Raw genomic sequence first — 57,671 nt, 5'->3', positions numbered from 1 at the left:
ACGATTAATGATAACAGCACGTGATGGCGTAAAAGTACCCATATCTCTAGTGTATCGTAAAGACACATTTAATAAAGATGGAACCAATCCACTTTTTCAATATGGTTATGGTGCGTATGGTTACACCATAGATCCTAGCTTTTCGAGCACTTCACTTAGTTTGCTAGATCGTGGATTTGTATATGCAATAGCCCATGTGCGTGGCAGCGAAATGCTGGGGCGAGATTGGTATGAACAAGGTAAAAAAGAGCATAAGCAAAATAGTTTTAATGACTTTGTTGATGCAACTAACGCATTGGTAGCTCAAGGTTATGGAGCACAAGATAAGGTTTTTGCCTCAGGTGGTAGTGCAGGTGGTTTATTAATGGGAGCCGTCGTTAATCAAGCACCAGAGCTTTACTTAGGGGTTGGTTGCCACGTGCCATTTTTAGATGTGCTGACAACGATGCTTGACGAATCAATCCCTTTGACCACCAACGAATACGATGAATGGGGAAATCCAAATGACCTTGACTATTATAATGTGATTGATAAATACTCACCGTATGACAATATAAAGGCACAAGCATACCCAAACATATTGGTCACGACAGGATTGCATGATTCTCAGGTTCAATACTGGGAGCCAATGAAGTGGGTGGCTAAAATGCGAGAATACAAAACAGATGATAATATTTTAGTATTTAAAACGGATATGGATGCAGGCCATGGTGGTGCATCTGGACGCTTTAAAAGCTTAGAAGAAAAAGCGCTGGAAATGGCATTTTTTATTAGCTTAGCTAAAATTTAACTACCATATGAGGTACTAAAATGTTTGGCGCGCATGGTAATTGGCAATACTCCATTGAACCTCCAATGATTTATATTAAAATCAGTGGATGCTTTAATCGTGAAGGTGTTATTGCGTTCACTAAAGAAGTGTTTGATGACCTAGCCAAGTTACCACTTAATTCAATAGAGCATGCCGTCATTAATTTAGCAGACTTTGAATTAGTAACGGCCGATAGCTTGGAGGTCGCCCAGGCGTATTTTCATGGTGTAAAAGCGCGAGGCTATAAGCAAGTTGATTATATTCAACCAAACTTAATAGCTCAAAGCCTGCTTGAGAACATTTGGCGTGAAAGTGGTATGGATGTACGGTATCACGCTAGCTTGCAACAATATACGCAGCAATATCCAGAGCATATTTATGTAAAAAACTGGCTTTAATTAAGCGGTTTGTAATATCGTCGCTAAGCTATTTTTATAACGCCTTGAGAGATTGAGTTGCACGCCATTTTTTAGTTTTAGCTTATAGTCACCACTATCGGTGGCTGTCAGCTCAGAAATAACAGCTTGCTTTACCAGTGTTGAACGATGAACTCTGATAAACCCCGCAGGGGCGAGCTGTTGCTCAATATTTTTCATCGTTTCACGGTGTAATACAGCGGCATCTTGTTGCCAAAAATGCAGCTCGACATAATTTCCTGCGCCATTAATCCAAATAATGTCGTCTATTTCAATGAGTCTCACTTTCCCAACATCTTTAACTATTAGGTGTGAATTTAGCAATGGTTTTGTAAGCTGATGTGCTTGCTCCATCGCACTTGCTAAAGGGCATAGATGGATAAGTTTTTCAAAACACTTATTTAGCCGTGAAATAGGGCTATGTGTAGTAATAAAATCGACGGCACCTATCTCAAAAGCTAAAGTCGCGAGCTTTGGATCGTCAGCAATAATAACTAATTTAGCGTTTTTACTCAGGTCAACAAGTTGGATCAGTAGGGTCGGTTGTGGTGCCTCGGATAGTTGCAGCAATATGACATTAAATTGGCTTGTATCAAGTTTATCTAATTGCTCTAAGGTTGTTGATGTGTGGGAATAAAAATGCCTATTGCCATCAAGCTGTATATCAAGCAGAGCATTGAATTCTTCATCGTTAACGAGTGTTAAGGCATTAAAGTAAGCAGTAAACATTTGATATTCTCATTATATATTTAACAAAGAAGACCTGAATTATCCCAATTTCATTCATATTAAATTTAAAATGTTAATTTTGTTGTATGTGTTTTATTGCTCGATCACATCAAACCCGCCTGTTGCACCACCAACTATGCGATTGACGTAATAACGATAGAGTGAATTTTTTTATTTCCTTAGTGTTATCGCTTAGTAACATTTTCGTTACTTAGAAAAACGATAATTCAGGGGAATTAATATGAAAATAACAAACAAAGCTCATGCGGTTGCATTTAAAAAATCGTCATTAACAATCGGGCTAAGTGCAGCCTTATTTAGCGGTTTATCATTTCAAGGTGTGGCGGCCGAGGCAAGGACCGCTGAAAAAGTCGAGCGTATCGAGGTTACAGGCTCCCGTATTAAAAGAGCGGACATTGAAGGATCATCACCAGTTACGTCGATTGGTCGTTTAGCTATTGAGTCTTCAGGGGTTCAGAACATTGGTGAATTATTACAAACAGTTGCTCAGGCCGATCTATCAGGACTAACACAATTAACGAATAACACTAATGGTAATGATGGCTCGCAAACTATTTCATTACGAAACCTAGGGGATAACCGAACACTCGTTTTAGTCGATGGTCGTCGATTTTTAGCTTTAGGTGGTGGGCAAGTCGATATTTCACAAATCCCAATAGCGATTGTAGAGCGTGTTGATATTTTGGCTGATGGTGCGTCTGCAGTATATGGCACTGATGCAATCGCAGGTGTAGTAAATATAATTACTAAAGATGGATTTGAAGGTGTTAGCTTAGATGCAAGCATAGGTGCAAACTTTGAAGGTGATGGGGAATACAAGCAAGCGGGTATTTCGATTGGTACAATAAAAGGTAATACCTCGTTATTTTTGAATATCTCAAAATCAGAAGAAAAAGAAATAGGCGCTGGCGATAGAGAAATATCACAATATCCTGTTGCTTATATACCAGAGCGCTTTGGTAGTGCTTTTGGTCTTTATGGTATTTTTGGTACTTCAGACGGAAACTTATCTTTAGATCCAGCAAAAGAAGGTGATGGTATTCGCACCGCCGATGATTTCGAACCATTTGGGACAAAGCACCGTTATAATTTTGCACCAACTAACTATTTAAAAACCCCTTCTGATAGGTTTAACGTTTTCGCAAAGGTTAACCACGAGTTTTCAGACTCGCTGAGAGCTTTTGTTGATTTTACATATAACCAACGAAAATCTGTAACGCAAATTGCAGCAGTGCCGCTTACCGCAGGTTTTTCAGGGCCACAGTGGGAAATACCTTTCAGCAAAGATAGTATCTATAACCCATTCGGTGAAGATTTAGCGTCCTTTGGTTTTAGAACGCTCCCAATTGGCCCGCGTACAAATATTCAAGACTACGATACATACTTTATTACGGGCGGTTTTGAAGGTGAGTTTGAAGTTGCAGATCGAGTATTGCTTTGGGATGTGTCAATGTCCAGAGGTGACTCAAGCCGCAGTGTAAAAGGTCAAAACTACGTAAATTTACAAAATTTAAGAAATGCAGTGGGACCCTCGTTTATTGCAGATGGTGTTGCACAGTGCGGTACCGCTGATAATACAATTGCGGGTTGTGTACCATTGAATATTTTTAATGGGGAAACTGGTTTTACAAGCGAAATGGCTAATTACATTGGTTATGAATTGAATGATCAAGTGAATACTGGTACGACTAACTTTGCTGCAAATATTAGTGGTGAGTTATTTGAGTTACCAGCAGGTTGGTTAGGGTTTGCAGCGGGAGTAGAAAAACGTACAAATACTTTCGTTGATAGTCCTGATGCATTAATCGCTGCGGGTTTAAGTTCAAGTAATTTCAGAGAACCAACCAACGGTAGTCAAACAGCTGAAGAAGCCTATTTTGAATTTGCAGTACCATTATTAGCTGATTTACCTGGCGTACAACAGCTGGATATTAGCCTTGCAGGGCGTTTTGCTGATTTTGAAAATAGCGGGTTTGTAGGTGTTGACCCAGTAACTTCAAATTTTGATAACGAAAGTTTTAAAGTTGGTTTTACATGGCGGATCTATGATGATCTGATGTTACGGGGTAACTATTCAGATACATTTAGAGCTCCTTCAGTAGATAACTTATTTGCAGGTGGCGGCGAAGGTTTTCCATCAGTTCAAGATCCATGTAATACAACGCTATTTGGGCTGCAGTTACCAGATGTTCAAGCACGTTGCTTAGCGGATAATGTACCAAGTGGAGGTTCAACTCAACCTACAGGCCAGTTACGTGCTTTAAATGGTGGTAACCCTGAACTTAAACCAGAAGAGGGTAATACTAAAACATTCGGTATTGTTTATAACCCAAGTTGGCTTGATGGTTTTGATATGACTATCGACTATTACAAAATAGAGTTAGAGGACGCACTCTCATCTATATCAGCAGGGGGAATGCTTGATCGCTGTTATGTTCAAGGTGAAGAAGAGTTTTGTGGCTTCATTGAGCGCCGTGAAGATGGCCGAATAGCGACTGTACGCACATCACAATTTAACTTAGATCAATTAGAAGTTGAAGGGTATGACTTTAATGCTAACTACCGCTTTGATACGCAAGATTTAGGTAATTTTGTGTTTCGCTTAAATGGCTCATATACAGATCAATACCGCTCAGCAGGCGTAGGTGAAAACATCAATAGTGCTAATAACCTAGTTGCATCAATTAATAGTGATATTTTACGCTGGCGTGGTACCTTTAATACCACATGGAGTTACGATGATTTAACAGTTACTTGGGGTATGCGATATACCAGTAACTTGATAGAATCTTGCACTATACCTGATAATTTTGTTGATGATGGCTTGGCAACGCGGGAGCTTTGTAATCAACGTGGCAATCCTGGTGATGAAAATGAAGCTGGGTTCAATCGTATCGGAAGTGTTGTTTACCATGATTTATCAGCGAGCTATACACTACCTTGGCAAGCAAGTGTGCGTGTAGGTATGCGTAATGTCTTTAGAAAAGAGCCTCCAATTGCCTTAAATCCATTTGCTAACTCATTCTATTCTGCTCATGATATTCCTGGTGGAACATGGTTTTTGAACTATAAACAGGACTTTTAATTTAACTTTTAAGATTTAGCTAAAGCCTCACTATTGTGAGGCTTTTTGTTATTTATGAATAAGTGGTTACGTACACGCTTGCCGTTTAAACCTAAAAAAACGCCACTGGTAACAGTGGCGTTGTTGTTATTTAGTTAAAGGGTAGTATACAAATTGAATCGCTTATTATTTAACGATTTATCCCTACTTGAGCCCTCTAACGAGGGCTTTTATCTATCCGCAAAAGGCTTAATTTAAGTAAGCTTTTAACATCCAAACAAGTTTCTCTTGCTCGGTAATGTAATCGCCCATTAGTGACGCTGTCCCTTCATCGCCAGCATCACCAGCTTGGACTAATATATCGCGCTGCATTTTAATCAGTGTGCTGTAACTTGCTAGCAGGTTTTCTACCGCGGCTACTCCATCACTGATGTTTTTAGCTTCTTTAATTTCACTAATTTTAAGGTAGTCAGAAAACGCATGAAGTGGTGCGCCATCAAGCGTTAAAATACGCTCTGCAATTTCGTCTACTTTTAAAAGTAATAGATTATAAATTTCTTCAAATTTCACATGTAGTTCAAAGAAATTACGACCTTTAATATTCCAGTGAAAACCACGCGCATTCATATACTGAATTTGGTAACTACTTAGCAGTGTATTAAGTGACGTTACGATATCTTCACTTTTTGCACTGTTAAGGCCAATAGCATTTACCTGTGACATATTTTTCTCCTGAACAAATTAATAAGATACTTTCGAGCTGTTGATAAAGAGTATCAGCCATTTTTTGCAATCTGTAAAATGGTTGAAATCGATAATGTTGATAGTTTTTACCTATTAATGTGGCGCTGATTGAAAATTCAATAAAAGCGACCCTAATTAATGAACTGGGGGCTTATTTAAGAAAAACTACCCCAGGAGTTAAATAGTCGTTTATTGGTTAAAATAAACTCAAAAAGATGATCTAGAACAAGCTTTATATTGCTGAGTAATAAGGCAGGTAAATAGTTTGATTTAGGTCAAAATCGGCATTTACAGTCGGCGCATAATCAAACTAGATTAATTACTAGGAGATTTCACATGCAGGCTAAAACACAAAAAGAAAGCAAAATGGAACTGGTTGTTGTGGGTATCGCTTTACTGGCATTTGTTGTCGGGGTGGTAGGCCACTTAGCGGGTGCTAGCTTTGCTAATTTTGATACATTTGGTTATATCGCAGCACCAACACCGTTGATTTTAGGGATTATCGCATTTGTTGCTTACAAAGTAGCAGCGAGTGCAGAAGATTAAATGAGCAACCCAACAATGTATTTCATTACTTGGCGTGAGTAGATCATACCGGTGTGACTTAAGTGAAACACCTTATGTTCTGCCATGCCATTGAGCTTAGTTTCATCAAGCAATACAGTACCATCTGATTGGCTGCCCTTAGCAATAAGCGGCATTAACCCAATAGGCAGATCGCCAGCAATACTATAAAGTTTAGCATTAAACGGCCAATCACCATTTTTAGAGAGTAAAAACTCAACGCTGTTTTTTAAAAATGCTTCAAACCCTTTTTGCTGCATTTGCTCTGCAATATGGCTGCCTTTATGCGGGGTTCCCAGCGTAATTACCTTCTTCACATTTTGGCTTTGGTGCGAATTTGCTTCAAGATAAGCGCGCGCCACTAACCCACCCATTGAATGGCACACCAGTGCCGTATTTTTATTATCTATAAAAGCATCAATTTGAGCAAAAATAGCATCGCGATCAGGGCTGAGCGTATTATAAGACAGGTTAAGAATATCTAGGCCTGATTTTTTTAAACGAGAGCACAGCGGGCGCATTACAAAGCCTGACATGTACAAACCATGTAATACTACAACTTGTTGAATTGCCATATACGCCCTTATTTAATAATGCTTACATTAATTGCTGTGGTTTTATCTCGATATTTGTATTATCGGTACTTACCCATACTTCGCCATCTTGAACAGTCATTGTCAGCGAAATATTACGATCAACTAATGCTGCAAGCGCCTGTGTGGCAGTAAAATCTAAACTAAAAATACTTAAATTTTTAAAATCATACAACTTAGGTTGGTGTTTTTGCCACCAAATAGCTTGGTTATTTTCACCATATGTATACAGCACCACTTTTTTAGCTTTATTGCAGGCTTTTTTAAGGCGTTTTTCATCAGGTAAACCCAGCTCAATCCACAGCTCAATCTCGTCACTGTAGTTTTTATGCCACACTTCTGGCTCATCGTCAGCCGATAGCCCCTTGGTAAATTCAAGGCCATCACACGCATTAAGTGCGTACGCAAGTAAGCGAACCATCAAGCGTTGATCGTTTTCAGAAGGGTGCTGCGCCAAGGTTAAATTAAAATCTTGGTAAAGGTGGCGGTCCATATCGCTAAGCGATAATTGCGCTTTAATAATCGTAGATTTAAGAGCCATAACAGTTTATTTGAAAAAATTTGCGCCAGTATAGCGCAATTACTCGCCGAGCCAGTTAAAATAGCACTAAATTATCTGTAGGAGTTTAAAATGGCTATCCAGTGGTTCCCTGGGCATATGAATAAAGCCCGTAATGAAATTAAAGAAATAATGCCACAAATGGATGTGATCATTGAAGTGCTTGATGCGCGCATTCCTTACAGCAGTGAAAACCCGATGGTGGCGACGTTGCGTGAAGGCAAGCCGGTTATCAAAATATTGAACAAAGCCGATTTAGCAGATCCTAAAATGACGCAAATTTGGAAGGATTATTTTGAGCAGGAAAATGGCGTAAAGGCTATTGCGTTTGGTAACGATAAAGCGGCTGAGGTTCATCGTATTAACGAGCTGTGTAAAAAGTTAGTACCGCATAAAGTGGGTGCTGATAAGCAAATTAAAGCCATGATTATGGGTATACCTAACGTTGGTAAGTCTACCTTGATCAATGTGTTAGCAGGTCGAATTGTAGCAAAAACAGGTAACGAGCCTGCGGTTACTAAAGCCCAGCAACGTATTAAGCTTGAAGATGGCATTATGCTTTACGACACACCCGGTATGCTGTGGCCAAAAGTAGAAAACGAAAACTCGGGCTACCGTTTGGGCGCAACTGGCGCTATTCGTGATACCGCGATTGAGTATGAAGAAGTGGCAAGTTATACGGCTGAGTACTTGTTACGTGCTTACCCGGCACTTTTAAAAGCACGCTATAAAATTGATGAATTACCAGAGAGTGATTGGGAATTTGTTGAAATGGCTGGCAAAAAGCGTGGTTGTATTCGTGGTGGTAATCAAATAGATACTTATAAGATGTCTGAAATTCTAATTAATGAATTACGTGATGGCATTATTGGTCGTATCACTATGGAAACGCCAGCCATGCGTGAAGAAGAAGAAATAATGGTTGCAGGCTTGCGTGCAGCAGCTGAAGCTAAAAAAGCGGCTAAAGAAGAAGAGAAAAAACAACGTCGAGCGCGTGCGCGTAAAAATCGCCGTTAACTAGTTGTTAAGCGTTAGCTTGCTAACGTAATACGGTTTCGCCCTAGTCTTTTAGCTTGGAGTAGGGCGTTATCAGCACGAGAAATAAAAGACTCGTCAGATTCCTTTATTTGATATTGCGCTACACCAAAGCTGACTGTCACTGCAATTTCTTGTACTTGAACCATGTTTTTTAGCTGGTGTTTTATTTGCTCAGCTGTTTGCTGTGCTTTAGCGAGATCACTGTGCGGTAGGAGTACAATAAACTCTTCACCACCCCATCGACAAACCACATCATTATCTTGCGCTACTTGTTGACAAGTAAGGGCAACTTGCTGAATTATTTTATCTCCTGCTAAATGTCCGTAACTATCATTAATATGTTTAAAGTGGTCAATGTCTAGCAGTATTAAACTTAGGCGTTGTTGTTTTTGTTGGGCTTGTATGACGTGTTGAGTCAATAATGGATCAAAAGCTTGGCGATTTAGTGCGTTAGAAAGCTTGTCAAAGGATGCTATCGCTTCTATTTGTCGCTGATACTTATCAAATGTGCGATGGGCGTAACATAGCACGAGTAAAATGAGGGACCCACTTAGTAATAAGCTGGAGAGTATCTCTTGGCTTACCAATGACGACGTACCTTTGTTATGGTGCTCTATAATTAAATACCATCCTAATTGCTCCACCCAGCGGCTATGTAAAATGGCTGGCTGTGAATTGTATTCAAATTCAAATGCAGTTTGTTGCTTTAAAAATATATTATCTAGATAAGGTAATAACTCATCATTTTGATGTATGTTGTTGAGTTTTGTCGGCTCAGAGCTCGCTTGGAGTGTTATAGAGCCTTGCTCATCAATAAAATAGATTTTACGATGATAGTGACGCTGATACTGGGTAATGATTTTTTTTAGTTTTGAAAGTGTGATCCCAACGCCTGCAATACCAATTATATTTTCGTGTGCATCAACCACTTTGTAATTTATAAACAAAGTATATTTTGAGGGCGTTAAATGATGTTGATCAATGTTAATAACGTAATCATGGGGGGAGTTAATGGCGGCAATAAACCATTGTTGCTGAGTGAAATTTTCAGAGCCACTGATAACACCCTCACCATCATGATAAAAAACCCCAGATTGGCTTGATGCAAAAAAGCTGATGTCGATATTTATATCTTGTTTTATGTACTTAAGGTATTCAATTAAGAGTTCAGGTTTAGATTCCCCTTGGACTGCCCAGCGCCTTAAAAAAGTATTGTTAGCCATATTTTTAGCAGCGTAAATGGGCTGCATTAAATCTTCTTGTATTTCAGAGTAGACAGTATCTTGAGTCAGGGAGAGTGGGTTGACTGTCTCTTTACTAATTGAGTTATGGGCGAGGTTAAAACTTAACCAACTGGTAAGTATAAAGCCGCAAAGTAGGAAGCCGAGCAAGATGGTATTGTATTTTTTGCGCATCAGTAACATAAAAAGCATCCATACCTTAGAGTCGATAATCATACTAATTCTATTTAGAATATGACTATTTTAGCGAATTAAATAATTCATTTATTCAATGTAATAAGCGCCATGAATAACAATAGCGGCAGAGTTTACTCCATTTTAGTATTGGAGTGAAGAACGAGAAATAATTCTGCTTATTTTATTATTCAAAGCTGAATAAGCTATTAGGGCGTGTCGACCTTTTGTGATAATAAGCTATTAATTAACAGGCATAAAAAAAGCCCGTTAGGGCTTTTTTAGTATCATATCTACCGTCACCGATATGAGCAATGTAGCAAGTAAAATAGTAGGGCGGTTATCTGTCACCAACATCAAGGGGCGTTGCGGTTAGTGACAGATAACCTTAGCTGTTTACGTGCGCCACACGTGTTTCAGGGTCGAGAAACAAATCAGTTTATTCTGTACAAGTCGTTGTGCGCTGCCGTCTTGTTGATATTGATTATCAGTTAGATTTAAGTGAGTGTCAACACCTAATTGAAAATTATTCTCATTATCATGTTGGTATTTTAATTAACATTAAAAAAGAAGGTTTTCGGGGAGTTTATGGTGCTGTGCTGCTGTTGAATTTCAGGCATAAAAAAAGCCCGTAAGGGCTTTTTAGTATCATATCTACCGTCACCGATATGAGCAATGTAGCAAGTAAAATAGTAGGGCGGTTATCTGTCGTCAACATCAAGGGGCGTTGCGGTTAGCAACAGGTAACCTTGGCTGTTTACGTGCGCCACACGTGTTTCAGGGTCGAGAAACAAATCAGTTTATTCCGTACAAGTCGTAGTACTTTGCCGTCTTGTTGATATTGATTATCAGTTAGATCTATAAATCTGTCAACACCCATTTGCAAATAATTCTCATTTATTTTGTTTTTTGTAAAAAGTACAAATAAAGCAAAGAGTTACTGTTAGCCCTAATGGAGCTAAAGTGATTTGTAATGGTCAAGGCGACGATTTATTTGTTCTGCAAGCTCTTTATCTGTTTGCCCTTCGCTATCGATGATAAGTAAAAAGTATTGTTGCTCGGTATCGATAACCTTAATCACGGTGTTATCAAATTTCGTTTTTCCATAGGTTACTTCTATACTCGTAATATCTTTAAAGTGCTTTAATCGTGATTCAAGCTGCCCTTGTTCATTTTGCCAATAGCTAAATATATAGTTGTCAGTAATGCCATTACCGTCACTACGAAAATCAAAAAAAGCATCACTGTAAAAATATAAAATATCTTCATCAATGGGCATTAGTTGTTGGCGTTGTAAAAATTGCACCTGAAATGGCCATAGCTTTTCACCTTTGACAATTGATGCGCCGGGTAATAAATAAGCCTCTTGCAGCAGTCCTAAAAATAAAATTGGTGCCCAAATTATGCTGATAACGATGTTTCTTATACGCCATTTAGAGTTATATATCAGTGCTTCAGATGATTGATTTATATGCTGAATATAGTTCACCAGCGGTAGCCAAATGAGTGGGATAATGCATAATCCAATAGTTGCATAGTCACTAAAACGTGTAGTGGCTGTAATTACTATAAGTAGTAACCAGCCAATTAAGGCTAGTGCATTTGGCATGATTTTATTTTTTTTATGGTGCTCTTGGCTGTGTGCAAGTAGCTCTAAAAATAAAGAGTAGAAGAAAAACAGTGCAAAAATCCCACGAGCAATCGGCATTATATGGCTATCTTGCTGTGCTTTTATCGCCAGCCAGTTACGGTAGCTCCAGTAGTTAATAAATAGCCCTAAGGTAAATATGCTATAAATAATAAATTTAGCGTTCGATACAGGGTAAAAATGAGTGTTATTGAAGGTTGGGCGTTTTGCTGATTCTATGCGCCATGCCACTATAAAGAACACCATGCCTATAAGGTACACACATAGCAAAACAATGATCCAATTGTCTTCGAGATCCAACCCGCCAGAATCACTTGTAGTCGCTTCGCCATCAATATATTTAATAATGCCAAAGTGAGTGTGATCGATCAGTTTTTCTCGTTCATCAAGGTATAGCTTGATTTGATCCGCTGGAATATGGTCTTGTTTGGCGCTAAATGAAAAATTAAGCGTGAGGGTGTTTTCAGCAAAGTGAATATTCTTTTTAAAGTAAAAGAAAGGGTTATCAACTTCGACTTGTTCGTTATCAAATTGCCAATTTTGTTCTTCAAATTTAACTTTAATGGTTGTTTCAATGTTATTTGGGTACTGGAAATAGAGCGGAGCGGTACGCGTAATTTGATCTGGTTCGTAAACACTGTTTTGAATCTCTGAGGCATAAAAATCTGCTCTTAGATCTGGGTCAGCGGGTTGCCAAAAATCATCAATCAAATAAAACTCATTGCTTAAAAGTTCACCATTATTGGCATTTTCAGTCACTGTCATCGGCTGATCAATAGTTAGACCTTTAAAGTAGCCTTGGTAATACTCAAGGTAGTCTTTGGCTATTTGATCAAGGCCGTTGCGTGCTAGTGAGCTGCGTCTATTTATGGCTTCAAATCCGCTATACAAATAGCTAGTTTGGAAGGTTGCTGGTTGTTCACGGTTTTGCGCTATGGTGTAGTTATCAGTGGTTTTAATTCTCAGACCGTCAACAGGTGGCGCCATTTTTGTGAGCTGCTGCTCAAAAGGTTTAATGATTAATGCATAGCCATAGTTTGGTTGAGCTAGGTGCTCTAAGCTTCCCGTTTGATAGCTTATCGTTGGGTCTAACCAATAACGTTGTCCCGCATATTCAAGTGTAACAATAACGTGGTCAAACTGGTTCGCAGAAGGAGGAAGCCGATTTAAGCGCTTGCCCTCTTCGGTGTTTACCAGGGCTGGGTAAGCTGGGATCCCCATCGCTTTGAGTAATGATATAAGGAGCACTGTTTTGTCTTTACAGTCGCCATAGCGCAGTTCAAGAGTTTCTGATGCGGGTGTTGGTTGGTGTGAGTTTGTGCCCATTTCCAAGCCCAAATAACGCACTTCATCTTGGCTAAACTTCAAGGCTGCGGCAATGCGATCAGTGACTTGGAGGTTTTGCATAGTAATATCATCGGCAACTTGCGCAACGCTAGCAGTGACCTCAATGGCAGATTGATATAAAGGAATAGCCCACTCGGTGACCTCTTGCCATGTGTTTAATTCAGAGAAAAAAACCTGTTTATAAGGGCTATACCAACGTGGTGTTTGATTTGAAGATGCAACAGTTGCTTGATTACGTAAGCTGATTTGATAGTCATGCCCAACAGCAAGCGGAGTGTCTTTTATATCAGTCTCACCATTGACGGTATTAATATAAAGTGGCGTTGATTTTTGCCACAGCACACGCATAAATTGTTGTGCAACGGGCACTGACCAGTTTAACGTACGAGACACGCTAAAGTGTTGATAAACAGGATTACGCCCTGTAATCGTAAAGCTGTAGTCGAGTTTGTCGTTTACGCGCATGTCATCAACAATAATATTTAAAGTAAGGCTGCCGTTGTAGATGCCATTGGCTAATTCAGTTTCTCGTTGTAAAACCTTAAATTGCGCGCTGGTGAGTTTATCTATGTATTGGCCATCACGAATAAGGCCCAGCCCATTCAGGGTGAGGGTTTGATAACTGGGATCAAAATCTAAATTTAGTTGGCTTATATAATCAATACCACTTTGATTCACGGCCTGCATAACTGTGCGCGTATAGCGTTGCGTGGGTTGCTGCTGTGAAACGTTGATTTGGGTATCGAGGAGTAAATAGTAAGTACCATCGATAATTTGGTTAACGGGAATGTCAGTTTCAATGAGGGGGTGTTTTTTTACCCAACTATCGGCAGTTTGTATTTGGTATTCTTGGCTGGTGCTATAAAAACTTATAACTAAAAAGCACACGCTAAGAGCGAGGCTGGTTAACTGAGTCCATTTCATTATTGTTCTTCTTTTGGTTGGTTTTTGGTATTCCCTATAGGCGTTAGATTACCAAGCTATTGCTTTTAAGCCAATAAAATGAAGAGGATTCTTTATTTCGGTAAGGTAATTAATACGCGTGTACCTTGGCAATGAGGATTGGCTAATAACTGTAGTTGACCACTTTGGTTACGAATAAGTTCGCGGCTTATAACTAAGCCTATGCCAGCTCCTTGTTCTTTAGTTGAATAAAAGGGCACAAATAGGTTGTCGGGATTTGTAATACCAGTACCGCTATCGAGTAGCTCAATAATGACCTTATCACTTTGCTGCTGCCAATTAAGTGTTGGTGCGTGTTTGCTTCCTGCTTCAAAAGCGTTTTTAATTAGGTTTATTAGTGCTTGTTCTAACTGCCCAAGATCAACATTAAAGTGCTGAATCTCAGCGGCTTTAATGACGAGCTGTGGAAATAAAGCATGTAATCTAAGGTTAATTGTCTCGTTCGTCACCGCTTGTTTTTTTGCTGCAGGTAACTGCGAAAATGCGCTGTAGCTGGCCACAAAGTCGAGTAAATGCTGAGCACGTTTTTCAATTACTAGCAGCATGTCGCTGGCTAAGTCAGGCTCTTTATTGATCTGCCCTTGCTGTTTCATCAGTTGCAATGATTGGCTCATTGAATAAATTGGGGTTAGAGAGTTTCTTACCTCATGATTAAGAACCCTAATTAAGCGTTGCCATACCTGCTTTTCATTGGCACGTAATTGCTGCTCGATAGAAAATAAAGTGAGTAGTTCATAGCTTCGCCCGGCGCGCCAAAAAGTTTGTGATGAAATATGAAAACGCTGCTCAAAGCGTGATTCATCGTTTTGTTGCCAATTGCCTTGGCTGTAAGTGAGGCCGAGATTGTTAGCTGTTAAACCATCAATGGTTGGGTTGGTTAAGCTATTTAAAAATGCTTGATTGGTAAAATATATAAGCCCGTGAGGGTCTAAAATAACAATGGGTAAATCAAGCATGCCAACAAACTCAAACACAAACTCTTCGGTTTGCATATAATGGCGTTTATTTTTAGCAATTTTGTTTCTGAGCTTATTAAAATCAGTTTTTAGACCGCTAATACGCCCGCCTTGATATTGCGCTAAATGCCAGCTGTTACTTTCATCGTTCGCTAACGCATCTAATTGCAGGCCAAAGCGATCTATCACATCAGTAATGAGTCGGTAGCATTTAACTAAACCGCCTATCGCAAGAGCTGCTATTGGTAATAAAATGCTGGCGCTGGTAAACCAATCAACATCCCATGCAATGGCGAGCAAGCCGCACAGTAAGAGTAAGACTGCGGCAACTAAATAAATATACCGCTTAATACGTTGTTCAAATGAGAGCGCGTTTGGCATTAACTGTCTGCTTCTTTTAAATCGAGCTGATGCTTATCAATACGACGATATATGGCCGACTTACTGAGCCCTAAAAACTCGCCTGCGGCAATGACATTGCCATTAAATTCGGCCAGTGCTTTTTGAATCATTTGTTTTTCAAGCTCTTCCAGTGGCAATAAAGGTAATGATTTATCACCTGCTGTACTATGACTGACCTCACTGCTGGGTTGTTCTAAAATTAAATCATTGGCTGTAATGTTGTCGTTATCGCTCATGATCACGGCGCGTTCAATACAATGGCTAAGTTCGCGTACATTGCCCGGCCAACTGTATTGCGTGAGGGCAGTCATTGCGTGTGTCGTGAGTGTCATATTTGTGCGTTTATATTTTCTACCATGAGTTGTGAGTAGGTGGTTTGCCAGCTCAATAATATCTTCTACTCGTTCGCGCAGTGGTGGAATATGTAGCTCAATAGTGTTGAGCCTGAATAGTAAGTCGCGGCGAAATTCTCCCGCTTCAATCGCTTTGGCAAGTTCTGCATTGGTGGCAGCAATAATCCGTACATCGGCTATTTGCGTTTGGCTTGAGCCTAATACTTCAAACTCTTGGCTTTCTAGCACACGCAGCATTTTACTTTGCAGTTCAAGCGGCAGGGTGGCTATTTCATCTAAAAATAAGGTACCGCCGTTGGCTATTTCAAAGCGGCCTAGGCGGTCTTCTTTGGCATCGGTAAACGCGCCTTTTTTATGGCCGAATAACTCGCTTTCAAATAATGAGGGGGCAATAGCGCCAATATTTACGCTCACGTAACGTTGTTCACAACGGTTAGAATGCTGATGAATATACTGTGCTAATAAGCTTTTTCCGGTGCCATTTTCACCGGTGATTAAAATACTGGCATCGGTTTTTGCTGCGCGTTTAGCGCGTGTAAGTAGTTGCCGCATAGCGGGGGAATTGGCAATGTAATCGGCATTTTTAGTGGTGTTTAAGGCTTTTAAACAAGCATTGTCGTGGCTGGTTTTTTGCTGTTTGAGTTGCTGTTGTACTACCGCCGTTAAGCGCAAGTTGTTCCACGGTTTTTCTATAAAATCTAGCGCGCCTAATTGCATCGCTTTTACGGCAACATCAACACTGGCCCATGCGGTCATTACCACCACGGGTATTGTTGAGCCAAGCGACTGTAGTTGTTTTAAAAATCGCAGCCCTTCGTCGCCTGAGGTGGTGTCGAGTTTAAAATTCATATCTAGCAATATCAGGCTAATAGTACTGCTATTAATTAGCCCCAGTGCCTGCTCTGGGCCTTGTGCTTCAATGCATTGATAGCCAATTTGATTTAACGCCACGATGGCGGCCATGCGCACATCGGCTTGGTCGTCGATAACTAAAATTGTGTCCATTTTGTTCTTCTTGTTTCAAGCAAAAGCAAATTGCTTTGCTTTTGCTTGGTGGGTAAACAATATTCGCTTAGTCGTTACGAAGCGCGGCCATAGGTTTGGCTTTAATTAACAGCAATAGTGGTCTAAAGCAGGCAAACATGGCAATAATCAAGGTAATTGTCCATGCTATTAATTGTAGTCGCACGTCCATAATTAACCACGATATTAGCTGTTCTTGTAGCATAAAGTAACCCGCCAATACGGTTGCTATGGCCAGAATAAAGCCAATGAGCACGGGAATAACAGCTTCTTTACTCATGAGTTTAAATAAGCGTATCTTTTTAGCGCCGAGCGCCATGCGAATACCAAACTCATAACGGCGCAGGCCTAAGTTATAGCTCAACACGCCAAAGATGCCTATTGCTGCTAATAATAGAGTAAATAATGCCAAGGTACTACATAGTGCAACGGTTAGGTGGCTCATATACAATAAATCATCGTACTCTTGTTGTAAGTCTCTAAATTGCCATAACGTTAGGTGACTATTGGCTTTTCTTAATAAACTTAAAACTTGCTTACTGGTAAGCTCAACACCTTGCTCTGTTTCAATAACAAACATATAGCTCCAAGGCTGTGCCGGCCACCACATATGCCGACCAAATGATTCATCATAATATTTAGGATGGTTAAAATCCTCCGTTATGCCGACAATTTCAAACATTTTATCTTCAAGGCCTTTGTAGCTTTTACCGATAACATTTGTGTACTCTTGATCGGGTAATAGCCATTTAGCGACACTGATAGATACCAATAGCTCGTTAGTTTCACCGCGCATTGCTTGCTCACTAAAAGTACGCCCAGCGAGTATTTTTGTGCCCACTAAATCAAAGTAATCAGGCCCGACCCACTGGCTTGGGAAGAAGATTGAGCTTTTACCTTCAACATCGGTCAAGGTATTGGCATTTTGCCTTGCGGATACCGGGCTTTGCCCAATAGCAACATCTTTAATGCCCTCACTATTTTGTAATACTTTTTGATACTGCTTAATTTGCTCGTAGCGCTCAGCCAGTGTTGCATTGTTATTGGTTTGAAATAACTGTGCAAAGTACAGGTTTTGAGTGTCGCTACCCAGTGGGCGATTAATGGTGTCGAGTGCTTTGCTAACAATCATAATTGAAAAGCTAACTAATAAAGCGGCCACAAACATTTGTGTGCCAATTAGTATACGCACAGTACGCCCAGATACTTGCGACACGCCGCCTTTGCCACTGTTTTGCATTTGGCTATTTAAGGTTTTGTAGTTAACTAAACGTGCGGTAATCATCGAAAATATATACGCGAGAGCAATGCACATAACTACCGCAATCAGCACCAAATTAAGGTCAACAGCCAAGCTGTTTACTAATGGTAAACGTCCTTCTGCAAGTACTTTAAATAACCGAATACCCCAAATAGATAAAAACAAAGCAATACTGACCGATATGCTCATTAAAATGAGTGATTGCAGTAAAATGCTGCTAAATAAAGTTTTACGTTTTGCGCCCAGTACGGCTTGCAGTGCTAAGGTTTTATGTTGTGCTAATGCGCGCGAGAAAAACAAGGTACTGACGTTCAGTACAGCGATGATCAATAGCCCTACTGCACCTGCAAGCATCATTAAACTAAGTTGATCATTATTACCAAGTTCAACTTCGCGATACGGTGTAACAACGGGCTTTACATCAGTTATACCGCCATTATTAAGCCACTGGGATTTAATCGTATCAATTTGAGCTTTTAAGTCGGTTTTTACTTGCTCGTTAGTGACGCTAGGTTTTAATACTGCAATCAGTTTTAAGTTTCTAAAGGTGTTGGTCCACGGGCTTTGCCAGTCATCATTATGGAAAAATCGACGGTCAGAACTGGTTGGATACCACACATCAACAGAGCCCGCTTTAATCATGTAGGGTGGGCTGAAATTAGCCGCTACAACCCCCGTTATTATATGCCCATCACCTTCAATCTCACTGGCTGTTTTTAAGGACTTACCAATTACATCAGGGTCACTATTAAAATGTTCTTTCCAGAACTTCTCTGAAATGACCGCGCTATTATCAGCTTCCTCTAAAGTTCCGCCCTTTTTAAAGCCATGTCCGAGTAAAAAAGGAGTATGTAGGAGCTCAAAATATTCACCACCCACATACAGCACATCCTTTTTTGGTTGGCCGTCTAAGTATAAAAAAACATTTTCAGCGGCATTCATCATAAAAGCTTGCTCAAAGCTTTGGTTGTTTTTAAGCCAGTGCACAATTGACTGGTAACTTTGAAAGCCAACCGCATCATAGTCGTCATAGGTTAGGCTTTGCTCAACCACCACCATGCGGGTTTCGTCAAACACATCAAGGGGTTTTAAAAAGTAACTATTAACCAGGCTTAGCACTACAAATAACGTTGCGAGAGTGAGCGCCAAGGTGGCAACAACGGCGGTAACAAACCCCGGTGCGTTCATCAGTGATGCCCACGCCAAGCGCAGTTGACTACGTGTTTTAGTTAAACGGCTCATGTTAAATTACCTCGGCAGTATTAGCGGGTACAGCGCTGGTATTTTCAGTGTGTGCATCTTGGCGCGCCTGCGAATACGAGATAATTTCGCCATCGAGTAATTTTAGCTGAGTTTTTGCACGTCCTGCGTAACGTAAATCATGGGTTACCATACAAATGGTGGTGCCTTTTTGGTTTAGCGCATCAAGTAAGTCCATCACTGCATCACCATTTTTAGAATCGAGGTTACCGGTTGGCTCATCGACCAATAAAATACTTGGTTTACCGGCAAGGGCGCGGGCAATGGCAATACGTTGTTGTTGCCCACCAGATAGCTGGTTTGGTTTATGCTGAGCACGATGCCCCATTTCAACTTCATCAAGCGCATGCTTTACCGCACTTTGAATATCGGCTTGGCTCATAGCTGGTTCTCGATAAGTAAGCGGAAGCGCCACGTTATCAAACACCGAGAGTTCATCTATTAAATTAAAAGACTGAAAAATAAAGCCAATGTGTAAATTACGTAGCTCTGCTTGTTGGTCCATATCAAGGGTTTTAGTATCGACGCTTTTAATTAAATATTGCCCTTCGGTAGGGCTGTCGAGTAAGCCAAGTAAAGACAGTAGCGTTGATTTACCACACCCTGATGGACCACTAATGCAGATGTAATCGCCTTGCGTTATAGCAAGGTCAATATTCTTTAAAGCGTAGGTTTCAACACTTTGGCTGCGGTAAACCTTGGCGATATTTTTTAATGAGATAAGCGTATTTGCGTTCATAAACTTTCCTGTTCTATTTTTATAGTTGCCAAATGCTGCCATTTAGAGAGATCTGAAATGATCAGCTGTTCACCCACTTTTGCGCCGCTTAAAAGTTGAATTTTGTTATCACTGAGTGTACCAAATTCAATTTTAGTTGGGTGGGCTAAATGAGTGGTGGGGTTGAGCTTAAAAAGCATGGCATTGCTATTTGCTTGTGCTTTTATGGGTAAATTAATGGTCAGCGCGTTCGGTATGATGTGACTTATTACATAGCCTTCAATGCTTAAGTCGGGGCGAGCGTTAGCTGGCAGCGTACCTGTTAAATCAAGCTCAATCATTACACGGCCGTCACTGACGATAGGGTCAATACGAGTGACTTTAGCCAACACTTCGCTACTTTCACCTGCGCTAAATGTATTTACTTTAGCGGGCATATTTAACGCTATTTTTTCAGCTTCACTTTGTTGAATACTCAATTCAGCCTTAAGGGCTGTATCAGAGCCAACGACGGCAAGCCGTGTGCCCGGCGTGAGATTTTGACCAAGCTCTACATTAAGTGCTTGCAGCATGCCATCAATCCCTGCGGTTATTTGTAAATCATTAAAAGCTTGTTGTTGTACTTGGTAATTTAGTTCAAATTGGCTCAATAGCTCTTGCTGAATTTTGCTGCGTTCATGGTGCATATCGGCTAATTGGGCTAAGCGCTGTTTTTCAATATCTACACGTTGTTCTAGCTGTTTAACGGTTAATAAACTGCGTTTGTAATCAAGGCTAGAGACAATACCTTGCTCGATCAATTTACTTTCGGCCTCTGCACGCAGCTGGGCACTTTCAAGATCGCTTTTTAAAATAGTCAGGTTTGCTTGGCGCTCTAGCAGTTGACTTTTTTGATTGATTATTTGTTCGTTAACGCTGGCTTTTTGCCTCGCTAACTCTAACCGTGCGACTGATAAACGCTGCGCTTGAAGTGGATTTACGAGGCTTAAAATAACCGTGTCTTTACTAACTCGCGTGCCAGGGTAAACATGAATTGCTTCGACCATGGCGGTATCAGTATTGGTTAAGTAACGCTGGTGCTTTGATTTTAAGCGGCCAAACCCACGAATTTTTACCACAAAGTCAGCTTGGGTTACGCTGGTAATTTGCAGCTGACTGGCCGCTAATGAATGAGGAGCAAGCCACTGCTGTAAAGCAAAAGCAATTAATCCGCAGCCAATAATCAATAAACCAATAATGAGCTTTTTACGCGACGTTGGTTTATTACTTCGCGCTAAGGTGCTGTCTATATCCATGGTATGTGTTATTCGTTATCAAAAATAATTAACCAGATAAAGCCAGTTTTATGCCAAAGGTTAACTTATTGAAAATAAATAAATTAAATATTTATGGATGCATGGGTTTTCCCATCGATGGGAATATGAATTTAAAAATGGGAGTAAAGTGATTTTTAAATATTGATGTAGTCGCGGCCTTATTCAGCCCTCAAAATTAATCTTTCCAAAATGGCTGTTGTTTTGTTCTTTTTGGGCTTTTTGTTCATTTAATTTATTTGTCTTTTCAGGTACATAACGTTATTTTTTATTGCTGTCCTCGTATTTCCTTCTGCCTGTAAATCAATAAGTGATCAAAAATGAGTCAATTAATAAATAACCTTAGCTTTAGGGTTAAATTTGCTATTCCTGTGGTTGTTGCCCTAGTTATATTTTCTGTGTTGTCAGGGTATGTTCTTTATACATTTAAAGAGCAGGCACGTCTTAATAGCTTTATAAGTTTAGAGGTGCGCACTGTACTTGATGATCTAGAAGATGGTTATCGCGATCTATTCCAAGTAAAAACCGCTGGCTTAAGCATGGTGTTAGGCCAAGGCGATAAGCAAAACTATTTAATTCAGCAAGACGAATATAGAAGCAATATAGCGCGTGTAGATGCTCGTCTTTCAAGTCCATTAAAGCTGGTTGATTCAGGTTACATCGATGCGATAAATGCACAGCGAATCGATAATATAAAAGCCGATGTAGTTATTTGGTCTCGTTATTATCAAGGGTTATTTAGTGATCATGCTTTAGCAGCAAGTTATTTAGCTGAACATAAACAAGATATGGAAACGGTGCTTGGCCGCATTCGCAAAAACGTTACTACCATGCGTGATGAAATAGACGCTAAACTTTCAAATTCACTCATTGAGATTGACGAGCAACAAACCTCGGCAAGTTATGCACTGCAATTTGGCATGTTATTAAGTTTTGTATTATCGATTGCTGCTACGTGGTTGTTATCAGGCGTTATTTTAGCGCCATTAAAGCAAATGCAACTCGCACTTGAAAACATAGCTTGCGGGCAAGGTGATTTAACCCAGCGTTTAAATATTGAATCGCAAGATGAAATGGGTTCATTAGCGCGTTCATTTAATACTTTTATAAGTAAAATTCATAACACGGTACTTGCAGTTGTTGGTTCGGCTGAGCAGGTACGCACTGAAACGGCAAACTTACGTACTATTACAGCCAGTGTGCTAAACGAAGCCAGTAATCAGCAAGTTGAAAGTGAGCAGGTGGCTGCGGCGGTTAATGAAATGAGTACCACCAGCGATAATGTTAGCCATAATGCTAACGATGCAGCGAGCGCTACAAGCAACGCAAATAACGATGCAAACGTGGCAAAAGCGACTATCGAAGAAACTATCTCGTTAATTAATCAGCTTGTAACCGACATTTCAGCATCAAGCGATGTAATAAACACCCTAGAGCAAGATGTGATGAACATTGCCACTGTGCTTGATGTTATTCGCGGGATTGCCGATCAAACAAATTTACTCGCACTAAATGCAGCCATTGAAGCCGCTAGAGCCGGTGAGCAAGGACGTGGTTTTGCTGTGGTTGCTGATGAAGTGCGCTCGTTAGCGAGCCGTACACAAGACAGCACTGGTGAAATTAATGCCATGATTGAAAAGCTTCAGCAAGGTACTAATCAGGCTGTTAGTGCAATGCAAGCGAGCACTAAAAGCGGGCAGCAAACTATTGAGCACTCTCGCGGGGCGGCGCAATCGGTGCAGCGCATTAATGATGCCGTCACCATCATTAATGATATGAACATGCAAATAGCTACAGCGGCGACGCAGCAAAGCCAAGTGAGTGAAGACGTGAATATCAATGTGCAGCGCATCGCTACATCAAGCGGTAATATGCTCGAAAAAGTAGATCATGCTGAACGTGCATGCCAAGCATTGGCGCAGCAGTGTCAACAGCTAGACAACTTAGTAAGCAACTTCAAAGTATAAGTAATGAAGGGGCTTGAGTATATGCTGCCCCTTAATCCGCTTAAATTAGCTAATCCCCGTTAAATAATAGATGACTATCAATGAGTTATTGCTCGTTCTTTTTGTGCATATTGTGCGTGGTTTTTATGCGCTAAATGCATTTTAAACAGATCAATGCAGCTTAACTTCTAAACATTTCGTTAATCTCACGTTAACACTATGCTCGAAGTTAGATGGCAGTGTGCAGTAGCTCATCTTAATGACAACAAAACTAAAATAATTGGTGTGGAGTAAAACAATGAAAGCAAGTAATACACAACTGGCGTTAGCTGTTGCAGCAGCGTTAGCAAGTACCTCTGTGTTGGCCGACAACGATACACAAAAACTACAGCAGCAATTGGATGAGCTACAAAAAGAAGTCGACTCAATGAAAGGCAATAAAGCATTTGACCTTGAGTTTGGTGGCCGCGTTCAGCTTGATTACAATTACTTTAATGGTGCATATAACGCAAATAATGACGGTGATGCTGGCAGTGATTTTTTCCCGCGCCGTATTCGTACGTACGTGGAAAGTGAGCACGGTAATTGGGATCACAAATTATTGCTTGAGTTTGGCGAGGGCACAGCTGAAATCGTGATGGCGCGTGTGCGTTATGCATTCGATAACGGCCTAAAAGTGAAGGTGGGTAAAATCCGTGAAGATATGTCGCTTAATGCGTTAACGAGTTCTAAGCATATCAACACGATTGAGCGTAGTACCTTAGCAAATACTTTCTCACCGTTTTTCCGTTGGGGTGTATCGGCTTATCAATATTTTAAAGACAGTGGCGTGCGTTATGCCGTTGGTGTGTATAAAAACGATGCATTTGGTGCATCAGGCCATGATGAAGATGATAACTTAACACTTGCCGCAACAGGGCGTTTAACGTGGTCGAGCGCGTCGCCGGGCGATGTTATTCACCTAGGTGCGTGGCATTCATATCGTGATATGGGTGGTAATGAATTAGGGGCGCGTTTTGCCCGTGGTGAAATTCGCGAAACCAATGTGCGCTTGGTGGATTACGCTGTTGGTGGTGATGCTGTCGCATTAGATAGTTTATCGCAAACAGGTCTTGAGTTTGCTTTTCAAGCTGACTCACTCACTCTTGAGGCCGAATACGCCAGTCGTTCACTTGATGCCGTAAATAGCGCCGACGCCCTTGATGGTGAGCGCTTTGATGGTTTTCATGTATCAGCCAGTTACTTTTTAGGGGGCGAGCAGCGCCAGTACAAAGCGGGTTCTGCGTTATTTGTACAGCCTAAAGGCGTTAAAGACGCATGGGAACTTGTTGCTCGTGTATCGCAAATGGACGCAACAAGCAGTACGCAAGGCACTGAAGTAACAACTTACACATTAGGCACTTCTTACTACATTAGCAGCGACATTAAATTTATGGGTAACCTTATTTACAGCGATGTAGAAGGCCCAGGAACAATCGCGCTTGTAGGTGATGAAGATTCGGGTATGGGCTTTAGCGCACGTATGCAGTACTTATTTTAAGAGGTAGCGGAACATGAATTTATTCAAATCATTTAAATCAGTTAAAACGACGGTGCTTGCAGCATCGCTCATATTAAGCAGTCCATTTGCACTGGCCGATATTCACTTTTTAGTACCCGGTGGTCCTGGCGGCGGTTGGGATACAACAGCACGTGGTGTAGGCGAAGGCTTAGTAAAAGCAGGTATTGAAGATAATGCCTCTTTTCAAAATATGTCGGGTGGCGGTGGTGGCCGTGCAATCGCATATTTGATTGAGTCAGGGACTAAAAAAGGCGATATTTTAATGGTTAACTCAACACCTATCGTGTTGCGTGCATTAACGGGTAAAATTCCGTATAGCTATCGCGATCTAACGCCTGTTGCCAGCATGATCGCCGATTATGGTGCATTTGTTGTACGTAATGATTCGCCATTTAAAACGTGGCAAGATGTGATCGCCTCAATGAAAAAAGACCCAAGCTCGGTAAAAGTAGCCGGTGGCTCGGCGCGTGGCAGCATGGATCACTTAGTTGCAGCGCAAGCGGTTAAAGCCGCAGGCCTTGATGGGCGCAGGTTACGTTATATTCCTTATGATGCAGGCGGTAAAGCAAAAGCTGGTTTACTATCTGGCGAAGTTAACTTGCTTTCAACGGGTCTAAGCGAAGCGTTAGAAGTGGCTAATGGCGGTCAAGCACGTATTTTAGCTGTGACCTCAGGGGATGCACTACCTGATTACCCTGAAATCCCAACACTTAAATCACTAGGTTATGACATGGAATTTGTGAATTGGCGTGGCTTTTTTGCAGCTCCCGATTTACCAGCCGACAAACTGGCAGAATACACTGAAAAATTACGTAAGCTACAAACAACACCTGAGTGGGAAGTGGTCCGTGCGCGTAATGGTTGGTTAAACCTGTTTCAAGAAAAAGATCAATTCATTAAGTCACTCGAAGCACAAGAAGCACAGCTCAAAGTCGTGATGGAAGAGCTTGGTTTTATTCGCACATTACGTTAATCGAGGCGCCAATGTTGAACCGCGAATTACTAGGGCCAAGTTTATTCTTGGCGCTATTTACCCTATACGCCATTATTGCATGGCAAATTCCGTTACTCCCATTTGAAGAGTATGAAACAGTGACCTCAGCCACCTTACCTAAGGTGTATGCGGCATTTGGTATTATTGTGTGTTTACTGTCGATAGCAGCAACCTTGCTAAAGCCAAAAGAGCAACCAAGTGATGAGCAGCAAACACTTGAAAAATCGAATGTACTGCGCACAGTGGCATTGCTAATTTTAATGGTGTTATACAGCGCTATGCTAGAGCCAATTGGTTTTTTACTCTCAACCAGTGCGTTTTTGTTAATAGGCTTTTTTGTGATGGGCGAGCGCCGTAAAGCAGTTTTATTACTGGCCTCAATTCCTGTTGCTGTGGTGTTTTGGTTTTTAATGACCCAAGTGCTGGGCATTTATTTGGTTCCTGGCAACCTGTGGAGTTAAGTTATGTTTGATGGAATTATGCTGGGCTTGTCGACCGTACTCGACTGGAACAACTTACTTTATGTGATCATAGGGTGTTTTGTTGGTACTTTTATCGGCATGTTGCCGGGCTTGGGCCCTATTACCGCTATTGCATTGATGATCCCCATTACTTACAGCATTGGTGCTGATTCGGGTATGATTTTAATGGCTGGTGTGTATTACGGCGCAATATTTGGCGGTTCAACCTCGTCTATTTTAATAAATGCACCAGGGGTTGCTGGGACCGTAGCGTCTTCCTTTGATGGCTACCCACTTGCAAAGCAAGGTCACGCTGGTAAAGCATTGGCAATTGCTGCCTATTCCTCCTTTATTGGTGGCACAATTGGCGCAATATTATTAATGGTGGCCGCGCCGCTGTTGGCAAAAGTGTCGCTGAGCTTTCAATCTCCCGATTATGTCGTGCTGATGTTTTTAGGTTTAACAGCAATCGCAGCATTTTCAAATAAAGGGCAATTTTTAAAAGCCATGATGATGACCGTATTTGGTCTTATGTTGGCAACAGTCGGTATTGATCCGTCCTCAGGTACTGAGCGCTTTACTTTAGGCCAAGCTGATTTACTTGATGGTATTAGTTTTTTATTGGTGGCTATGGCAACTTTTGCTCTGGCTGAAGCACTTATTAATGTTACACGTCCGGAGAAAAAAGACGTTAAGGGCATTAATGATTCAGACACACCACAAATAGGCTCAACCAAATTAACTAAAGAAGAAATTAAAGATATAGCCCCTGTTATTGGTCGCTCGTCTATTCTTGGTTTTATTGTAGGTGTATTACCGGGCGCAGGAGCAACGATTGCCAGCTTTATGGCTTATGCAACTGAGCGAAACTTAGCGCCTAAAGGCCTAAAAGAGAAATTTGGTAAAGGGTCATTGCGCGGTTTAGCAGCGCCAGAGTCTGCCAATAATGCAGCATGTACGGGATCATTTGTACCATTACTGACATTAGGCATCCCAGGTTCAGGTACAACTGCGATTATGCTCGGTGCATTAATTGCCTACGGTATTCAACCGGGTCCTATGTTAATGCAAGAAAACCCTAGCGTGTTTTGGGCGGTGATTGTAAGCATGTACTTTGGCAATATTGTGCTACTTATTTTGAACTTGCCGTTAATCCCGTATTTTGCAAAAGTACTGGCAATGCCAAAGTCTGTTTTGACTGTGATGATTTTGTTCTTTAGCTTAATTGGCGTGTATCTCGTCTCCTTTAATACTTTTGATTTATTTATGATGGTGGGCTTTGCTATTGTCGCTTTAGTCTTGCGGTTACTGGCTTTCCCAATGGCACCATTACTACTAGGCTTTATTTTAGGTGACATGATTGAGCGTAATTTCCGCCGCTCTATGATGATTTCTGACGGCTCGTTAAGCTTTTTGTGGGAGCGCCCGCTGACATTGAGTATTTTTGTTATTTCAATATTAGTGTTGTTATTCCCATTAAAAGACTTTATAACCCAGCGTCGTGCAGATAAAGCCGCGCTTAAAGTGAAATCAGAGCATGCATCGTGAGGTAGGCTGAGGTAATGATGAAATACACCAAAAAACTAAATCCATTGCAAAGCATGGTTAAAAAGCCCAAGCGCTTAGAAACGCGATTAATTATTTGGGTAACCGGGTTATGCGTACTTCAAGCATTGATGTTTGGTGGATTGGTGTATCAGATTACCGCGCAAAGCTTAAACGACCACATAGGTGATAAAGCCCTTGCGGTGGCGACCAGTATTGCTGCGAGCAACAATGTTGTTCAAGCATTAAATAATCCGCAAAAATTAACCGCTATCAATCAAGAGATCGAAAATCTGCGCCAGCTCACTGGCGCAGATTTTATTGTTATAGGCGATAAAAATGCCCATCGAGTTGTTCACCCAGATAGCAATAAACTCGGTAAGCGCATGGTTGGTGGTGATAGCCAAGCGGCCTTGCAGGGAGAGCGTTATATCTCTATTGCCAAAGGCAGTTTGGGAGAGTCAATTCGTGGCAAGGTGCCTGTGTATGATGCGCAGGGGGATATTATCGGGTTGGTGTCGGTTGGTTTCTTGGTGCAATCGATTGAACCTTTGATTCAAGAACGCATTGTAGAGGTGATGATTTGGGGAGTTTTACTGGTTATTTTGAGCATTATAGCGGCGGTGCTTATTGGGCGGCGCGTTAGAAATGCCATATTTGGTTTACAACCTGACGAAATTGCGCGGTTATTCTCAGAGCAAGATGCCATTTTAAACACCATGCGCAGCGGTGTCATAGCTCTAGACCCCGATGGTCGAGTGCGCAAATTAACCCAAAGAGCTTGCGAGATTTTAGACAAACCTACCGCCTGTATAAATCAAGATTTAATGCTAAGTGACTTACTCCCTGAGCATGCTGAGTTCTTGCTGCGTAATCAACGTCGTAAAATGGTTGGTTTTGAACTGTTTGCAGCGGATAAACGCTTAGTATTGTCGCGGTTTTCATTGCAAGTACAAGGTCAGGCAGATGGCATATTATTAACATTGCGTCCTGCCGATGAGCAGGAGTATTTAAGTCAGCAATTGACTAAGGTACAAGCGTTTGCAGAGCTTTTACGTGTACAAACACACGACTATTCAAACAAATTAAATTTAATTGGCGCACTGATCCAAATGGGAAAGAGCGATGAGGCAATTGAGCTGATCGGCCAAGAAAGTCAAGGCTCGCAAGCACAAATACACCATTTGTTAGAGCATATTCAAGACCCCGTGCTCGCAGGTTTGTTGGTGGGTAAATACCACAAAGCGCGCGAACTCAATGTTACGTTGGAATTAAACCCAGATAGTCTACTCGGTGCAATAGCCCGTACCGAGATGCTCGAACGAGTGGTATCAATACTGGGTAATTTGATCGATAACGCCATTGATGCGGCAATTAGAGCAAGTAACGAACGCACACCGTATGTAAGAGTTACCGTTGATGAAACCAGTAAAACGCTGTTATTCGATGTCGAAGACAGTGGTTTTGGTGTTGGCGATGATCACGAAGTGATATTTACGCCACAATACAGCTCTAAAGCCGGGGCAGAACACGGTATTGGTTTATATTTAGTAAAGACCAATTTGGACTCCTGTGGAGGGAGTTTAGAAATTGGTGAATCAGATTTAAAAGGCGCACGACTAAGCGTTTATATTCCTAAATAACGTAATTTAGGGTAACAAGCCGTGGTAAAGCAAATAATAATAAAACTAAATGCGGCACATTAGCAATGCTAAAAATGAGTAATAAACAATGACATATTCAGTAGTTATCATCGAAGATGAAATAGAAGTCGCACAACTTTTGGCGCAATATTTATTGCTACCAAATGGTGTGGCGGGTAATCAAGCTGCAAGGCAAAGCCAGCGTCAAGGCCAGTATCAGGTTGTGGGTATTGCTGCAAACCTAAGCACGGCAACGGCCTTGTTGCATGCGATAGAGCCAGACCTTATTCTACTCGATATTCATTTACCAGATGGCAATGGCCTTGAGTTATTAAGTGACTTACGCCGACGTGCAATAAAAAGTGATGTTATGTTGCTTACTGCAGCCAAAGAAGTCGAAACTCTTGAAAAGGCCATGCAGCTTGGTGCCTGTGACTTTTTAGTTAAGCCGCTGATGCTCAATCGCCTTGATCAAGCATTGGCGCGTTTTGAAGCGCGTCAACGTTGCCTATCAGACGCAGACGAAGTCACGCAATCTATGGTGGATACGTTATTTGGCTCAAATGAGCAAAGTAAAGCGGTGGTAAGGCTCCCTAAAGGGGTTGATCAGCTTACGCTGAAAAAGATTATGGATGCATTTAAAAATAATCAAAAAACACCATTTACTGCCCAGCAAATGGGCGATTTAGTGGGAGTGAGTCGCTCTACAGCAAGGCGTTATCTTGAATATTTACTAGAGGCTGAACAAGTCAGCGCCGACCAAAGCTATGGCAGTATTGGTCGGCCTGAACGTTGCTATAAAATGGGTTAGTGATGTGGCAAAGCGGCTTAGGTTAATCTCTGGCGCTTTGCTTGCTGGACGTTGTATACGAGAAGGTAAACGTGGGTATATTGAAAGCACACATTTACCTTTACTAGAAAGAGTCAATATTTCCCCAGAAAACTGGTTAAAATTGACCACGCAATTTACGCGCGTATTTCATGGCGTAGTAGGCAGGGCATCTTCATAAGAAAGTTACTGTGAAAATCTACACAGAAAACGGCGAGCAAATATAGGTAACTGCGAAAAGTTGCTGGCATAAAGTTAAAAGTCCCCAGTAAAAAGTTAAAACTGCAACTATGCAGTCATTTTCATGCGTGCAATTTAAGCTTAAGAGGACAAGTAACTCATTTAATGGGTGAAATGAAAGTAACGCAGCAGTAAAAGATAAACTCATAACCTAAAAAGTAAATTTAAAGGAGCAGCTGTGTTGGTGCTATTAAAGTGGCTGTCTAGTTTATAGTTTACTGGCGAAGACCTTCGTGCACGTTTTATTGAAAAGTAATCTATCGCTAAGCTGTTTAAACGAATAAAAATAGTTGGCTTTTTCTTGTGAATTTAACATTGCAGTATGGTTACAATATGGTTACAGTATGGTTGTTTAGTGTAATATTTGAGCTGTATAATATACGCCGTTTTGGGGGGGGTTATAACCCCCCCCCCCCCAAAAAAAAAGGTGCTGTTCAATACGCTTTTTTTTGATTTATGCCTATCTTCTTAGGGAAGTGTTTTTAATAAATGGGCAAATAAGGAAATTAAATATGTTAAAAAAAATATTCATGATCTTGCTTTTCTTTTCTCAATCAGTGTTTGCTGGAGATAAAATAGCAACGACTTGTCATGGTTGTAATTCCAATGATATGAAGATACGAGCTGGAAATGTAGGCTGGGGTGAGCACGGACAAACAATAAATGTATTAGATTTTACACAATCAAAAATTGAAACTTATGAAAACTACACAGAATGGGATCAAGAGCACGGGTATGTGAGTCATCGTGAAATTATTAGAGTTAAAACCTCGGAAACGGATAAAAAAATATTTCAAGAAGTTAGTGATGCCCTTAATGAATTAGGAAATAATACATCTTCAAGCATAGCCCCCCCAGATGTCATTAATAACGTCTGGGATTTGCCAAATTATTCTAGAAATAAAAATAATTTAACAGACTATATTAAAGATCAACTTTGGGTTAGTTCAATAACAATCGAAGCAGTAAAAGATAAAGCTAGAAAATTAGGTTTTCTATCTGGTGAGTTAAACAAATATTGGTTACCTACTGCTAATGGAGGAAAGGTACTTTTTTCTATGAAGATAGATGGGGGAATAATTATTATAGAACTTCTGGAAGCAAGAGATAGTGACAATAATACCGTACCATTTAAAGTAAGTGATATTGGAACATACAAATTTAACAACCATAGTAATATTGGGGCTGCATCTGGTGCATTTTCAAGATTTGGGTTTTCTACAAGTATTAGAGTTGGCGCAGTAACAATTATAGACTGCGACAGTAGTGGGAAGTGCAGGCAAGTACCACCACCTAAATCAACAGATTAAAAAACAAAGGTGAAAAGGTAAGGTGAAAAGGTGACACCCATTCTAAAGTTTGTATTTTTTATATTTTTCACTAACTTTTAATTAGTGTAAAATATAATCAGGGTGTCACATGGCAATTGCAAGAAAGCGTCAAGTAAGTTTGGTTGATACAAAGTATTATCACTGTATTTCACGTTGCGTTCGTCGTGCTTTCTTGTGCGGTGAAGACCGTTTTACAGGGAAGTCATTTGAGCATCGCAGAGGGTGGGTTGAAGACAAACTGCTCAGTCTAGCCAAGGTATTTTGTATTGACGTTTGCGCTTATGCGGTAATGAGTAACCACACGCATTTAGTGCTGTATGTTGATGATAAAAAAGCAGAGCGCCTTAATGATAAAGCCATTATTATCCGTTGGCATAAACTCTGTAAGGGCACCGTGCTCACCAATAAATACATTCAGGGTGAAAAAATTAGCGACGCCGAGCGGTTCTTTTTAGATAAAACCATTACCGAATACCGCGAGCGCTTAACCAGTATTAGTTGGTTTATGCGACAGTTAAACGAAGATATCGCCCGCAAAGCCAATAAAGAAGACGGGTGTACAGGCCGATTCTGGGAGGGAAGATTCAAATCACACGCATTATTAGATGAAGCCGCCATAGCTGCATGCATGGCCTATGTCGATTTAAACCCAATTAGAGCCAAAATGGCGAATACCCCAGAAGAGTCAGCCCACACCAGTGTACAAAAACGCATTGAAAGTGCAAAGGACGGCAAACAACCCAAACAACTCCTGCGCTTTGCAGGGATGCCCAGGCAGCACATGCCCAAAGGATTACCGTTTGAGCTAAAGTCTTACTTAGAATTAGTAGAGCTCACAGGGCGATGCTTGCGTGAAGACAAACGCGGCCACATTGAAGAGGCGAACTTACCACTTTTAGCGCGCATCAATATCTCCCCTGAAAACTGGTTAAAACTCACCACACACTTTACCCGCGTATTTCATGGCGCAGTGGGTAGACCGTCATCACACGCAGGTTACTGCGAAAATTTAAACAGAAAACGACGCAGCAACCTCAGCAACTGCGAAAAACTACTGGCGTAGTGTTAACACTCATTTAAAACTAAAATTGCTCTTCAAGGGAAAAGCGTATGTGCCCGCAATGTAGACTCCTGCATTTTTGAATTTAGCCAAATTCAGTGAAACCGTGTTTAGATCGTGATTATGTCGAAAATGTTCACTTACTGATGACTTCAAGCGATGTGTTTGTTGTTTTGCTTCCAATGAATGATTGCGATGGGTGTTAACTTAAGTTTTCAAGGTGCGCATAAAGTTTTTGCTAATGCCGATGGTGTGGATGGAACTGGAAATAATGCACCCATATCAAGGCATACAATAAGTTCTTCTCGTACTGCAAGAGATAGCTTACGTGTGATATCTTCTCAAGCACGTTTACTAAGAACACCAGCTGAAATTACTAGTTATAACCGCAATTGGCTAAAACATTCTGCGTATAGGTTTGAATGGTCAGTTTCTAGTGCTTCAAGGAAATAGAATGTCAAAAAATAAAATGTTAGCTCTATTATGTTTAATAGTTAATTCACAGGTGTGCTTTTCAAGTTCGATTGAAAAGCCAGCTAGACCCATTTCAGCTGAAATATATACAATTTGTGATTCAGCATATTGTAATACGGGTGTTGTTTTAAAAAATAATACCGCATTTGAAATTAAGGTAATTTCAAATTACTTTGACGAAACTCATTTTACTGAGCATGCTTTTAATTTTTATAAGGCGAAAGATGTATATGCAACGAATAATCCGTTTGACAATCCATTACTGTTTCAAAATGTGGAGTTTACAAAACTCAAAGAAGACGCAATATTTAAACCTTTAGAAGTCAAAATTTACACTACGCTAATAAAAAGAGATAGATTGAATTTTGAAAAAGGTACTGAATATGTTGTTTATGCTGCTGATATGTATACTCGCTACATCATTAATGGAAACCAATCAACAATAAGGTCATTACATAGTAAGTTTGGAATAGTTGATGATTTACTTACCTTGCCTGATGATTAAACTAAGTGCTATTTATAGGGACGGGCCTTGCATTTTGCAGACCTGCCTCATTCTAAAGAATTAAGGCCCGAATTCATTATGCAAGTGCACCACTGACCATAACCCACCAATAAATATGACATTCTGAAATATTTGCTAATGTAGTAAGTGCGACCAAACTCATTATCGAGGGAATTCAGAATGTCTTACGAACATCTTAACAGTTTCGAACGAAAAGCTATCTACTATTGAAAAAACAAAGATGACACCCATTCTAAAGTTTGCTTTCGGTGAATAATTAAGATGGGTGTCAACTTAAATTCGGGTCTAGGTAAAAATTCAAATAGCTTTGTGGATAGTTATAAAGATGCGAAATCAAGAATTGACTAAAATTTTATTTATACCAATATTAATTGCTATTTTTTTAGCTTTTTTCTTTATTGAATCTTATAAAGAAAAAGAAAAGTGCAGGTTAACGTTGGCTAATTTAAACTCATTTTTTGAGCTTAGTAACTCTCCAGTAAAAAAAGGTGCAAATATTATAAGTGATGGTTCTTACTTTGTATTTAAGACAGCAGGTGGAAATTCATTAATGTATTATTTACTTGTTGAAAAGAAAAATCGCTTTGAGTTGCATGAGTTCTTTCAGTTTGGAGGGTGGAAGTCTCAAAATTTAGAGGTTGGAGAAGGTCGATTGATTTTTGATAAGTTAAGAGCTCTATCTACTGAACCAGCTAGTGAGTCTAAATTATTTCATAGCTCTTGTGCTGTAACTGAGTATAGAGATGAAAACTCTAAGGTATTGAAATATACAAATGAATCACATCCTGTCTCAGTAAAGATAATTAATGAAATCTTTAGTAAAAGAGAGAGCGTCTTTAATCAGGAAGAGCACCTTTTCCGGATGAAAGATAGTCAAATTAACTATCTGAATAAGGATGTTTTCGCCGAGCTAGGAGAACGGTGAAAACAGAAATGAGGTGAATAGAGAAACAAAGATGACACCCATCCTAAAGTTTGCTTTCGGTGAATAATTAAGATGGGTGTCAACTTAAATTCTTACTCCTGAACAGCTGAGAATTCAGGAGCTTGAAGCTAAAGTTAATCGCCTTGAAAGAGAAAAAACAATTTTAAAAAAGGCTACCGCTCTCTTAATGTCAGACGAGATGAACAATATTCGTTGATAGACCAATTAAGTGAGTATGAGTCTGTGGAAATGGTCTGTAGCGTATTTAATGTTCCGCGTTCAAGTTATTATGATTTTAAGCAGCGTGTGACATCAATTAAACTTGAAGAGGTGCAACTTAGGTCAACGATTAATGAGTTATTTTCACTCAGTCGTGGAGCTGCTGGTAGCCGCATGTTGGTGGCGATGCTAAAAGACGCTGACTTACCTGTTGGCGTCTTTAAGGTACGCCGTATCATGCGTGACATGGGATTGGTCTGTAAACAACCTGGGCCTCATTCATATAAATTAGCGAAGGGGGAGCGGCCAGACATTCCAAACAGACTTAACCGTGAATTTGAAGTAAATAGCCCAAACCAAGTTTGGTGTGGGGATATTACGTATATATGGACGGGTAAGAAATGGTCGTATTTGGCTGTTATTATTGACTTGTTTTCTCGTCGTGTGGTTGGCTGGGCAATGTCTGATAAGCCTGATACTGACTTAGTTATTAAAGCATTAGATAGAGCATACGAACAACGAGGCAAACCATCTGGGCTGATGTTTCATTCAGACCAAGGGAGTCAATACAGCGCAAAAAGGTTTCAACAAAGGCTGTGGCGTTACCGTATAAAACAAAGTATGAGTCGCCGAGGGAATTGCTGGGATAATGCCCCGATGGAGCGCCTATTTAGAAGTTTAAAAACAGAATGGGTTCCCTCATTGGGTTATCGTAATTATCAAGAAGCTGAAAAAGATATTAGCTATTATTTGATGAATTACTATAACTGGCGCAGGCCGCATAGCCACAACCAAATGGTTGCCCCTGGTGTAGCCGAAGAAAAACTTAATTCACTGTCCGGAATTAGTTGACCACAACACACCTCCTTCAAATGAGGCGCAGATTGACCATATACGTGCTGTTGCGAACGGAGGAAACAAAGATGACACCCATCCTAAAGTTTGCTTTCGGTGAATAATTAAGATGGGTGTCAACTTAAATTAATAACAGCGAATTTAGAACTACCGCTGATCTCTTAATAAAAGATGCTGGGAAAATAGATGCAAAACTTAGTGAAATTATCAAAAACCCATCATCTATTAAAGTAATTGATACAAATGATGTAGGATTTGAAGGTACTTATAATACAATTACTGGTGAGATATCAATGACTACAACTTATTTAAATGGTAGTTCAGTGAGTGGTCTTATACACGAGATTTCACATTCATTTGGCGGGGAGCATCCGAATGGAGGTTACCATTTTAATAAAAAGGATATTAGTATTCGTGCTAATAATGCTCGGTATCGCCCTTTTTATACAGACACTCAGGCGTTAGACAGTCAAAGGTTAGATAGAGCTGCTCTATATAAAAATGTTTATACACTTGATTTTGTGCTTCAAAATAAGAGGTTATAAGTGATTGATAAATTAATACTGTTGGGGGGGGCTATTTTATCATCTCACACTATGTCCAGCATGGCTGCTGAACATAGTGTTGATTTGTATAATAAGGTCTATATTGATGTGACTTGTTCAGTGGTTAAAGGCATTGCTACTTTAAAGTTTCACAATATGACTGGCACCTATGTAAATATAGAAGGTGCAAATGACAAGTTCGGTATTTGGGAGTCGGATGCCATTAAAGTTGTTCAAAAGAAATCATATTCAGAGCATTACACACGTTGGGAATATGCTAGAAAGAACAAGTTTTCTAGTTATGAAGATAATGACCCTATATCGAGTTTAGTCCTTGCTCCATATTCAAAGCGAGAGTTTGATATTTTTTATGATAAAGAATTTGAATTAAAATCAGGCGACGAATACGTGTTATACCTAACATTTTCTGCTTATATAAATAGTTATCCGCTCGACTTTAAAGTCTTTAGGTCCAACAGGCTTTTGACCTCAAGCGATAATTGCTACTGATAGAATTAAAATGAGGTGAAGAAAAGTGAATAGGGTCACCCATTAGAGAGTTCCGGTCAAGCAGGCAGCTGTGTTTTCTTGATCTCTTTATTCAAAAAACCAAGTGTTGTTACTTTTTAAACTCACTTTAAATATGACTATGCATCCAGTAATGACGTTGGCAGGCTCAGTATTGATAATAACCGAGCAGAGCGAGCCATAAAACCGTTCGTAATAGGGCGTAAAAACTGGTTGTTCTCAAATACCTGCAATGGCGCGCATGCCAGCGCCATACTCTATAGCCTTGTTGAAACCGCAAAGGCAAATGATCTTGTAGTGCATGACTACATATCAACGTGCTTACAGCACCTTGCTGAGCAGCCCGGTGACCTTGAACCGCTATTACCTTGGAATATTAAGCAAGGCTAGGTGTCGTTAGCTATACGCTTACGCCAGTGTCGCTCAGGCGTTCATCTGAAAGCGAAACACCCTCATATATCGGTTGTCGCGATAAATCACGACCTACTGTTTTGCAATCAGTGTGCGGGTATTTTATTGTAGGTCAGGCTTTAGCCTGAAGGCATATACAGTATTCCCCAGAGCCCCATATACTCTTTTCTCAACGCATTCTTATTGTTAATCAGTGGTTTACAGCGTGTTCAGAATAAATTTAAATAAGAGTAATACCAATCTACTTAGAAACGGGGGTTATTTAATTTCAAGAAAATTGCGCTATAACGAGGCAAAAGTTTTTAACGACGTTATAGCGTGATTTAATTCGTTAAATTTTTCAAATATTTATTCAGATTAGTATAGCGATAGCTCATAACTTTACTTTGTTTATGAACTACTTTACTAACGCTATGTAGCTCACTAGTTTAATGCAATAGGTTTAGTATCGCTTTAGGTAATAATATCAATCGACTTAAATATTTAACCACTCTAGCGGGCTAAATAAAGCGCTAACTGTGTTATAAATTTTTCATGTAGAACAACTGCATGTCAAAATTTATGCCTTGTTATCACTGTATTTACCTGTCGCTATAAGTGGTCAGTAACTTAACACGATTGGTATAATAACAAAAAGCTCATATTAAAAATATGAGCCCCTAGAATAAACCATAGCCTTCTGTTTCTTCAGCATGCTGTTGGGCTAAGTGAGCGGGGCGAAATATAGCACTAGGATCTATGAGTACGCTGTGCTTACCTTCAAGCTTTATTAAGCCGCACATCATACTTTTAGTCTGAGGGTCTATATCAAAACCAATATCGGTTAGCTTATCAAGAGGTTTAATGTTCTCTTTTTGATAACTGATATTATCTTCAACTTTATCGACTAAAAGGCCTATATGAGGGGTTCGGCCATCTTTAGTGGTGAAAATAATGATAGGTTTATAGTCCAAAATTATTTGCTCTTTAGCGGATTCAAATAATCGAATTAGCTGCATAAAGCTATTGCTTCGCTCGTGGCTTAGTTCCTGTAAAGCCTGTTTAATCGCTCCTTGTTTAACTAATTGAATAATCATATTTGAGCGTTCATAAAGCCGCTCATAAGGAGTTTTAAAGCGCTCAATAATAGCTTGAAGATCTTCATTCTCGGTTTTAAAGTTGCTGTACCATTTAGTGAAGTTTGATTGTTGGATATCATCACTTTGATTAAATATTTGGTTTTGATTTATACTGTTTTCCAGTGCATTAAACCATTGATATTGCTTTTCTTCCCATTCGTTAAATAAGTTACTTAGTAGTTGATTACTTGCTTGGGTAGATTGTTTATTGAGAATGAGCCCTAGATCAAAGATTGGAGTAGGCGTTTCCATATAATCTTTAACGCCAATGAAACTTTTATTATCGTTTGGTAATGAGGTTAAATTATCTTCAAAGCGCTCTGTTAAAAGTATATCGAGAATCTTTAATGAAATAGTTTTCTGACCTACTCTAAAATTAATTAAATCCATACGTTCCTCACGTCCCAAATTAGTAATTTAAGGATAGAACATAATTTAGAAAAGACAGTGATTTCGCTGATTTTTTAGAAAACAGAACGATAGATTATACGTTTATTCTGGTCTGTTTTATTTACGAACAATGAGTTTATCTTTTTATCCTCACGGAATACTCTATTTAATTGTAGAATCAAACAGCGGCGCTGTAGTGGTAATGAACAGCGCTTTACAGCAGAACTAAACACCATTGCATTAAGATAGCCTTCAAAATGAAGCCGATTAGGCTCATCAATTTTTGCTAGGAGCATGTCTTTAATAAATTCACGGCACCAGTATGCATCACACTCTTTTGGATTAGGGACAACCTCAGTAACCATAAGTTTACTCGGCTGTTTAATGCGATCAAATAAGTCCTGACTTGATACAAAGGATACGCTTGTATAGTCAGGTGAAAAATTGAGTTGATAAGCTTTATTTATAAATTCAGCTAATGGTTTGTATGTACCGACAAGTGCAATGGCTGTTACATTACTGGATTTTAATAGTTTAAGTGCGCTATCTATATCATTGCTATTACGTCGGTAACGAGCAACTTGAATTGGTTTAAGGTTATAAGAAGCAAGCGATTTAATTAGAGCACTTTCGACAACATGGCCAAATTCATCGGCTTGAATTAAAAAACCAATTTTAGAGTGCTTCAACTCTTCTACGAGGTATTTAATTTGCTCTCGAACTTCATCATAGTAACTAGCGCGGATGTTAAATACATTTATCGTTGGTTGGTGGTGTAAAAAATCAGCACCGCTATAGGGCATTAAATAAGGGGTTTTTACCCGTTCAAGAATAGGAGTAATTGCATGGCTTGTAGGAGTTCCCATTGCACCAAACAGAGCATCGACTTTATCTTGGTAAATAAAGTGACGAGTATTGCTGACCGCCCTTTTTGGTTCATAGCCATCATCAGCCACGAGTAGCTCTACTCGAGCTCCATTAATACCGCCATTGTTATTTATTTTATCAAAATAAGCATTACTACCTTGGTAAAGTTGCTCGCCAATTTGTTTAGCTGGGCCACTCAATGCTGTAGACATGCCTAATTTTATAACCTGCTTTTCCTCGGCATAGATAAAATTACTCATGAAAAGAAAAAGGAGTAAAAGAGTACTAAGGTAACTTTTTAAGTAAATATTGCTCATACCAGTTATTAACAGCCTGCTTAAATAGTTTATCGAGTGATTTTTTACCACTGATCTGGAAAACTATTTGTACTTTTTTTGGTGACCAGTTTTGTAATATTAGCCTAATAATAAGGTGTTTGGTATTTTCATCACAATTGAAAAAACTGTTTGGTGTACGCCAGAGTGCGCGCCATAGTAAAGGCTTTATAGCAAATAGCTGATAATCTGTTGCTAATAAGGCTGTAAGACGTTGATCTAACTTGTTATCAACACTTTCCTGTGCACAGCCGTTTAGTATTTGTTCGACTAATTGCTGATCCAATTGACTGAAATGATCAAGGAGCTGTAATGCAAAGTCTGATTGAAAATGAGCTGCAAGATCATTAATTAATAGATCATCGTCAGTTAGGGGCTTAACCATTAGAGCCGCATGTTCAGCAGTGGCTTTATCTTGTGCGAAGCCTAGTTTAAGTAAGTCAAATCCAGCATTTTGCCAAAACTTGAGTAGTGTTGCATTAGCACCAAAACTTGCCCCAAACCAATGGCAAGTTGAGGCTAGTTGCTGTTCACAATGGCTAATAAGTTGCGAGCCAATACCTTTGCTGTGTTCTGATGGTGCAACGGCAATACGAACAACACGAGCAGATAACTTTGTAAGTACGTCAGCATCAATACTTAGCTGGGCTAATGTTTGCGCCATTAAATGGCCTTGGGGACGACGCTTACCACTGACTATTTGTGCGCTTATATCAACGGGTAAACCACCTTCAATCGCAATTAAACATACGGCAATAATGCAATTTTGTTGCTGACACACAAATATACGCTGCCTAGTTGCATCGAGTAAATGGCGTAAGTCATTCACGCTGGTTTGGTAATGTGCTAATGCCAACAGTCCTATCACTTGGCGTAGTAAAACCTCATTTTTGGCAAGGTTCTGAGCATTTAATTCAGAAAAGTGAAGGGGGTTAGTATTCAGAACAATACTTTGATGATCCGCATCAAGTGCTAACAAATTACAAATATGCTGCTCGAGGGGATCATTCGCTGCAAAGCGGATTGGCTGTTCTAAAGTAACACTGCGCATATTTTTATAATGATGCTCCAAATAGTGTTTGAACTTTAATGTATACCCGCGACCGTTTCCTTCATAACCTATTATTGTGCTGGCAAATACAATACGAGGATAATGTGCGAGCATTTTAATTAGTAGTGGTACTGGGATCGCAGCGGCTTCATCAACCAGCAACACATCACATTCTGGTAGCTCATTAAGTAACTGATCGGGTGCAACATAATGTAGGTTGGCGAGTTGTTTATTTTGTGCTTGATAGGTGAGCTCTCGCTCTATTGCAAAGTGTTTAAAGCAGCTGTGCAAGGCATTAAATTGTTGTGAGCAAATGAGTATTTTTTTGCCTATTAATTTTGCGGCTGCAAGGCCCAAAGAGGCGGATTTTCCACGGCCGCGATCTGCACTGATTAATAATGGTCTATTGGCCCTTCCTGTCGCTGTTTTAACTATTTGATCGATACAATATTGTTGTTCAGTTAAGTCTATTTTACCAGCTAGCTGACTCGTGTTAGGTGATTGCTGCCAGCCTGTCTGTTGGCTCAAATGCAGTAATAGATCGTTACAGAGTAAACGTGCGAAGCGTTGGTTAAAATAACTGTATTGTTGCTGTGTTTCAAATGATTGAAACGCAGTAAGTGCAGGGTCGCACCAATGGTGTAACTCATTAAGCTCAGGTAACAGTAGAATAAACAACCCGCCAGCCTGGACAGTGCCACTGAGGGCTGCAAACTTATCAGGTACTAATCCACTAAACCCATCATAAATAACATGTTGAAATTCTTGGCCGAGAATCTGGTGAGTATGTTCGGGCCAAACACTGTTTGTGAGATCTGGACTGTTTGATAATACTTTTACATGCGGGTTGTTAAGTTGGTTGAGTAATTCATTAGCTTGCTGATAACACCAATTTTGTTCGCCAGTAATTAAGAGCAACTGCCTATGCTTAGCATAGGCAAGTTGCGTTAGAGTATTTTGTAGTAGCGAGTTAAATAGCTTGTAGTCGTGCATAAACAGTTACTAACCACTTACTACCAAAATCATCAAAATTCACTTGTACGCGAGATTGTGCACCACTACCTTCATAGTTAATAACTGTTCCCATACCAAACTTTGCATGTAATACATGTTGGCCTAAGTTAAAACCACTTTCTTCAAATGTGGCATGACTTACTGATGAGCTAAAACGTCCTGATGCAGGTGGGCGTGATACTTGTGTTTTAATGCGAATTTCTTCAATGCAATCCTCAGGCATTTCGCGTAAAAAACGTGACGGGCTGTGATATTTTTCTTGCCCGTAAAGGCGGCGAGTCTCGGCGTGACTGATATACAGTTTTTCCATCGCACGAGTCATGCCTACATAACAAAGGCGACGTTCTTCTTCTAAGCGACCTGACTCTTCATTACTTTGTTGTGAAGGGAACATACCTTCTTCAACACCTACCATAAATACCAGTGGAAACTCTAGACCTTTCGCTGAGTGTAAGGTCATCATTTGCACCGCATCTTCGTGCTCTTGTGCTTGACCATCGCCAGACTCGAGTGAGGTGTGCGCTAAAAAACCTTGTAAAGGAGAGCTATACTCTTCATCTTCTGGCAGCTCATATTGGCCACAGGCACTGATCAGCTCCTCTAAATTTTCTACGCGAGCGCGGCCTTTTTCACCTTTTTCAGCCTGATACATCGCCATCAAACCTGATGTTTGAATCGCGTATTTGGCTTGCTCTTCTAACGTGAGATCGCTAATTTTATCTTCAATATGCTCTACTAGTTCAACAAACTTAGTAACAACGGTTGCTGCGCGGCCTGATAAATGTTGTTGCTCAACAATCGCTTTAGCGGCGTACCACAATGGTAATGATTCGCTACGGGCACAGTCGCGTATATGGCTCAGGGTTTTATCACCTATACCACGGGCTGGGGTGTTAATTACTCGCTCAAAAGCGGCATCGTCTTGGCGATTACCTACTAAGCGTAAATATGCGAGCGCATCTTTAATTTCTTGACGTTCAAAGAAGCGCATACCGCCATAAATGCGGTATTTTAAACCTTCTTGGAGCATAGCTTCTTCGAGAACGCGTGATTGTGCATTACTACGGTACAAAATAGCGGCATCTTGCAGGGCGTTCCCCGCGTTCAACCAGCTGCGTAATTTACTACTAACAAAGCGTGCTTCATCTAATTCGTTAAAGGCAGCATAAACTGAGATTGGCTCACCATCATTACCATCAGTCCAGAGGCTTTTGCCCATACGATCTGAGTTATTTTGAATGAGTGCATTAGACGCTTTTAGAATGGTAGCAGTAGAACGATAATTTTGTTCTAGGCGAATAGTTTCGGCCTTAAAGTCGGTTAAAAAACGTTTAATGTTTTCAATTTTAGCACCACGCCAGCCGTAAATACTTTGGTCATCATCGCCAACAATCATAATACTATTAGTGTCGCCTGCCAGCAATTTAAGCCATGCATATTGAATAGTATTGGTATCTTGAAACTCGTCAACTAACATGTGGGCAAAGCGTTGCTGGTAATGACGAAGCAAGGTGGGGTTATTTTTTATAACTTCAAAACTGCGTAGTAAAATTTCTGCAAAATCGACTAAACCGGCACGGTCACATGCTTCCTGATAAGCGGTATACACTTTTAACATCATTTGTTCGTTGATGTCATAAGCTTGAATATCTTTAGGGCGCAGGCCTTCGTCTTTTTTGGCACTGATATACCAACCAAACTGTTTAGCAGGCCATTTTTTATCATCAATATTCATGGCTTTTAATAAGCGCTTGATCATGCGCAGCTGGTCGTCAGAGTCTAAAATCTGAAATGCCTCTGGCAAATTAGCTTCGCGATGATGGGCGCGTAAAATACGGTGTGATAAGCCATGGAAAGTACCAATCCACATTCCACCAACAGGAGCTTGAAGGGCTTCTTCAACGCGAGAGCGCATTTCTTTAGCTGCTTTATTAGTAAAGGTTACCGCAAAAATACTGTAAGCCGAAGCTTGCTCAACTTGCATTAACCACGCGATACGATGAACCAGTACTCGAGTTTTACCAGAGCCAGCACCAGCGAGCACCAACATATTTTGTAGTGGAGCAGCTACGGCATCCCGTTGTTTGTCATTTAAGCCATCGAGTAATTCTGAAACGTCCATCATCACGCCTTTTCAATCAATATTGAAGGCAGTATAACAGGTGTTTTTGTTAGGCTAAATAAAATACTGTTTTTATAAACAGTTAATTTAAAAAATGTTCTTTATTCTATTTAGTGAGTTTTTTAGCTAAGCTATCATGCGCATGATAATGTTACCGTAGTAAATTTGACTTATATTTAGTGAAAATAACGATTTTGGTAAAAAGAAATGATGCTATATTATTTTAAGTTTTTGATTTTAATCGGTTTTAATAATTGGCATGATGTGTGTAAGTATCTAATAAGAAATTAAATTAATAATTGAGGTTAACATGGCAGATCAAGGTTCTGGCGGTAATGTAATTGCGGCAATTTGTAATATCTTTTTTCCAGGTTTAGGGCAGTTGGTGCAAGGACGTATTTTGTCGGCTATCTTTTTTGCACTAGCCATTATTATAAGTTATGCGCTTGTTTATGTATTAATCGGTTTTGTACTAGTACCTATTATTTACTTATGGTCGATAATTGATGCCGCTCGCTATAGATCATGACGTTAGAAGTTAATAATAGCGCCCTTTGGCGCTATTATTGTTTTTGGTGTTGTGCTTTTACAATTTGGGTATAATTGCATAATTATAGGTTCATAAGTGATATATATGGAATATCAATTTATACGCGATCCAATCAGTGGCCTGCGCATTAAAATTAGCAGCGAACATGCAGTAATAGGCCGTTGGCTTAACGAAGAAATTGGTAAAGAAAAAATAGCCATGGTACAAGCATTAATAGCATCAGTTGCAAGTAGCTTTGAGCCGCTGACTTTACAAGGCCAAGAAATTGATTTGATCTTAAATAAAGACGAAGCTATTTTTGAAGCGCACGCATTACACCAAGATTCTGAAGATTTAATCGCATATCAAGACGATGAGCTAATGCTTGAAGAAAATGGTTTAAGCAGTGGTTGTGGGTTTGAAGACTTTATTGATTTGATTAATTCATGGCAAGAATTTACCACAGGAAGGTAAGCAGAGCATAGGCTCTGCTATTTGGCTATATTACTGCTCAGACACTGATTTAACAGCAGCAAGTAATAAATTTTCGGTCAGACGTACTTTATAGTTAGGGTTAGCGTATTGAAAATGCACGAGCCCTTTTTTATCTACCACAAATACCGCAGGCACAGGCAGTGCAACTTTAGCTTTACCATCGAGGGACACAAAATTCACCCCTAGTTTATTACGGTAAATAGTCGCTGTTTTATCATCTAAATAAAATGCAAGGCCAAGCGCTTGGCTTAAGGTAAGGCTATCGTCAGAAAGTAACTGATAATTAGGGGTGTCAATTTTACTCTCAGCGAGCTTTTCAGGGCTGTCTGGTGAGATTGCAATAATTTGTGCACCTAATTCAGCTAGTTCAGCTTCTATTTTTTGTATACTCGCAAGTTGCTTTGAGCAATACGGGCACCAGCCACCTCGATACACTATTAACACCGTTGTTTTTTCTGCAAAACGCTCAGTAAGATCAACATTGTGACCATCTTTATTCTTTAATGTTGTTGCAGGTATAGTCAGTCCAGGCATCAGTGGGCTGACTTTTTCAGCTGCTGAGGCAATATTCGTTGCGGTTGCAGCTGATACCGATGCTGTTATAAGCATAGAGCAAGCAAATAAAATAGGTTTTAGCATGTAATTCCCTTGGTAATTTTTGAAACGTGCGGCTAGATGACAGACTAGCAAGATAAACAATTTCATCAAACTTAATTTATCTGTATTATTAGCAGTAATTAAATAGAGTAACTGGGATCGAAATGTCTGCCAATTTAAGTAAACTAGTAGTGATGCTAGAAATGCAAAATGCCATGAATACTAAAGTACATGACCAATGGTTTAGCCAAGGGTTTGAGTGGAATCGTGCTATTTGGGTTGAATGCGCTGAAATGCTTGATCATTACGGTTGGAAATGGTGGAAAAAGCAAACTCCAGATACCGAACAAGTTATTTTAGAGCTTGTTGATATTTTTCATTTTGGTTTATCGCTACGCATTGATGGTAAAACTAGTTACTTAGATTTAGCTAAGCAACTTGAACAACAGTTAAGTGCACCGCAGCAAGCTGATGACTTCAAACAAACATTAGAAATTCTAGCGGCGTCAGCTGTTGCAGATAAAACCTTTAACGCTGCTGCATTCGCAGGTTGCATGGTGCAAATAGGCATGGATATTGATGATTTATACCGTGGTTATGTAGGTAAAAATACGCTTAACTTTTTCCGTCAAGATCATGGTTACAAAGACGGTAGCTATATTAAAGAATGGCATGGACAAGAAGATAACGAGCATTTAGTTGAAGTAGTTAAAAGCCTTGATACTGAACATGCTGATTTTGCAAAGCTTGTATACCAAGGCTTAGAGGCGCGTTACCCTAAGAGTTAAGGGTGGACGTGGCTAAAATCAGTAATATTTAAATAGTCACTAATTTCATTGTGTGGTTGCTTGCTATCAGGGTTTGCAACCGCCAATAAATGACCAATACCAAACTCTTTCGCGGCTTTTAACACACTTAAACTGTCGTCAATAAATAGCGTTCGTTGTTTATCAAACCCTAAATCTGCATGTACTTGTTGCCACAAACTTTGATGCTCCTTACTTACACCGTATTGATGAGTAGACACCACACCATCCAAATAATTATCAATGGCTGTTTTTTCGAACTTTAAAATAACACTTTCAGGGTGCGCGTTGGTCAATAAAATAAGCTCTTTATCAGCTTGGCGCAGTGCAGTTAAAAAAGCAGGCACATCTTCACGTACTTTAATAAGGTGCTGTGTTTGGCGTTTAAGCTCCATAATTGGCAGATTAAGCTGCTGCTCCCAGTAATCTAAACAGTACCATTGAATTTGCCCATGAACTGCTTGATAACGTTTTGCAATATCAGCTTTTGCTTCATCCAAACCAATATTGCGCACAATAGCATGCTGCTCAGGAATAACGTTTAGCCAAAAGTGATTATCGAAATGTAAATCAAGGAGTGTGCCATCCATATCGAGTAATACAGTATCGATTTTTGACCAATTTAGCATAGGAATTTCCACTTATAGGGTTTATGATTAAACTAACTGCCATGATAGCAAATTAATGCCGATGACACAGAAAAAGCACCCAACACCACCTGAAATTCTCAGTGACGAAGTCGTCGCTAAAAGCCGTTTATTTACGGTTGAATCCTTAGAATTAAAATTTTCAAATGGCGAGCAGCGCCAATATGAGCGGATCCGTGGCGGTGGCCGGGGGGCGGTAATGATAGTGCCACTAAATATAGACAATGAACTGCTGCTAGTTCGTGAGTACTGTGCTGGCACCAATGATTATCAACTAGGCTTTCCCAAAGGGTTAATCGACCCCGGTGAAACACCAGAGCAAGCAGCAAACCGAGAACTTAAAGAAGAGGTTGGCTTTGGTGCTGAGCAACTCCAACCATTAAAAGTAGTATCAATGGCACCGAGCTACTTTAATGCGACAATGCATATTTTATTTGCTCAGCAGCTTTATCCGCAAACACTTATAGGTGATGAACCAGAACCATTAGTGGTTGTTAAGTGGCCATTAACCGATTGGCAGTCATTATTACAACAATCAGACTTCACAGAAGCACGAAGCGTTGCAGCTTTGCTATTATTAACTAAGCATTTAGAATCTGGAGCTGCCAATGAATAAATTACTAGAGCCTTGCATTGAACTTGCACAAAGTGCAGGGGCAGCCATTATGGCTATTTATAAACATGGTGATATCGGTCAACAAGAAAAGTCGGATCATACCCCTGTTACTAAGGCGGACTTAGCTGCAAATGATGTACTTGTCGCCGGCTTAAAAGCACTCGCACCCGATATCCCTATTATGTCTGAAGAAACGCCCATACCTGCACTTGCGGATAGGCAAGATTGGCAACGTTATTGGTTGCTGGATCCTATGGATGGTACAGGGGAGTTTATTTTAGAAAGTGGTGACTTCGCTGTAAATATTGCCTTGATTGAAAATAATCGTCCGGTACTTGGTGTGATCTATTGGCCAGCAAAAGAAACCACTTATTTTGCTAGCTATCAAAATGGTGCATTTAAGCGTGTTGCCGGTATAGAGCAGCAGATCAATGTTGCTACCCCTGATAACCTAACTTTAGCCGTTAGCCGACGCCAAAAGATTGAAGCGGTGAGTCAATACTTAAATGCACAGTTTACAACCGTTGCAGTTGGCTCATGCTCTTTAAAGGCATGTATTGTTGCTGAAGGGAAAGCTGATTGCTTTTTACGTATAGGTCCAACGGGTGAATGGGATACAGGCGCTTCACAAATTATTGTAGAAGAAGCGGGTGGTTGTATTACCGATGCCGAATTTAACCCGTTAACCTACAATCAGCGTGAAAGCACTGAAAATCCTGACTTCATTGTGATGGGGCACCCTGATTGGAAGTGGCAAAAAATGATTAATCCGCATCAAAGAGCACTTTAATTCGTATTTTGATTGCTTTTTGTTCGGTTGAACAGTTTTAAGTGGTTTAACTCTTGCATTATATTATGATTCCTATACTATAGCGCTCTCTTCGAAACAGGTTCGAAAACAATACGAAACTGTTGAAAAGAAATTACAGGCGCGGGATGGAGCAGTCTGGTAGCTCGTCGGGCTCATAACCCGAAGGTCGTCGGTTCAAATCCGGCTCCCGCAACCAACTTTTTATAAAAATTTGGTTACTGTAAACTCTTGGTTAGAGTGAAAATTAACTAGTCGATAGACTTTAAATACACAGGCGCGGGATGGAGCAGTCTGGTAGCTCGTCGGGCTCATAACCCGAAGGTCGTCGGTTCAAATCCGGCTCCCGCAACCAATTTTAAATTGGAAGCCAAGTTGTCATGTATAGCAACTTTAAATAACTCTACAATTTCAGGCGCGGGATGGAGCAGTCTGGTAGCTCGTCGGGCTCATAACCCGAAGGTCGTCGGTTCAAATCCGGCTCCCGCAACCACTGAAATAAAAGTGAAAGTAAGAATGAATCGACACTCTATATGAGTGTTTTTTTATGCCTGAAATTCAGTGAAATTCAGTGAAATTCAGTGAAATTCAGTGAAATGCTTAGATTGGGCTGCGCATAACCTGAAGGTCGTCGGTTCGCTTTTCATAAACACTGGCTCCCGCAACCACTGAAATAAAAGTGAAAAGTAAGAATGAATCGACACTCTATATGAGTGTTTTTTTATGTCTGAAATTAAGTGAAATGCATAGATTGGGTTGCGTATAACCTGAAGATCGTCGGTTCGCTTTTCATAAACTCAGGCTCCCGCAACCACTGAAATAAAAGTGAAAAGTAAGAATGAATCGACATTCTATATGAGTGTTTTTTATGTCTGAAATTTAGTGAAATGCTTATATCAATTTTATTAAAAACATGGTCATGCTAGCAAATTAAATTACTCACTAACTACGTTAAAAATTACTTATATAGAACAACTACATATCATAATTTTTGCATTGTTATTGAGCCATTTTCTTGTCGCAATAATAGATCACTAATTTAATGCAATTGGTATATTAGGCTGTTATGAATCTTACTTCCAAAGATCTGGGTCGTCATTTGCGTTTAAATTACTATTGTTGAGGACTTGTGCGAATCGATTTGCAAAAATACCTACATATCCCCATGCCGCAAAGAATATTGCAGTGACAAGAATAACCAAACCAATTATTTGCAGGCTGAAGTGAGTATAGTAACCAAGGGCAATAAATATCACGGCCAGCACAAACAGTGCAAGGCCGCGTAAAAAGCGTTTTAAGCTGAGCTTAGGCTCTGAGCCTAAGCGATATATCAGCGGCTTTAACATAGCTGAAGACTATTAATAGTAAGAATGTTCGCCAGCTTTGTGATCAGTTATATCAGCAACGCCAGTGATTTCGTCAAACTTAGCTATCATTTCTTTTTCGATACCTTCTTTTAACGTGACATCGATCATTGAGCAACCATTACAACCACCACCAAATTGTAAAACTGCAATACCTTCTGCCGTTACTTCAACAAGGCTTACTTGGCCACCGTGGTTTGCTAACTGAGGGTTAACCTCGGTTTCTAGCATGTGTTGGATGCGCTCATTAAGTCCTGCGTCATCACCAATTTTACGTGCTTTAGCATTTGGCGCTTTAAGGGTCAGCTGTGTGCCCATATTGTCGGTGACGAAATCGATTTCAGCTTCTTCTAAGAAAGGTGCGCTTTCAGCATCAACAACAGCATCAAAACCATTAAATGGTAGACGAATATCGCTTGCTTCTACAGCATCTTCAGGGCAATAAGAAACACCACATTCCGCTTGTGATGTACCAGGGTTAACAACAAACACACGGATGTTTGTTTTTTCAGCTTGGTCAGCTAATAATTTTGCAAAATGCGATTGTGCGGTTTCGGAAATAGAAATCATAAAACAACTATACTTGACTAAATTACTCGGATACTGGTTATCATACTCCGCTCATCGCGTTGTCGCCAGTGTTGAGCGTAAAAATTTGGCATCTATTTTAAGCAATGATAGCGTGCAAACATTGATCATTAAATGAGTGTTTTATATGCGTTTGATAATAACAATCTTTACACTATTACTAAGTTTTTCTTGTTTAGCCCAACCTCTTTCTTATTATTTTGAAGAAGACGTTAAATTTGACCCAATGATCCCCACTCCAGAGCAGGTTTTAGGCTATGAAATAGGTCAGTGGCATGTACGTCATGATCAGTTAGTGCGCTATATGGAGGTGTTAGCACAAAAAAGTGATCGTATAAATTTTGAGGTAATAGGTCGGACTCACGAGCAGCGCCCATTAGTCATGCTAACGATTACCGCGGCTGATAAATTACCTAAAGTTGAACAAACCCGTCAGGCACATTTAGCACGTTTATCTGATAAAGAAAAAGCGAAAGCAGTGAATCAACCTGCCGTTGTTTGGATGGGTTATAGTGTGCATGGCAATGAATCTTCTGGCAGTAACTCAGCCTTATTAGTGGCGTATTATTTAGCTGCGGCGCAAGGAAAAGAGATTGATACGCTATTAAATAATACGGTCATTTTACTTGATCCTTCATTAAATCCAGATGGTTTAGCCCGTTTTGCTAATTGGGCGAATAGTAATCGCGGGATGAATTTGTCATCGGATCCACAAACCCGTGAACACGTTGAAAGCTGGCCAAGTAGCCGTACTAACCATTATTGGTTTGATTTAAATCGCGACTGGCTACTACTACAACACCCTGAATCGCGCGCGCGGATTGCTAAATTTCACCAGTGGAAGCCAAATATTCTGACAGACTTTCATGAGATGGGACCAAATAGCACATACTTTTTTCAACCTGGTATCCCTACTCGTAAACACCCAATAACACCAGATGAAAATGTTAGCTTAACGAAGGCAATTGCTAATTACCATGCAAAAACACTGGATGAGCATAACGCCTTGTATTTTACTGAAGAAAGCTTTGATGATTTTTATTATGGTAAAGGTTCAACATACCCTGATGTGAATGGTGGCGTGGGCATTTTATTTGAACAAGCGAGCTCACGAGGTCATTTACAAGACACGATAAATGGTCCGCTGAGCTTTGCTTTTACTATCAAAAATCAACTATTAACAAGTATGTCGACGTTTCAAGCGGCAATAGATAATCGCCAAGCGTTACTCGACTATCAAGCTAGTTTTTATAATCATGCTGTAGAGCTTGCTAGTGATGAAGATTACAAAGGTTATGTAGTGCAAGGCGGCGTTGATACTGCCCGTATTGAGCTATTCTTAGATTTATTAAAACAGCACAAAATTAGTGCTTATCCACTTAACAAAAGTGTGAAAGTAGGCGGTAAAAACTTTACAACACACAGTTATTTTGTGCCACTTGCACAACCTCAATTTCGTTTAGTGAAAGCTTTATTTAGCGAACAAAAAAGTTTTGTTGATAACACCTTTTATGATGTATCTGGCTGGACCTTGGCGCATGCCTTTAATTTAGAATTTGCAGCAGTAAAAAGTGGCTGGGGATTAGATGTGAGTAAAGCCGCGTGGCAACAGCCAGAGCAAGCACAGTTTGCAACGTTGGGTACGCATTATGCGTTTGGTTTTAAATGGGATAATTATTTAGCGCCTAAAATGCTTAATAAGTTATTGCAACAAGGTGTGCAGGCACGTGTGGCACTTAGCTCGTTATCAGCAAAGTCACTTACTCATACTGAAGAATTTGCGGCTGGAAGCATTATTATTCCTGCTGGTATTCAAACTAATCCGCAGTGGGTTACGCTCTTAAATAGTGCTCAGAATGAATTTGGCATAGCGATCACACCGATCACTTCAGGTCTAACAGCTAAAGGGGCTGATTTAGGCTCAAGAACACTTGCCGTAGTGAAAGCACCTAAGGTGCTGCTTGTTGGTGGTCAAGGGACTAGTCAATACGAGGTCGGTGAGGTGTGGTATTACTTAGACCGTTTTGTTGGCGTGGCACCTACGATAGTTGAAATGGAGCGCTTTGGTAATTTAGAGTTGAGTGATTACAGCCATATTGTATTGGCGCATGGTAATTATAATAAGCTGTCAGATGCTGATAAAGTAGCGATTAAAAGTTGGGTGCGTAAAGGTGGCGTTATTTGGGGGCACAAAGGTGGAGCAAAATTTTTAGTTGATCAACAGTTATTAAAAACCAGTTACTTATCACGCCAGGATGTCGCCAGTGCATTTAAAACAGATGGGCTAAATTATGGCGATAAAGATCACTTATCTGGACGCCAACGTATTGCTGGAGCGATCTTTAATACTAAAGTTGATTTAACTCACCCTCTTACCTTCTCATTGCAACGAGACACCTTGCCCGTATTTAAAAACAGTACTTGGTTGCTTGAAATGTCAGCAGCACCATTTGTTAATGTGCTGCAATATACTCAAAAGCCATTACTAGCTGGTTTTACGGATGATGTGAATGTTGAACAAGTTACTGGAGCAGCGGGTTTAGTTGCTCACTCATACGGGCGTGGTAATGTAATCGGCATGACTGACAACCCAGTATTTAGAGGTTACTGGTATGGCACAAGTCGGCTATTAAGTAATGCATTATTTTTCGGTCATACATTTCGAGCAAATGGGCAATAGTGTCAATTTTCACAAGAGTTAATGTTCTAGTGGCGTTAGGCAAGTAACAAATGTCCATACTTGTTTAGCGCCAGCGTGTTTAAGTGCCATGGTGGCAGCATTGAGTGTTGCCCCTGTGGTCATAACGTCATCAATAATAGCCACCGTTTTTCCTGTCATATCTGTATTACACACAAATGCATTATTTAAATTTTTTATACGTTTAGCTTTACTTAGCGAGGACTGCGCTTGTGTTTTTTTAGTGCGTTGTAAACTCTGAAAATCAACATTTTCGTTTATTAGGCATGGTAGCCAACATTGCGCTACTTGATTAAAACCACGTTGTAGAAAACGTTGAGGATGCAAAGGTAAAATAATAAATATATCAGGCCATGACTCGCTATTGAGTTTGTAAATTTCTAGTTGTTGCTTAATCACAAGTGATAGTGCTTTTTTATAATGGATCTGATTGCTAAATTTAAGCTGTGTGAGCCAATGATCGAAAGGTGCGCGATACCATGAACAGGCAAATAAGCGATCAAACTGGCAGTCAGGAAATAACTCGACTATATCTGGGCGATATAACAAGTTTGGATGGGCTGTAATATCGAGCAACGCTAGATCTGCTAAGCAATGTTCGCATAAGCAGTGTTTTGTTAAAATAACACTCTGACATTGCACACAAAACGAAGGAAAAAACCAGTCAGATAAATGTTGTATTCGTTGATTAAAACCACTCATTGCATTCAGTCCTTGAAGCGCTATTATGAGCACTAAGTTTGGATGAGGATTGATAAAAATGCAAAATGAGTTGGTGTTACTACATGGCTGGGGGATGAATCAAGGTGTATGGAAAATCATTTTTCCGGAACTGGAGTTCTTACATGCAGGCGTTGTGCGGTGTATGAATTTACCCGGCTATGGCGACAGTCAAGTGTGGCCAACACCGTATAACTTGCATGATGCGGCTAAGCAGTTAAGTGAACAATTACAACCTAACTCTATTTTAGTGGGCTGGTCATTAGGGGGGCTATTTGCATTATATATTGCCAAACATTGGCCTGAAAAAGTAGCTAAAGTGCTATTAGTAGCTTCAAGTCCATTCTTTGCAGAAACAGAGGACTGGCCGGGTATTAAAGCAAATGTTTTAACGGCTTTTAAAGAGCAGCTAGTTACACATCGTGAAAAAACCATAGAGCGATTTTTAGCTATTCAAGCAATGGGAAGCACGAGTTCACGTGATGATATTAAACAGTTAAAAAAATTACTGAACGAATACCCCGCACCACAAGAATGTGTACTAAGCGCAGGGCTAGATATACTACAAAGTGATGATTTACGCGATATCTTTAGCAATTGCCCGGTGCCCATTAGAGGCGTTTTTGGGCGTTTAGATGCATTAGTACCGTACCGTGGCATAGCAAAAATGCAGGCACTGAATAGTGACTTTGAGTATGAAGTGATTGATAAAGCTTCCCACGCACCGTTTATTTCTCATAAAAAAGAGTTTTTATCTGCCGTCAAATCAATGCTTTGAAAAGTAATATCGACATAGCATTAAAAAGCCGATAGTAAAGCTTTATTTTGTGTGTTTTATGAGCGATAATTAACCAATATATCATTGGTGGAGGTGTAGTATGCCAATCGGATCTGTATTTAATAGTGGTGTTGAAGGTTTTAACCGTGCCAGTCAAGGCATAGAAAAAGCCAGCGCAGAGATAAACCGCGCCAGCATTGAACAACAAGATGATGCGCAGTTAGCCCAGCAGCGTCAGTTGCAAGCTGCACGCCCAGAAGAAGCGATAACAGCGCCTGTATCGCAACCGCCAAAAATTGACGAAGCATTAGTAAACTTAAAAGTTGAAGAGTTTAATGTTAAGGCAAATACGCAATCGATACAGACAGCAGACGAAGTGCTTGGCACTTTGATTGACGTTAGAGTTTAATAGACTATGAATATTGTCACGCCATTTCCCAGTATTAATATAAACACTGCAAATGTGCATACGGAAACCGCTCGGCGTGACAATCAACTACGGGAAGTTATACCTGCCCCAGCGGCTGCAAAGCCTTCTAATACCGACAATAAAGCACTTGGCGATAACGAAAAAGCTAAGCAACCCGGCTCAACTGATGTTGGTACTTATGATGCTAAAGGTAAGCTTGCTGATGAAAAGGTAATTGAAGAGCGCCAGCAAAGCGATGGTGAGCAAAACCCTGAGCAAAACGAAGAGCAACAAGAAGCTAAAAAAGAACAGCAGAAGAAAGAGCAAGTAACCCAGCAAGAGCAGCAAGACGCAGCTCAAATTAAAGAACTTAAAGCACGAGATACCGAAGTACGTATTCATGAGCAAGCGCATGCGTCAGTTGGCGGGCAATATGCCGGCTCGCCAAGTTATGATTATCAACGAGGGCCAGATGGCACTAATTATGCCGTTGGTGGTGAAGTGCAAATTGATGTTGCTGAAATAGAAGGCGATCCAAAAGCAACCATTGAAAAAATGCAAACGGTACGAGCAGCTGCACTTGCTCCTGCAGAGCCTTCAGGTGCTGACCGTTCAATTGCAGCTGATGCTACGCAAAAACTTGCAGCAGCGCAGGCTGAGCTTGCAACACCTGCCGCTGATGACGAGAGTGAATCAAATCGATCTACTTTTAAAGTAGATAATGGTTTAGCTGAAGATGAGCAAATAATTTCAGCTACAAATACAGAAACAGCAACTGCTAAGCGTGATGCAGATGTAGAGGCGCGCGCTGGTCGCATTGCGCAATTCTACCAAGGTGCTACCTCGGCTTACGGACAGTCAGGGTTTTCTGCAACTATATAATTCACTGTCCGGAATTAGTTGACCACAACAATTAGTATCACACCGTAAATACTCTATATAAAAATAGCTTTGATTTAAAAATAAAAAGCGCCTTTAGTCTAAACTAGGGCGCTTTTTATTATCTAAATAATAATCACTAATTTAATGCAATTGGTATTATTTTTTCACTTTTGCATTTGCGAAGGCATCTGCAAACGCATTCCCCATTAAGGCATTACCAGTATCGCGCTTTGGCTTTGCTGCACGAGGTTGGTGATTATTGCTGCGACTATTGTTTTGTGGCTTTTGATTTGCAGCTGGGGCTGCTTTATTACTGGTATCAATGTCATCATCCAAGCGCATAGTAAAGCTGATGCGTTTACGTGGGGCATCTACTTCAACTACTTTTACTTTAACAATATCGCCGGCTTTTACTACTTCACGCGGATCAGAGATAAACTTATTAGTAATAGCCGATATATGCACCAAACCATCTTGATGAACACCAACATCAACAAAAGCACCAAAGTTAGCGACGTTTGATACAACACCTTCTAAGATCATACCCGGTTGTAAATCACTGATTTTTTCAACACCCGCTTTAAACTCTGCAGTTTTAAACTCAGGGCGAGGATCGCGACCAGGTTTGTCTAGTTCGCTGATAATGTCTGTCACGGTGGGTAAGCCAAATTTATCATCGATATAGTCATTCGCAACGAGTTTATTAAGTAGATCTGAGTTACCAATCAAGCTGCTCACATCTAGACTATTTTGTTCGCAAATACGTTTTACAACAGGGTAAGCTTCAGGGTGAACTGATGAGCTATCAAGCAGATCGCTACCATTACTAATTTTCAAGAAGCCAGCAGCTTGCTCAAAAGCTTTTGGTCCTAAACGTTCAACTTTTTTAAGTTGTGAGCGCTTAGTGAAAGAGCCGTTAGCATCGCGGTAGTTAACTATATTTTGTGCTAGGGTTTTATTTAAACCAGACACGCGAGTAAGTAATGGTACTGACGCCATGTTTAAGTCGACGCCAACTAAGTTTACGCAATCTTCTACAACAGAGATAAGGCTTTGCCCAAGTTGGCTTTGCGATACATCATGCTGATATTGGCCTACACCAATTGATTTAGGTTCAATTTTAACAAGCTCAGCTAGAGGGTCTTGCAGGCGACGCGCAATTGAAACCGCACCGCGTATAGATACATCTAAATCTGGAAACTCATTAGCGGCAAATTCTGATGCAGAATATACAGATGCGCCAGCTTCACTGACCATGATTTTATTGAGTTTAAGCTCACTATTTGCTTTTATTAACTCAGCAACAAGCTTGTCTGATTCACGAGAAGCGGTGCCATTACCAATCGCAATCAACTCAACTTTATGCTGACGACATAGTTGCTCTAATGTCCGAATGGATTTATCCCAATGATTTTGTGGGGCATGAGGGAATATAGTTTGAGAGGCAAGTAGTTTGCCGGTGCTATCAACAACCGCTAGTTTACAACCAGTACGTAAACCAGGATCTAGACCTAAAGTGGTACGAGGCCCCGCAGGTGCTGCCATT

48 protein-coding genes, 3 tRNA genes and 3 pseudogenes (2 of these 54 running past the window's edge) are annotated in these 57,671 nt (G+C 40.2%); 33 read left to right on the top strand and 21 right to left on the bottom strand.

Going from position 1 to position 57,671, the window contains the following annotated elements; genetic code table 11:
* Together ACJJVX_RS20730 and ACJJVX_RS20725 are read left to right on the top strand one after the other, a co-directional pair.
* Positions 1-790, top strand: the 3' portion of a protein-coding gene (locus ACJJVX_RS20730; protein ID WP_405633330.1) for a S9 family peptidase. 1,289 nt of this gene lie to the left of the window's left edge; only the last 790 of its 2,079 coding nucleotides appear in the window; the start codon falls outside the window, past its left edge; it ends in the stop codon at positions 788-790.
* A 20-nt stretch (positions 791-810) separates the two neighbouring features.
* The gene (locus ACJJVX_RS20725) at positions 811-1,209 is read left to right on the top strand and encodes a hypothetical protein (RefSeq protein WP_170173288.1); all 399 of its coding nucleotides are present in this window, start codon (positions 811-813) and stop codon (positions 1,207-1,209) included.
* Here the strand turns inward: ACJJVX_RS20725 and ACJJVX_RS20720 are convergent, their stop codons facing one another.
* The gene (locus ACJJVX_RS20720) at positions 1,210-1,956 is read right to left on the bottom strand and encodes a LytR/AlgR family response regulator transcription factor (protein WP_405633327.1); all 747 of its coding nucleotides are present in this window, start codon (positions 1,954-1,956) and stop codon (positions 1,210-1,212) included.
* 241 nt (positions 1,957-2,197) lie between these two features.
* On the opposite strand from ACJJVX_RS20720, the gene ACJJVX_RS20715 reads away from it, so the two are divergent.
* Entirely contained in the window at positions 2,198-5,062 is a 2,865-nt protein-coding gene (locus ACJJVX_RS20715) for a TonB-dependent receptor domain-containing protein (RefSeq protein WP_405633325.1), read from the top strand.
* Between the two features lie 228 nt (positions 5,063-5,290).
* Here ACJJVX_RS20715 and ACJJVX_RS20710 read toward each other — a convergent pair whose 3' ends face one another.
* Complete coding sequence (locus ACJJVX_RS20710) at positions 5,291-5,764, bottom strand: Dps family protein (protein ID WP_405633323.1); 474 nt, start codon at positions 5,762-5,764, stop codon at positions 5,291-5,293.
* 357 nt (positions 5,765-6,121) lie between these two features.
* On the opposite strand from ACJJVX_RS20710, the gene ACJJVX_RS20705 reads away from it, so the two are divergent.
* Positions 6,122-6,331, top strand: a complete 210-nt coding sequence (locus ACJJVX_RS20705; protein WP_054205867.1) for a hypothetical protein — start codon at positions 6,122-6,124, stop codon at positions 6,329-6,331.
* Here ACJJVX_RS20705 and ACJJVX_RS20700 read toward each other — a convergent pair.
* Both ACJJVX_RS20700 and ACJJVX_RS20695 read right to left on the bottom strand, forming a co-directional pair.
* Complete coding sequence (locus ACJJVX_RS20700; protein ID WP_342883041.1) at positions 6,328-6,924, bottom strand: alpha/beta fold hydrolase; 597 nt, start codon at positions 6,922-6,924, stop codon at positions 6,328-6,330. The two genes, ACJJVX_RS20705 and ACJJVX_RS20700, sit on opposite strands and share 4 nt — an antisense overlap.
* 22 nt (positions 6,925-6,946) lie before the next feature.
* Entirely contained in the window at positions 6,947-7,483 is a 537-nt protein-coding gene (locus ACJJVX_RS20695; protein WP_054205869.1) for a YaeQ family protein, read from the bottom strand.
* Positions 7,484-7,573: 90 nt separating this feature from the next.
* Between ACJJVX_RS20695 and ylqF the strand changes: the two genes are divergently transcribed.
* Positions 7,574-8,518 carry a ribosome biogenesis GTPase YlqF gene (ylqF, locus tag ACJJVX_RS20690; protein WP_054205870.1) on the top strand — a complete coding sequence of 315 codons (945 nt, stop codon included), beginning with the start codon at positions 7,574-7,576 and terminating at the stop codon, positions 8,516-8,518.
* 14 nt (positions 8,519-8,532) lie between these two features.
* Here ylqF and ACJJVX_RS20685 read toward each other — a convergent pair whose 3' ends face one another.
* The 7 genes from ACJJVX_RS20685 to ACJJVX_RS20655 form a co-directional block, all read right to left on the bottom strand.
* On the bottom strand, positions 8,533-9,963 hold the full coding sequence (locus ACJJVX_RS20685; protein ID WP_054205871.1) for a sensor domain-containing diguanylate cyclase: 1,431 nt from the start codon (positions 9,961-9,963) through the stop codon (positions 8,533-8,535).
* 949 nt (positions 9,964-10,912) lie between these two features.
* Positions 10,913-13,873 carry a DUF3857 domain-containing transglutaminase family protein gene (locus tag ACJJVX_RS20680; RefSeq protein ID WP_405633318.1) on the bottom strand — a complete coding sequence of 987 codons (2,961 nt, stop codon included), beginning with the start codon at positions 13,871-13,873 and terminating at the stop codon, positions 10,913-10,915.
* Between the two features lie 92 nt (positions 13,874-13,965).
* Entirely contained in the window at positions 13,966-15,249 is a 1,284-nt protein-coding gene (locus ACJJVX_RS20675; RefSeq protein ID WP_405633315.1) for a sensor histidine kinase, read from the bottom strand.
* Positions 15,249-16,628 (bottom strand): sigma-54-dependent transcriptional regulator, encoded by a 1,380-nt coding sequence (locus tag ACJJVX_RS20670; protein ID WP_405633313.1) that lies wholly within the window; start codon positions 16,626-16,628, stop codon positions 15,249-15,251. The genes ACJJVX_RS20675 and ACJJVX_RS20670 overlap by 1 nt, the downstream gene beginning before the upstream one ends.
* A 67-nt stretch (positions 16,629-16,695) precedes the next feature.
* Positions 16,696-19,149 carry an ABC transporter permease gene (locus tag ACJJVX_RS20665; RefSeq protein ID WP_405633311.1) on the bottom strand — a complete coding sequence of 818 codons (2,454 nt, stop codon included), beginning with the start codon at positions 19,147-19,149 and terminating at the stop codon, positions 16,696-16,698.
* A gap of 1 nt (position 19,150) precedes the next feature.
* Positions 19,151-19,906, bottom strand: coding sequence for an ABC transporter ATP-binding protein (locus ACJJVX_RS20660; protein ID WP_054454372.1), 756 nt, complete (start codon positions 19,904-19,906; stop codon positions 19,151-19,153).
* A complete protein-coding gene (locus ACJJVX_RS20655; protein WP_170173297.1) occupies positions 19,903-21,180 on the bottom strand; it encodes an efflux RND transporter periplasmic adaptor subunit in 1,278 nt (425 codons plus the stop codon). The genes ACJJVX_RS20660 and ACJJVX_RS20655 overlap by 4 nt, the downstream gene beginning before the upstream one ends.
* Before the next feature lie 338 nt (positions 21,181-21,518).
* Here ACJJVX_RS20655 and ACJJVX_RS20650 point away from each other — a divergent pair, with 338 nt between their 5' ends.
* The 16 genes and pseudogenes from ACJJVX_RS20650 to ACJJVX_RS20575 all read left to right on the top strand — a co-directional run.
* Complete coding sequence (locus ACJJVX_RS20650; RefSeq protein ID WP_054205878.1) at positions 21,519-23,165, top strand: methyl-accepting chemotaxis protein; 1,647 nt, start codon at positions 21,519-21,521, stop codon at positions 23,163-23,165.
* 277 nt (positions 23,166-23,442) lie between these two features.
* Entirely contained in the window at positions 23,443-24,684 is a 1,242-nt protein-coding gene (locus tag ACJJVX_RS20645; RefSeq protein ID WP_054205879.1) for an OprO/OprP family phosphate-selective porin, read from the top strand.
* 13 nt (positions 24,685-24,697) lie between these two features.
* Positions 24,698-25,678 carry a tripartite tricarboxylate transporter substrate binding protein gene (locus ACJJVX_RS20640; protein ID WP_054205880.1) on the top strand — a complete coding sequence of 327 codons (981 nt, stop codon included), beginning with the start codon at positions 24,698-24,700 and terminating at the stop codon, positions 25,676-25,678.
* Positions 25,679-25,689: 11 nt separating this feature from the next.
* The gene (locus ACJJVX_RS20635; protein ID WP_054205881.1) at positions 25,690-26,160 is read left to right on the top strand and encodes a tripartite tricarboxylate transporter TctB family protein; all 471 of its coding nucleotides are present in this window, start codon (positions 25,690-25,692) and stop codon (positions 26,158-26,160) included.
* A gap of 3 nt (positions 26,161-26,163) precedes the next feature.
* Positions 26,164-27,708, top strand: a complete 1,545-nt coding sequence (locus ACJJVX_RS20630; RefSeq protein ID WP_054205882.1) for a tripartite tricarboxylate transporter permease — start codon at positions 26,164-26,166, stop codon at positions 27,706-27,708.
* Between the two features lie 17 nt (positions 27,709-27,725).
* A complete protein-coding gene (locus tag ACJJVX_RS20625) occupies positions 27,726-29,348 on the top strand; it encodes an ATP-binding protein (protein ID WP_405633420.1) in 1,623 nt (540 codons plus the stop codon).
* 88 nt (positions 29,349-29,436) lie between these two features.
* The gene (locus ACJJVX_RS20620; protein ID WP_054205883.1) at positions 29,437-30,159 is read left to right on the top strand and encodes a response regulator; all 723 of its coding nucleotides are present in this window, start codon (positions 29,437-29,439) and stop codon (positions 30,157-30,159) included.
* A gap of 40 nt (positions 30,160-30,199) precedes the next feature.
* A pseudogene (locus ACJJVX_RS20615) lies at positions 30,200-30,430 on the top strand (hypothetical protein); the annotation flags it as partial.
* Positions 30,431-30,929: 499 nt separating this feature from the next.
* Positions 30,930-31,727, top strand: a complete 798-nt coding sequence (locus ACJJVX_RS20610; protein ID WP_054205885.1) for a hypothetical protein — start codon at positions 30,930-30,932, stop codon at positions 31,725-31,727.
* Between the two features lie 109 nt (positions 31,728-31,836).
* Entirely contained in the window at positions 31,837-32,811 is a 975-nt protein-coding gene (locus ACJJVX_RS20605; RefSeq protein ID WP_054205886.1) for a transposase, read from the top strand.
* Between the two features lie 451 nt (positions 32,812-33,262).
* On the top strand, positions 33,263-33,787 hold the full coding sequence (locus ACJJVX_RS20600) for a hypothetical protein (protein WP_405633305.1): 525 nt from the start codon (positions 33,263-33,265) through the stop codon (positions 33,785-33,787).
* Between the two features lie 346 nt (positions 33,788-34,133).
* The gene (locus ACJJVX_RS20595) at positions 34,134-34,733 is read left to right on the top strand and encodes a hypothetical protein (protein WP_054205889.1); all 600 of its coding nucleotides are present in this window, start codon (positions 34,134-34,136) and stop codon (positions 34,731-34,733) included.
* A gap of 91 nt (positions 34,734-34,824) precedes the next feature.
* Positions 34,825-35,804, top strand: a pseudogene (locus tag ACJJVX_RS20590) (IS3 family transposase); the annotation flags it as partial.
* 296 nt (positions 35,805-36,100) lie between these two features.
* Positions 36,101-36,352, top strand: coding sequence for a hypothetical protein (locus ACJJVX_RS20585; protein ID WP_405633302.1), 252 nt, complete (start codon positions 36,101-36,103; stop codon positions 36,350-36,352).
* Positions 36,353-36,862 (top strand): hypothetical protein, encoded by a 510-nt coding sequence (locus ACJJVX_RS20580; RefSeq protein ID WP_054205891.1) that lies wholly within the window; start codon positions 36,353-36,355, stop codon positions 36,860-36,862. It begins immediately after the preceding gene.
* Positions 36,863-37,015: 153 nt separating this feature from the next.
* Positions 37,016-37,270: pseudogene (locus ACJJVX_RS20575) on the top strand (transposase); the annotation flags it as partial.
* A gap of 680 nt (positions 37,271-37,950) precedes the next feature.
* On the opposite strand, the gene ACJJVX_RS20570 reads toward ACJJVX_RS20575, so the two are convergent.
* From ACJJVX_RS20570 to uvrD, 4 genes are all read right to left on the bottom strand, one after another.
* Entirely contained in the window at positions 37,951-38,799 is an 849-nt protein-coding gene (locus tag ACJJVX_RS20570) for a chemotaxis protein (RefSeq protein WP_405633299.1), read from the bottom strand.
* A 74-nt stretch (positions 38,800-38,873) separates the two neighbouring features.
* Positions 38,874-39,878 (bottom strand): ABC transporter substrate-binding protein, encoded by a 1,005-nt coding sequence (locus ACJJVX_RS20565; protein WP_405633297.1) that lies wholly within the window; start codon positions 39,876-39,878, stop codon positions 38,874-38,876.
* A 73-nt stretch (positions 39,879-39,951) separates the two neighbouring features.
* Positions 39,952-42,045 (bottom strand): GNAT family N-acetyltransferase, encoded by a 2,094-nt coding sequence (locus ACJJVX_RS20560; RefSeq protein ID WP_405633294.1) that lies wholly within the window; start codon positions 42,043-42,045, stop codon positions 39,952-39,954.
* Positions 42,023-44,188, bottom strand: coding sequence for a DNA helicase II (uvrD, locus tag ACJJVX_RS20555; RefSeq protein WP_054206360.1), 2,166 nt, complete (start codon positions 44,186-44,188; stop codon positions 42,023-42,025). Before uvrD ends, ACJJVX_RS20560 begins: the two co-directional genes overlap by 23 nt.
* Before the next feature lie 310 nt (positions 44,189-44,498).
* Between uvrD and ACJJVX_RS20550 the strand changes: the two genes are divergently transcribed.
* Positions 44,499-44,717, top strand: a complete 219-nt coding sequence (locus ACJJVX_RS20550) for a hypothetical protein (protein WP_054455563.1) — start codon at positions 44,499-44,501, stop codon at positions 44,715-44,717.
* Positions 44,718-44,822: 105 nt separating this feature from the next.
* A complete protein-coding gene (locus tag ACJJVX_RS20545; RefSeq protein ID WP_054455565.1) occupies positions 44,823-45,191 on the top strand; it encodes a YacL family protein in 369 nt (122 codons plus the stop codon).
* Between the two features lie 30 nt (positions 45,192-45,221).
* Here the strand turns inward: ACJJVX_RS20545 and ACJJVX_RS20540 are convergent, their stop codons facing one another.
* The gene (locus ACJJVX_RS20540; protein ID WP_405633290.1) at positions 45,222-45,851 is read right to left on the bottom strand and encodes a peroxiredoxin-like family protein; all 630 of its coding nucleotides are present in this window, start codon (positions 45,849-45,851) and stop codon (positions 45,222-45,224) included.
* A 122-nt stretch (positions 45,852-45,973) separates the two neighbouring features.
* Here ACJJVX_RS20540 and ACJJVX_RS20535 point away from each other — a divergent pair, with 122 nt between their 5' ends.
* The gene (locus ACJJVX_RS20535) at positions 45,974-46,597 is read left to right on the top strand and encodes a dUTP diphosphatase (protein WP_054206364.1); all 624 of its coding nucleotides are present in this window, start codon (positions 45,974-45,976) and stop codon (positions 46,595-46,597) included.
* Here ACJJVX_RS20535 and yrfG read toward each other — a convergent pair.
* Positions 46,594-47,244 (bottom strand): GMP/IMP nucleotidase, encoded by a 651-nt coding sequence (gene yrfG / locus ACJJVX_RS20530; protein ID WP_405633288.1) that lies wholly within the window; start codon positions 47,242-47,244, stop codon positions 46,594-46,596. The genes ACJJVX_RS20535 and yrfG overlap by 4 nt on opposite strands.
* Positions 47,245-47,305: 61 nt before the next feature.
* Here yrfG and nudE point away from each other — a divergent pair, with 61 nt between their 5' ends.
* From nudE to ACJJVX_RS20505, 5 genes are all read left to right on the top strand, one after another.
* A complete protein-coding gene (nudE, locus tag ACJJVX_RS20525) occupies positions 47,306-47,878 on the top strand; it encodes an ADP compounds hydrolase NudE (RefSeq protein ID WP_170174314.1) in 573 nt (190 codons plus the stop codon).
* The gene (gene cysQ, locus ACJJVX_RS20520; RefSeq protein ID WP_405633286.1) at positions 47,871-48,668 is read left to right on the top strand and encodes a 3'(2'),5'-bisphosphate nucleotidase CysQ; all 798 of its coding nucleotides are present in this window, start codon (positions 47,871-47,873) and stop codon (positions 48,666-48,668) included. Before nudE ends, cysQ begins: the two co-directional genes overlap by 8 nt.
* Before the next feature lie 140 nt (positions 48,669-48,808).
* Positions 48,809-48,885, top strand: a tRNA-Met gene (locus tag ACJJVX_RS20515).
* A gap of 79 nt (positions 48,886-48,964) precedes the next feature.
* Positions 48,965-49,041: transfer RNA gene (locus tag ACJJVX_RS20510), tRNA-Met, on the top strand.
* A 61-nt stretch (positions 49,042-49,102) separates the two neighbouring features.
* Positions 49,103-49,179, top strand: a tRNA-Met gene (locus ACJJVX_RS20505).
* 580 nt (positions 49,180-49,759) lie between these two features.
* On the opposite strand, the gene ACJJVX_RS20500 is transcribed toward ACJJVX_RS20505, so the two are convergent.
* Entirely contained in the window at positions 49,760-50,032 is a 273-nt protein-coding gene (locus ACJJVX_RS20500; protein WP_405633284.1) for a hypothetical protein, read from the bottom strand.
* 12 nt (positions 50,033-50,044) lie between these two features.
* Entirely contained in the window at positions 50,045-50,620 is a 576-nt protein-coding gene (gene nfuA, locus ACJJVX_RS20495; RefSeq protein WP_054206369.1) for a Fe-S biogenesis protein NfuA, read from the bottom strand.
* A 145-nt stretch (positions 50,621-50,765) separates the two neighbouring features.
* Here nfuA and ACJJVX_RS20490 point away from each other — a divergent pair, with 145 nt between their 5' ends.
* Positions 50,766-53,318: a M14 metallopeptidase family protein gene (locus ACJJVX_RS20490; protein ID WP_405633281.1), complete on the top strand. Its 2,553-nt coding sequence runs from the start codon at positions 50,766-50,768 to the stop codon at positions 53,316-53,318.
* Positions 53,319-53,336: 18 nt separating this feature from the next.
* On the opposite strand, the gene ACJJVX_RS20485 is transcribed toward ACJJVX_RS20490, so the two are convergent.
* The gene (locus tag ACJJVX_RS20485; RefSeq protein WP_054206371.1) at positions 53,337-54,038 is read right to left on the bottom strand and encodes a ComF family protein; all 702 of its coding nucleotides are present in this window, start codon (positions 54,036-54,038) and stop codon (positions 53,337-53,339) included.
* 58 nt (positions 54,039-54,096) lie between these two features.
* On the opposite strand from ACJJVX_RS20485, the gene bioH reads away from it, so the two are divergent.
* The 3 genes from bioH to ACJJVX_RS20470 all read left to right on the top strand — a co-directional run bounded on the left by bioH (position 54,097) and on the right by ACJJVX_RS20470 (position 56,125).
* Complete coding sequence (gene bioH, locus ACJJVX_RS20480) at positions 54,097-54,834, top strand: pimeloyl-ACP methyl ester esterase BioH (RefSeq protein ID WP_405633279.1); 738 nt, start codon at positions 54,097-54,099, stop codon at positions 54,832-54,834.
* 100 nt (positions 54,835-54,934) lie between these two features.
* On the top strand, positions 54,935-55,243 hold the full coding sequence (locus tag ACJJVX_RS20475) for a hypothetical protein (protein WP_054206373.1): 309 nt from the start codon (positions 54,935-54,937) through the stop codon (positions 55,241-55,243).
* Positions 55,244-55,249: 6 nt separating this feature from the next.
* Positions 55,250-56,125, top strand: coding sequence for a putative metalloprotease CJM1_0395 family protein (locus ACJJVX_RS20470; protein WP_170174305.1), 876 nt, complete (start codon positions 55,250-55,252; stop codon positions 56,123-56,125).
* A gap of 156 nt (positions 56,126-56,281) precedes the next feature.
* Here the strand turns inward: ACJJVX_RS20470 and ACJJVX_RS20465 are convergent, their stop codons facing one another.
* Positions 56,282-57,671, bottom strand: partial view of a Tex family protein gene (locus ACJJVX_RS20465; protein ID WP_405633276.1) — the 3' portion only. Its footprint extends 944 nt past the window's final position; the window shows 1,390 of its 2,334 coding nt (coding positions 945-2,334); the start codon falls outside the window, past its right edge; its stop codon occupies positions 56,282-56,284.

This window comes from Pseudoalteromonas sp. Ld20 (assembly GCF_045064175.1).
Taxonomy (GTDB): Bacteria; Pseudomonadota; Gammaproteobacteria; order Enterobacterales; family Alteromonadaceae; genus Pseudoalteromonas; species Pseudoalteromonas neustonica.
This window is presented reverse-complemented; position numbering and strand designations above follow the sequence as displayed.

Coding starts and splice junctions, on each gene's coding strand:
- ACJJVX_RS20490 (WP_405633281.1), top strand. CDS start 50,766: ATGCGTTTGATAATAACAATCTTTACACTATTACTAAGTTTTTCTTGT.
- ACJJVX_RS20630 (WP_054205882.1), top strand. CDS start 26,164: ATGTTTGATGGAATTATGCTGGGCTTGTCGACCGTACTCGACTGGAAC.
- ACJJVX_RS20595 (WP_054205889.1), top strand. CDS start 34,134: ATGCGAAATCAAGAATTGACTAAAATTTTATTTATACCAATATTAATT.
- ACJJVX_RS20675 (WP_405633315.1), bottom strand. CDS start 15,249: ATGCCAAACGCGCTCTCATTTGAACAACGTATTAAGCGGTATATTTAT.
- ACJJVX_RS20565 (WP_405633297.1), bottom strand. CDS start 39,878: ATGTCTACAGCATTGAGTGGCCCAGCTAAACAAATTGGCGAGCAACTT.
- ACJJVX_RS20500 (WP_405633284.1), bottom strand. CDS start 50,032: ATGTTAAAGCCGCTGATATATCGCTTAGGCTCAGAGCCTAAGCTCAGC.
- ACJJVX_RS20535 (WP_054206364.1), top strand. CDS start 45,974: ATGTCTGCCAATTTAAGTAAACTAGTAGTGATGCTAGAAATGCAAAAT.
- ACJJVX_RS20695 (WP_054205869.1), bottom strand. CDS start 7,483: ATGGCTCTTAAATCTACGATTATTAAAGCGCAATTATCGCTTAGCGAT.
- ACJJVX_RS20550 (WP_054455563.1), top strand. CDS start 44,499: ATGGCAGATCAAGGTTCTGGCGGTAATGTAATTGCGGCAATTTGTAAT.
- ACJJVX_RS20705 (WP_054205867.1), top strand. CDS start 6,122: ATGCAGGCTAAAACACAAAAAGAAAGCAAAATGGAACTGGTTGTTGTG.
- nudE (WP_170174314.1), top strand. CDS start 47,306: ATGACACAGAAAAAGCACCCAACACCACCTGAAATTCTCAGTGACGAA.
- ACJJVX_RS20665 (WP_405633311.1), bottom strand. CDS start 19,149: ATGAGCCGTTTAACTAAAACACGTAGTCAACTGCGCTTGGCGTGGGCA.
- yrfG (WP_405633288.1), bottom strand. CDS start 47,244: ATGCTAAATTGGTCAAAAATCGATACTGTATTACTCGATATGGATGGC.
- ACJJVX_RS20685 (WP_054205871.1), bottom strand. CDS start 9,963: ATGTTACTGATGCGCAAAAAATACAATACCATCTTGCTCGGCTTCCTA.
- ylqF (WP_054205870.1), top strand. CDS start 7,574: ATGGCTATCCAGTGGTTCCCTGGGCATATGAATAAAGCCCGTAATGAA.
- ACJJVX_RS20485 (WP_054206371.1), bottom strand. CDS start 54,038: ATGAGTGGTTTTAATCAACGAATACAACATTTATCTGACTGGTTTTTT.
- ACJJVX_RS20715 (WP_405633325.1), top strand. CDS start 2,198: ATGAAAATAACAAACAAAGCTCATGCGGTTGCATTTAAAAAATCGTCA.
- ACJJVX_RS20470 (WP_170174305.1), top strand. CDS start 55,250: ATGAATATTGTCACGCCATTTCCCAGTATTAATATAAACACTGCAAAT.
- ACJJVX_RS20710 (WP_405633323.1), bottom strand. CDS start 5,764: ATGTCACAGGTAAATGCTATTGGCCTTAACAGTGCAAAAAGTGAAGAT.
- ACJJVX_RS20720 (WP_405633327.1), bottom strand. CDS start 1,956: ATGTTTACTGCTTACTTTAATGCCTTAACACTCGTTAACGATGAAGAA.
- ACJJVX_RS20540 (WP_405633290.1), bottom strand. CDS start 45,851: ATGCTAAAACCTATTTTATTTGCTTGCTCTATGCTTATAACAGCATCG.
- ACJJVX_RS20475 (WP_054206373.1), top strand. CDS start 54,935: ATGCCAATCGGATCTGTATTTAATAGTGGTGTTGAAGGTTTTAACCGT.
- ACJJVX_RS20600 (WP_405633305.1), top strand. CDS start 33,263: ATGTCAAAAAATAAAATGTTAGCTCTATTATGTTTAATAGTTAATTCA.
- ACJJVX_RS20625 (WP_405633420.1), top strand. CDS start 27,726: ATGAAATACACCAAAAAACTAAATCCATTGCAAAGCATGGTTAAAAAG.
- ACJJVX_RS20725 (WP_170173288.1), top strand. CDS start 811: ATGTTTGGCGCGCATGGTAATTGGCAATACTCCATTGAACCTCCAATG.
- ACJJVX_RS20610 (WP_054205885.1), top strand. CDS start 30,930: ATGTTAAAAAAAATATTCATGATCTTGCTTTTCTTTTCTCAATCAGTG.
- ACJJVX_RS20640 (WP_054205880.1), top strand. CDS start 24,698: ATGAATTTATTCAAATCATTTAAATCAGTTAAAACGACGGTGCTTGCA.
- ACJJVX_RS20650 (WP_054205878.1), top strand. CDS start 21,519: ATGAGTCAATTAATAAATAACCTTAGCTTTAGGGTTAAATTTGCTATT.
- ACJJVX_RS20585 (WP_405633302.1), top strand. CDS start 36,101: ATGACTACAACTTATTTAAATGGTAGTTCAGTGAGTGGTCTTATACAC.
- ACJJVX_RS20620 (WP_054205883.1), top strand. CDS start 29,437: ATGACATATTCAGTAGTTATCATCGAAGATGAAATAGAAGTCGCACAA.
- ACJJVX_RS20700 (WP_342883041.1), bottom strand. CDS start 6,924: ATGGCAATTCAACAAGTTGTAGTATTACATGGTTTGTACATGTCAGGC.
- bioH (WP_405633279.1), top strand. CDS start 54,097: ATGCAAAATGAGTTGGTGTTACTACATGGCTGGGGGATGAATCAAGGT.
- cysQ (WP_405633286.1), top strand. CDS start 47,871: ATGAATAAATTACTAGAGCCTTGCATTGAACTTGCACAAAGTGCAGGG.
- ACJJVX_RS20645 (WP_054205879.1), top strand. CDS start 23,443: ATGAAAGCAAGTAATACACAACTGGCGTTAGCTGTTGCAGCAGCGTTA.
- ACJJVX_RS20635 (WP_054205881.1), top strand. CDS start 25,690: ATGTTGAACCGCGAATTACTAGGGCCAAGTTTATTCTTGGCGCTATTT.
- ACJJVX_RS20570 (WP_405633299.1), bottom strand. CDS start 38,799: ATGGATTTAATTAATTTTAGAGTAGGTCAGAAAACTATTTCATTAAAG.
- ACJJVX_RS20680 (WP_405633318.1), bottom strand. CDS start 13,873: ATGAAATGGACTCAGTTAACCAGCCTCGCTCTTAGCGTGTGCTTTTTA.
- ACJJVX_RS20655 (WP_170173297.1), bottom strand. CDS start 21,180: ATGGATATAGACAGCACCTTAGCGCGAAGTAATAAACCAACGTCGCGT.
- uvrD (WP_054206360.1), bottom strand. CDS start 44,188: ATGGACGTTTCAGAATTACTCGATGGCTTAAATGACAAACAACGGGAT.
- ACJJVX_RS20545 (WP_054455565.1), top strand. CDS start 44,823: ATGGAATATCAATTTATACGCGATCCAATCAGTGGCCTGCGCATTAAA.
- ACJJVX_RS20670 (WP_405633313.1), bottom strand. CDS start 16,628: ATGGACACAATTTTAGTTATCGACGACCAAGCCGATGTGCGCATGGCC.
- ACJJVX_RS20605 (WP_054205886.1), top strand. CDS start 31,837: ATGGCAATTGCAAGAAAGCGTCAAGTAAGTTTGGTTGATACAAAGTAT.
- ACJJVX_RS20560 (WP_405633294.1), bottom strand. CDS start 42,045: ATGCACGACTACAAGCTATTTAACTCGCTACTACAAAATACTCTAACG.
- ACJJVX_RS20660 (WP_054454372.1), bottom strand. CDS start 19,906: ATGAACGCAAATACGCTTATCTCATTAAAAAATATCGCCAAGGTTTAC.
- nfuA (WP_054206369.1), bottom strand. CDS start 50,620: ATGATTTCTATTTCCGAAACCGCACAATCGCATTTTGCAAAATTATTA.